This window comes from Caulobacter sp. FV1ye6ST, assembly GCF_058681225.1.
Window position 1 is genome coordinate 55,353 of record NZ_CM178733.1, and the last position, 54,548, is coordinate 109,900.

Here is a 54,548-nt window from a genome sequence, read left to right on the forward strand (position 1 = left end):
GCGGCTGGGTGGCGCTGGAGAGCGAACCGGGCGCCGGCTCGACCTTCACCTGCCATCTGCCCGAGACCCAGCAGCCGGGCGCCATGCAGCCGGAGCTGAGCTTCTGAGCGCCATCCAGCGTCGGACATAAAGATATCTTTATGCGTTAATTGCTAGGAAGGGTCGGGCGCGCTATAAGCCCAGTCCAAGATCCCATCCGACCGCAGGAGCCCGACCGTGGCCGACTATATCGTCAAGGACATCTCGCTCGCCGATTTCGGCCGCAAGGAACTGGCTATCGCCGAGACCGAAATGCCGGGCCTGATGGCCACGCGCGCCGAGTACGGTCCGCAGCAGATCCTGAAGGGCGCCCGCATCGCCGGCAGCCTGCACATGACCATCCAGACCGGCGTGCTGATCGAGACGCTGACGGCTCTGGGCGCCGAGGTCCGCTGGGCGTCGTGCAACATCTTCTCGACCCAGGACCACGCCGCGGCCGCCATCGCCGCCTCGGGCGTGCCGGTGTTCGCCTTCAAGGGTGAAAACCTGGTCGAGTACTGGGAATATGCCCACAAGATCTTCGAGTGGCACGACGGCGGCTACCCGAATCTGATCCTGGACGACGGCGGCGACGCCACCCTGCTCTGCGTGCTGGGCCCGAAGGCCGAGAAGGATCCGTCGATCCTGAACAACCCGCAGAACGAGGAAGAAGAAGCCCTCTACGCCGTGATGAAGAAGTACCTGGCCGAAAAGCCGGGCTTCTACTCGGCCATCCGCGCGGCCATCGGCGGCGTGTCGGAGGAAACCACCACGGGTGTGCACCGCCTGTACCAGATGGCCGCCAAGGGCGACCTGCCGTTCCCGGCCATCAACGTCAACGACAGCGTCACCAAGTCGAAGTTCGACAACCTGTACGGCTGCCGTGAATCGCTGGTCGACGCGATCCGTCGCGGCACCGACGTCATGCTGTCGGGCAAGGTCGCGGTGGTCTGCGGCTATGGCGACGTGGGCAAGGGCTCGGCCGCCTCGCTGCGCCAAGGCGGCGCCCGCGTGATCGTCACCGAGATCGACCCGATCTGCGCCCTGCAGGCGGCGATGGAAGGCTATGAAGTCCAGACCCTGGACGACGTGGCCGGCCGCGCCGACATCTTCGTCACCGCCACGGGCAACAAGGACGTCATCACCGTCGATCACATGCGGCAGATGCGCAACAACGCCATCGTCTGCAACATCGGCCACTTCGACTCGGAAATTCAGGTCGCTGGCCTGAAGAACTTCAAGTGGGACGAGATCAAGCCGCAGGTCCACCACGTGGAATTCCCGGACGGCAAGAAGATCATCCTGCTGTCGGAAGGCCGCCTGGTGAACCTGGGCAACGCCACGGGCCACCCCTCGTTCGTGATGTCGGCCTCGTTCACCAACCAGACGCTGGCCCAGATCGAACTGTGGACCAACAAGGCCAAGTACGAGAACCAAGTCTACACCCTGCCCAAGCACCTGGACGAGAAGGTCGCCTTCCTCCACCTGGAGAAGCTGGGCGCCAAGCTTTCGACCTTGCGCAAGGACCAGGCCGACTACATCGGCGTGCCGGAAACGGGCCCGTTCAAGCCGGACCACTATCGCTACTAGTCGTGACATCCGCCGCGCCAGTTTCCGCAGCGGAAATCGTTTGAAACCAAGAGGAAAGGCCCGCCGGCGACGGTGGGCCTTTTCTTTTTCGGCCACGTGTCGGGACGCCCTATTCAAGTCCGCATTGCTCGGCTAATCGCTTTGCCATGCCGTTAGCCTTGATCATCTCCAGCCACGTCGCCGGCAGCCAGGTGGGCGCGACGGCGCAAGCCACCGCCCTGGCGCAGTTTCGCATCGACTCGATGGTCGTGCCGACCGTGCTGTACGGCCGCCATCCCGGCTGGGGCATCCCCGGCGGGGCGCCGGTGCCGATCGAGGTGTTCGAAGGCATGATGGACGGCATCGAGGCCAACGGGCTGTTCGGTCTCGTCGATCTGGTCATCACCGGCTATTTCGCCACCGCCGCCCAGGTGCGGGCCGCGGCCCGGGTCATCGACGCCGTGCGCGAGTCGCCCCGTCCGAACGGCGCGGCGACCCGGCGGCCGACCGTGATCGTCGACCCGACCATGGGCGACGCCGGCAAGGGTCTCTACATTCCGACCGAGACCGCCGACGCCATCATCGCCGACCTGATCCCGCGCGCCGACGTCGTGGCCTGCAACAGCTGGGAGCTGCAGAAGCTGACCGGGACAGACGCCCGCGATCCGCAGAGCGCCATGCGCGCCGCCCGGCTGCTGGGCAAGATCACGCTGGTTTCGTCCGTGCGGCGCGGAGCCGAGATCGGCGCCGTGCTGGCCGACAAGAAGGAGGCCTGGCTGGCCGCGCACGCCAAGTCCGAGCGTTCGCCCAACGGCACCGGCGACCTGCTGACCGCCCTCTATGCCGCCTCGATCCTGGAGGGGCAGACCTTCTCGTACGGCCTGGCCCGCGCCGTGGGCGGGGTGGCCGAGACGGTCACCGCGGCCAATATCTGGAACGCGCCGGAGCTGCCGATCGTGGCCATGGGCGCGCGGATCAAGCAGACCTCGCCGACGGTCCGCATCGAGCGGCTGGCTTAGAATGGTCGGCGAAATCAACGGCCTCTGCCCCGACCGTTTCGCCCGGGTGCGCGAGGCGTTCGAAGCCAATTTCGTCGATGGGGGCGAACTCGGCGCCCGCTTTTCGTTCGCCGTCGACGGCGAGATCGTCGTCGATCTGATGGGTGGCTTCGCCGACCGCAAGCGCGAGGTCGCGTTCGGTCCCGACACCCTGACGGCCCTGTTCTCGACCACCAAGGCGGTGGCGGCCCTGATGATCGCGCGCCTCGTCGACGAAGGCCGCCTGGCCTATGACCAGCCCGTCGCCGACGTCTGGCCGGAGTTCGCCCAAGCCGGCAAGGGCCAGGTCACGGTCGAGCAGGCGCTGTCGCATCAGGCCGGCTTGTCGGGCTTCCCGGACCAGACCGATCCGGAACTGTGGTTCGACTGGGACGCGACCTGCGCCAAGCTGGCCGCCATGGCCCCGCTGTTCCCGATCGGCTCGGCCAGCGGCTATCACCCCGTCACCTACGGCTATATCGCCGGCGAGATCTTCCGCCGCGTCGACGGCCGGACGATGGGGACGGCGCTGCGGGAAGACATCTGCCAGCCCCTGGGCCTGGACCTGTGGATTGGCCTCCCCGACAGCGAGCATGGCCGTGTCGCCGACCTGATGCGCCCGACGGCCCTGCCGAAGTTCGGCGAACTGAACGCCGCGGTGCAGGCCGCCTTCCTCAAGCCCTGGTCCTCGCCCGGCGGGCGCGGCGCGGCCGAGTGGCGGCGGGTCGAGATCCCCTCGGCCAACGGCCACGCCACCGCCGCGGCCCTGGCCCGGCTGATGGGCGCCCTGGCCACGGACGGGACGCTGGGACGGCGCTCGATCATCACCCCGGCCGGGATCAAGGCCGCCAGCGCCCAGCGCATCATCGGCCAGGACCTGGTGCTGCCTTTCGTGATCAGCTGGGGCGCGGGCTTCATGCGCAACGAGCCCAACATGTTCTACGGCCCGACGCCCGAGGCGTTTGGCCACTCGGGCTGGGGCGGCTCGTGCGCCTTCGCCGACCCGACGCGCGGCGTGTCGGGGGCCTATGTGATGAACAAGCAGGGCGCGGCGCTGATCGGCGATCCGCGCGCGGTGCGCCTGATCGAGGCGGCCTACGCTTCGCTCTGAGCGCGGGAGGGACGGCATGAAGACGTTCGCGGGTTTCATCTGCGTCCTCGCCTTGGCCGGCGCGGCGCACGCGCAGGACCGCGATTTCTGCGCCGACCGGCCCGGCAGAGGCTCGCCGCCCTGCGTGCTGGACCAGGGGCGCTTCCAGGCCGAGCTGGGCGGGGTCGACGCCGCCTTCAGCCGGGGCGGCGGGGTCTCGGTCAATGATGTTTCCTACGGCGGGCTGGAGCTGCGGTTGGGCCTGACCTCGACCGTCGAAGGCCAGCTCACCTGGACCGCCCACGAGCGGATCAGGACCAAGGACCACGGCGTCGTCTCGACCGTCTCGGGCGCGGGCGACCTCGGCCTTGGCCTGCGGTGGTCGTTGAAGAACCCCGGCGGCGACGGTCTTTCGGCCGCGATCCAGCCCTATGTCACCGCCCCGACCGGCGCGCACGGCATCGGCGGCGATCTCTGGCAGGGCGGGGTGATCGTCCCGCTCTCGATCCCGCTCAACGCCGACTGGTCGCTCAGCCTGTCGCCCCAGGTCGAGGCGCGGGAGAATGCGTCGGGCGCGGGCCGCCACGCCGGCTACGCCCTGGCCGGCGGCGTGGGACGCGCGGTCGGCCCGGTGAATCTCGGCGCGGAACTGTGGGTCGATCGCGATGACGACCCGTCCGGTCACGTCACCCAGGCCAGTTTCGACCTGACCGCGGCCTGGACGCCGAAGGCCCTGCACGACGTCCAGCTGGACGCCTCGGCCTATGTCGGCCTCAACCACCAGACTCCGGACCTGGAACTGGTGGTCGGCCTGGCGCACCGCTTCTAGGGTCCTGGCCCGGTCGTCAGGCCGGCGCCAGGACCTTGGTCTTCTTCCAGGCCCCGTAAGCGAAGGTGGCCACGCCCAGCCAGATGAACACGAACGACAGCGCTCGCAGCGGCGTGAAGGCCTCGCCGAACGCCACGCCCAGCAGGAACTGGATCGTGGGGGCGATGAACTGCAGGAAGCCGACGGCGCTGAGCGGCAGGCGGCGGGCCGACCAGGCGAACAGGGCCAGCGGCACGACCGTGGCCGGACCAGCCAGGGCCAGCAGGCCCGTGACCGCGCCGCCGTGGCCGAAGTGGCCTTGGCCGCTCGCCTGCAGGTGCAGCACATAGGCCAGGCCCGGCAGGGCCAGATAGGCGCATTCGACGAACAGGCCGGTCTGGGCGTCGGCCTTCACCTGTTTGCGCAGGATGGCGTAGGCGCAGAAGGTGGCGGCCAGGCCCAGCGACACGATCGGCAGATGGCCCAGGGCGAGGGTCTGGATCGCGACGCCGACGGCCGCGAAGCCGATGGCGACCTTGCCCTCCGTGGTCATGCGCTCGCGGAACAGCAAGGCCCCGGCGGCCATGTTCATCAGCGGGTTGATGTAATAGCCGAGGCTGGCCTCGATCACGTGGCCGGCGTTCACCGCGAAGACATAGATCGTCCAGTTGCTGAAGATCGCCGCCGTCGACAGCAGCAGCATCCCCAGCGTGCGCGGCTGGCGCAGCACCTGGGCCACCTGGCCGCCCTGCCGGGCGATCAAGACGAGGCCGCCGGCCCATAGCACCGACCACAGCGAGCGGTGGGCGATCATCTCCCAGGACGTCGCGCCCAGGTTCGAGAGCAGGTGGAAATAGAGGGGCAGGAAGCCCCAGAGCAGGTAACAGCCGACGCCGGCGGCATAGGCGGAGCGGCCTTCGGCCTGGGTCTGGTTCACGCTCGCCGACATGGCGTCGTCCTTCTGGCTCGGAAATGAAAAAGGGCTCCCGGGAGGTCTGCCCCGGGAGCCCTGATTTCCACCCGCTTATTGCGGATCGTGGCTTAGGCCGGGGTCTTCTGCTTGATCAGGCCCTTGTCGTGCAGCAGCTGGGCGATCTGCACGGCGTTCAGCGCCGCGCCCTTGCGCAGGTTGTCGGCGACGCACCACAGGACGATGCCGTTCTCGACGGTCGGGTCGGTGCGGATGCGCGAGACATAGACCGGGAACTCGCCAGCGCTTTCCTTCGGCGTCATGTAGCCGCCGTCCTCGCGCTTATCTATGACCTCCACGCCTTCGGCGTCGCGCAGGATCTCGCGGACGTCGTCCTCGTCCAGCGGGGTCTCGAACTCGATGTTCACGGCTTCGGCGTGGCCGACCATGACGGGGACGCGCACGCAGGTGGCGGTCAGCTTGATCGACGGATCCAAGATCTTCTTGGTCTCCATCATCATCTTCCACTCTTCCTTGGTGTAGCCATCCTCCATGAAGACGTCGATGTGGGGGATGACGTTGAAGGCGATCTGCTTGGTGAACTTCTTGGGCGGTGGGGCGCCCAGGACGAACACGCCCTTGGTCTGGTCCCACAGCTCGTCCATGCCTTCCTTGCCCGCGCCGGACACGGACTGGTAGGTCGAGACGACCACCCGCTTGATCTTGGCTTCGGCGTGCAAGGGAGCCAGCACCACCACCAACTGCGCCGTCGAGCAGTTGGGGTTGGCGATGATGTTCTTCGGCAGCGTATTGACCGCCTCGGGGTTCACCTCCGGCACCACCAGCGGCACGTCCGGATCCATCCGGAAGTGGCTGCTGTTGTCGATGACGATCGGACCGGCACGGCCGATCTTCTCGCCCCATTCCTTGGAGATGGCGCCGCCGGCGCTCATCAGCACGATGTCGACCGTCGAGAAGTCGAACTTCTCCAGGTCTTCGCAGTGCAGGATCTGACTGCCGAACGAGACTTCGACGCCGATGGATTTGCGGCTGGCGATGGCGTGCATCTTGTCCACGGGGAATTTGACTTCCTCGAGGATGTTGAACATCTCGCGGCCCACATTGCCCGTGGCGCCGACCACGGCGACCCGGTAACCCATCGCGCTCTCCTGAAACTGTGTCCGCGTACCGCGCGGAGCGTGGATCCCGTACGCCTCATGCCCCCCTTGCGCAAGGCGAGGAAAGCTGGCGCGCCGATCAGCCAGGCTTGCCCGCCGGAGCGGCGAGCGCGTCCTCGGCCTTGACGTCCAGGCTGAACTGAACCGGGATGGTGACGGTCAGGCCGTCGACCGTGTCGCCCTCAAGCGTCCAGGGGTTCATCCGCATGACCTTGACCGCCTCGACCGCGGCCTGGCCGAAGCCGAGGCCGGCCGGGCTTTCGCGCGCGGGCTTGCAGCCGATCAGTTCGCCCGTGGCGGTGATCGTGCAGGTCGCCGCGCCGACGCCCGACGTAACGCCCGCCTTCGCGGCCGCCCGCGGATAGACTTCCGCCATGCCCTCGGCCGAAAGGGTGCGGATCCAGCGCGGCTTGGTCAGCTTGCGGGCCTCCGGCGCGGTTGGATCGCGGAAGCGGAACGGCAGGTCGATCTTATAGTCTTTGAAGGTCTTGGCGTCGGCCGTGCCGATATTGACCAGGAACAGCTTCGAGAGGTCCTGGGCCGCCTTGCCAAAGCCCTTGCCGCGCGGGTTTTCGGAGATCACGTCGCAGCTGCGAAGTTGGCCGGTCTTCATGAGCACGCAGCGCAGGGCGGCCTGGCCGAACGGTTGGCCGGTCGCGGCCTTGGGCCAGGCGGCGGCGAGCTCGGCTTGGGTGGGGACGCGGTTCCAGGGCGGGTCCAGCACGATGGAGGTGGTGTTGATCGGCGCGGCGCCGCGCGGCTCCTCCCAGGTGATCGGGATGGTGACGTCACCGCCCGGCACGGCATGGCCGCCCCGGATCTTGGGCGACATCCGAAACTGCGGGGCCAGCTGCAGGCCGGCGCCGCCGAAGTTCATGCCTTCGGGGGATTCAGAGAGGACCTTGCAGGCTTCGAGGAAGCCCTCGACGGTGGCCTTGCAGCGGATCACGGCCTTGCCGCCGATGCGCCGGTCCAGCGCCTTCTTGGGGAAGACATTGGCGATCTCGGCGCCGTTGGGCTTGCGGATCCAGTCTGGATTGGCGTCGCCGGGCGCGAGGAACTCGAAACTCGTGCGGACCGGCCGGCCCTCGACCGACGCGCCCTGGGCGTCCTTCGTGGCGATCCGCTCGTAGCCGACCACCGATAGAGCGGCCTGGCCGAAGCCCTGGCCGGCGGGATCCTCGCGCAGCACCCTGCAATCGGCCAGGTGTCCGCCCTTATCGGCGATGCAGCCCAGCACGGCCTTGCCGGTGACGGTCGCGGCCTTCGGGAAAGCGGCCTTCATCTTGGCCTCGGGCACGTGGGTGACGAAGTTCGGCCGCCAGCCCGAGGGCGGGGCGTCGTCCTCGGTCTGGGCGAAAGCGGCCGTCGACAGGGCGGCGGTGGAAAGGCCGGCCGTGAGCAGGGCCAGGAGGAGAGTGCGGAACACGGGAAACCCCAGGAATGGGCCGGCGCACGACCCCTTCGCGGCTCGACCTTAGGTGGAGCCTAGGCGATCCATTTGCGCGCCGCCAGAGGGTTCCCGACACACCTTCCGCCCCCTATGTTGCCGGCCATGACCGACGCCGCCGCGCCCCCGCTTCCGAACGCTTCCGAACTGACCCAGGACGGCCCGACCGTCCGGCTCTTTCTCGTGGACGGCTCGGCCTATCTGTTCCGCGCCTATCACGCCTTGCCGCCGCTGACCCGCAAGAGCGACGGCCTGCCGGTGGGCGCCGTCCAGGGCTTCTGCAACATGCTGTGGAAGCTGCTGCGCGACATGCAGGGCGACACGCCCACCCACCTGGCGGTGATCTGGGACCACTCCGAGAAGACGTTCCGCAACACCCTCTACGACAAGTACAAGGCCCACCGTCCGCCGCCGCCCGAGGACCTGATCCCGCAGTTCCCGCTGGTGCGCGAGGCCACCCTGGCGTTCGGCGTGCCGGCCATCGAGCTGCCCGGCTACGAGGCCGACGACCTGATCGCCGCCTATGCCTGCAAGGCCCGCGAAATGGGCGGCGAGGCCGTCATCGTCTCGTCGGACAAGGACCTGATGCAGCTGGTCGGCGACGGCGTCTCGATGTTCGACCCGATGAAGGGCCTGCGCATCGAGCGCGAGCAGGTGTTCGAGAAGTTCGGCGTCTATCCGGACAAGGTCGTCGACGTTCAGGCTCTGTGCGGCGACAGCGTCGACAATGTTCCGGGAGCCCCCGGGATTGGCGTCAAGACCGCCGCCCAGCTGATCAACGAGTATGGCGATCTCGACACGCTGCTGGCCCGGGCCGGCGAGATCAAGCAGCCCAAGCGTCGCGAGACCCTGATCGAATTCGCCGACCAGATCCGCCTGTCACGGGCCCTGGTGAAGCTGGACTGCGACACCCCGCTGCCGGAGCCTCTGGACGCGCTGACCGTGCGCGAGCCCGACAAGGAGGTCCTGGCCGCCTTCCTCGAGCAGATGGAGTTCCGCACCCTGGCCCGCCGGGTCGGCGACGGCTCGGCCTCGGCGACGCCTGGAACGCTGGAGCGGCCCCCCGGTCTTGGAGGAGGGGGCACGCCCAAGGCCCCGATCAGCACGGTCTCCTACATGGGCGCCGCCGCGCGCGCCGCCGCCAGCGCGGTGGCGGAACCGGTCAGCATCGATCACGCGGCCTATGTCCGCATCCAGGACCTCGACACCCTGAAGGCCTGGGTCGCCAAGGCCACGGCCAAGGGCGTGGTGGCCTTCGACACCGAGACCGACGCCCTGTCGTCGGCCACGGCGGGCCTCTGCGGCGTGTCTCTGGCCATCAACGCCGGCGAGGCTTGCTACATCCCGGTCGGCCACTGCGAAAAGGACGGCCTGGCGCTGGAGGCCGCCGCCGACCTGGTGCAGATCCCGCTGGACGAGGTCATCGCCACCCTGAAGCCGCTGCTGGAAGACCCGGCGGTGCTGAAGGTGGCCCAGAACGCCAAGTACGACATCGCCGTCCTGGCCCGCCACGGCGTCCAGGTCGCGCCTATCGACGACACCATGCTGATCTCCTACGTGCTGGAGGCGGGCCTGCACGGCCACGGCATGGACGAGCTGTCGGAGCTGCACCTCGGCCACAAGCCGATCCCGTTCAAGCAGGTGGCGGGCACGGGCAAGGCCCAGATCAGCTTCAAGCATGTGGGCCTTAACGAGGCGACGGCCTATGCCGCCGAGGACGCCGACGTCACCCTGCGCCTGTGGGAAGTGCTGAAGCCGCGACTGGCGCGCGAGGGGCTGGCGACCGTCTACGAGACGCTGGAACGTCCTCTGCCGACCGTGCTGGCGATGATGGAGAACAATGGGGTTCGGGTCGATCCCGAGGCGCTGCGCCTGCTGTCCAACGAGTTCTCGCTGCGGATGGCCAAGTTCGAGGCGCGCGCCCAGGAGATCGTCGGCCGCCCGTTCAACCTGGGCAGCCCCAAGCAGATCGGCGACGTGCTGTTCGGCGAGATGAGCATGAAGGGCGGCAAGAAGACCGCCACCGGCCAGTGGTCGACCGACAGCGATGTGCTGGAGAGTCTGGCCCTGGAGCACGAGCTGCCGCGCGTCCTGCTCGACTGGCGCCAGCTCTCCAAGCTGAAGGGCACCTATACCGAGAACCTGATCGCCGCGATCGCGCGAAGCACGGGCCGGGTCCACACCTCCTACGCCCTGGCCGCGACGACGACGGGCCGCCTGTCCTCGTCCGACCCCAACCTGCAGAACATCCCGGTCCGCACCGAGGAAGGCCGCAAGATCCGCAAGGCGTTCATCGCGCCGCCGGGCAAGGTGCTGATCAGCGCTGACTACAGCCAGATCGAACTGCGCCTGCTGGCCCATATCGGCGACATCCCGCAGCTGAAGAAAGCCTTTCAGGAAGGCCTCGACATCCACGCCATGACGGCCTCGGAAATGTTCGACACGCCGATCGAGGGTATGCCGTCGGAGGTGCGTCGCCGGGCCAAAGCCATCAATTTCGGCATCGTCTACGGCATCTCGGCGTTCGGTCTCGCCAATCAGCTAGGCATCGGCCAGGGCGAGGCGGGGGCCTATATCAAGACCTATTTCGAGCGCTTCCCGGGCATCCAGGCCTATATGGACGCGACCAAGGCGTTCGTGCGCGAGCACGGCTACGTCACGACCGTCTTCGGCCGCAAGATCAACATCCCCGAGATCCAGTCCAAGTCGGTCGGCCAGCGTCAGTTCGCCGAGCGCGCGGCGATCAACGCCCCGATCCAGGGCGCGGCCGCCGACGTCATGCGCCGGGCCATGATCCGCATGCCCGCCGCCCTGGAGGCGGCTGGACTGGAGGCGCGGATGCTGCTGCAGGTGCACGACGAACTGGTCTTCGAAGCGCCGGAAGGCGAGGCCGATCGCGCCTGCGCGGTGATCAGCCAGGTCATGGAAAAGGCGGCCGAGCCGGCGGTGGCCCTGTCCGTTCCGCTCACGGTGGAGGCCCGCGCCGCGCTCAACTGGGATGAGGCCCATTGATCAGAAAAGTGGCGGACTGATCGTTTGTGCGACATTCCGCCACGTCACGGTTAATGCCCCAGAAACGGTTGGGGGTCACTGTGCCGGTGACGCCCGCGAACCAAAGTATAGTTTCAAAGAGTAGTGTTATCTGAGGTTTAGCGGTCGCCGCCCCCACTTCGAGGAGCCCCGACCGGTGTCTTTTGGCGATCTGAAAATTCCGCACAAGCTGATGGCGGTCTTCGCTGTCATGCTCGCGACCATCATGGTGATGGGCGTGTCCCTCTACGCCAACAAGGTCGGTCTCGGCCATTCGGTGGAACGCACCGAGCGCGCCTATGAGATGCTGCGCCAGGCGGATACGGCCGCCTTCCGCCTGACCCGCCAGGAGAACTCGCTGCGCGGCTTCCTGCTGTCGGGCGACAACTACTACGTCAAGCGCCTGGAAGAGGCGCACAAGCCGAAGTTCTTGAAGGCGTTGGATGCGCTGCGCACCCTGGCCGCTGGGGACAAGGAAGACCTGGCCCGCATCGCCGCCGTCGACGCCGCCTATGCCGACTACCGTAAGCTGGCCATCGAGCCGGGCGAGACCCTGGGCGCCGATCCGGCCACCCGGCCGCAGGCGGTCGAGCTGGTGCGTAACGACGGCGTCGCCGACAAGGCCGTCACCCCGGTCGAGGATGCGATCGAGGCGATCTCCAAGAACGCCGAGGCCGAGCTGGCGACGGAAGCCGCCGCGCAGAAGAAGGCCTCGCTGGAATCGACCCTGGCCCTGGCCGTCGGCATCCTGATCACGGCGGGCATCGCCATCGGCGGGGGGCTGCTGCTGACCGGCGCGATCGCCAAGCCGGTCACCGCGATGACCAACGCCATGCGTCGCCTGGCCTCGGGCGACAACACCGTCGAGGTGCCGGCTCAGGGCCGCAAGGACGAGATCGGCGACATGGCCGCCGCCGTCGCTTACTTCAAGGATTCCGAGGCCGAGAAGGTCCGCATCGAGGCCGCCGCCGTCGACCAGCGCCAGGCCGCCGATCGCGAACGCGCCGCCAACGAGGCCGAGAAGGCCGAGGTCGCCCGCAACGACGCCATCGCCATCACCGCGCTGAACGAGGCGCTGGACCACATGGCCGGCGGCGACCTGACCCACCGGATCACCACCCCGTTCGCGCCCAAGGTCGAAAGCCTGAAGGCCAACTTCAACGCCGCCGCCGACCGCATGCAGCAAGCGATCCAGTCGATCAACGCGGCCACCGGCGGCGTCAACAGCGGCGCCGACGAGATCGCCGAGGCCTCGGACAACCTCTCGCGCCGGACGGAACAGCAGGCCGCTAGCCTGGAGGAGACCGCCGCGGCCCTGGACGAGATCACCGCGACGGTCCGCAAGACCGCCTCGGGCGCCAAGGAGGCCTCGCAGGTCGTGGCCAACGCCCGGTCGGACGCCGAACGCTCGGGCCGCATCGTCAGCCAGGCCGTCGCCGCCATGACCGAGATCGAGACCTCCTCGACTCAGGTCGGCAATATTATCGGCGTCATCGACGAGATCGCCTTCCAGACCAACCTGCTGGCCCTCAACGCCGGGGTTGAAGCCGCCCGGGCGGGTGAAGCCGGCCGGGGCTTCGCCGTCGTCGCCCAGGAAGTTCGGGCCCTTGCCCAGCGCTCGGCCGACGCCGCCAAGGAGATCAAGACCCTGATCTCGACCTCGACCCAGCAGGTCGGCGCGGGCGTGGATCTGGTCGGTCAGACCGGCGAGGCCCTGAGCCGCATCGTCGAGCAGGTCGCCTCGATCGACGCGTTGATGAAGGAGATCTCGGCCTCGACCACCGAGCAGGCCACCGGCCTGAACGAGGTCAACGGCGCGGTGAACCAGATGGACCAGGTCGTCCAGCAGAACGCCGCCATGGTCGAGGAAGCCACCGCGGCCTCACACTCGCTGAAGAACGAGGCCGCGGCCTTGATGGAGCTGGTCGGTCGCTTCCGGGTCACCGAGGGCGCGCCGGCCGTCGCGAAGTCGCGTCCGGCCCAGACGACCTATCGTCCGCCGGCCCAGGCGCCAGCGCGTGCGCCCGCCCGGCCAGAGCCCGCGCGTCCCGTCGTCTCGGCTCGCCCGGGACGCGGTTCGGCCGCCGTGGCGGTCCGCGAGGATTGGGAAGAGTTCTGATCGCCCCAGTCTGAATCGCCCCAGTCTGATCAGCGATCTTGAGCGGGCTCTCCGGGAAACCGGGGAGCCCGTCTTCGTTCAGCCGAGGGCTTACCCGCGGTTCAGCGCGATCGTCTGGAACGACGACTTGGTGGTCTGCGGCGCATGGCTGGCGTTCGGCGTCGGGAGGGCCAGGCCGATGGCGGCGGCGATCAGCAGGGCGACGGTGAAGAAGGCTTTGGCAGCCATGGTCCTATCTCGGGTCTGGCGTCTTGAAGCGACAATTCGCGGGCGCCGACGAGAGCCTAGATGGCTCCGCGTCCGGCGGGTTCAAGGCCCGGGACCTGTGGTCCCGAAGCGTCCTGATCCAATAGGAAAGGCCGGAAACCCGCTTGCGGGTTCCCGGCCTTTTTGGACCGATACGCTAGGAACTTTTGGAGAGCCTAGAAGATCTCAAACAGGCCCGCCGCCCCCATGCCGCCGCCGATGCACATGGTCACCACGCCCAGCTTGGCGCCGCGACGCTTGCCTTCCATCAGCAGGTGGCCGGCGCAGCGGGCGCCGGTCATGCCGAAGGGGTGGCCGATAGCGATCGAGCCGCCGTTGACGTTGTACTTCTCGGGATCGATGCCCAGCTTGTCGCGGCTGTAGAGGCACTGGCTGGCGAAAGCCTCGTTCAGCTCCCAAAGGTCAATGTCGTCGATCTTCAGGCCGTGGCGTTCCAGCAGGCGCGGCACGGCGAAGACCGGTCCGATGCCCATCTCGTCAGGCTCGCAGCCGGCGACGGCGAAGCCGCGGAAGGCGCCCAGCGGGGTCAGGCCGCGCTTCTCGGCTTCCTTGGCTTCCATCACCACCACGGCGGCGGCGCCGTCCGACAGCTGGCTGGCGTTGCCGGCGGTGACGAACTTGCCCTCGCCCATGACGGGCTTCAGGCTGGCCAGGCCTTCCAGGGTGGTGTCGGCGCGGTTGCACTCGTCCTTGTCGACCACGTAGTCGACGAAGCTCTCTTCCTTGGTCTCCTTGTTGACCACCTTCATCTTGGTGGCCATCGGCACGATCTCGTCCTTGAACAGGCCGGCGGCCTGGGCGGCGGCGATGCGCTGCTGGCTGCGCAGGGCGTATTCGTCCTGATATTCGCGGCTGATGTTGTAGCGCTTGGCGACGATGTCGGCGGTGTCGATCATCGCCATCCACAGGGCCGGATGGGTGCCCATCAGCTTCTCTTCGGTGATGTGGAAGCGGTTCATGTGACCGCCGCCCTGCACCAGCGAGATCGACTCGACGCCGCCGCCGATGGCGACATTGGCGCCGTCGTTACGCACGTAGTTGGCCGCCGTGGCGATGGCTTGCAGGCCCGACGAGCAGAACCGGTTGATGGTCTGGCCCGAGGTGGTGACCGGCAGGCCGGCCCACATGGCCGCGTTGCGGGCCACGTTCATGCCGGTGGCGCCTTCGGGGCCGCCGCAGCCCAGGGCCACGTCTTCCACTTCGGCGCCTTCCAGCCCGGCGCGCGACACGGCGTGCTGGATGGCGTGACCGGCCATGGCCGCGCCATGGGTGTTGTTGAAGCCGCCCCGATTGGACTTGGCCAGGCCCGTGCGGGCGTAAGAGACGATAACCGCTTCGCGCATAGAGGCGCACTCCCCGTTAAACGTTAGTTTGAATTGGGCTCACCCTAGACCGGCTTTCCGCGCGGCGAAAGATGACGCTAGAGCGTGGCAGCCGAAAGTGTGAGCGGTTTCGGCGCCTGCCACGCTCTAAGTGTTTGAGGTAGAGCCTGTTTATCCGTTTCTGATGGCTCCATCAGAAACGGACAGGCTCTAGCGTCAACGGCAGGTCTATTCCCCGAACCCCTGGCCCGGCGCCATCGGCGCCAGGCGGATCAGCCGGGAGTCCTCGACCGCCGCCGTGCGGTGCTTGACGAATTCGCGGTAGTCCGGGTTCGTGACCATGGCCAGGAAGGCGCCGGCGTTGGGATATTCGGCGATGAAGGCCAGGTCCCAGCGTTCGTCCGAGGGGCCGGTGACCACGCCCTCGGGCCGTCCCGCCCAGACCTGCCGTCCGCCCAGGCTGGCGAACAGCGGCGCGGTGGCGCGGCCATATTCGCGATAGGCCTCAAGGCCGGTCAGGCCCTTCCCATGATGGGGATGGCCCTCTGGATAGTCGGCGGCGGGCTTCAGCCGGACCAGGTTGAGCATCTGGATCGGCGTGTCGCGCGGCAGGGCCTTGAAGGCGTCGAACTGCTCGCGGGTGGGGTCGATGCTGGCCATGGTTCCTCCGGTCTCGGCGCCTCAGCGCTCTTGTTCGGCCCGCATGGAAGGCCAGAACCGAAACAACGCCAAGCTCAATATCGCGAGGGCCACGGCTTCAGCAGGGCGTGACCGCCCATCTCCTTGTCCTCACCGCTTCGTCAGGATGGTCAGGCCATCGGGCAGTTCGTTGCGGTCGTCGGGGCGCGGGGGGATGTGGGCGGCCAGGATCGTTCCGGCCCGGCTCACGGCGGCGACGAAGCCGTCGGCGATCCTGCCGCGCTTGAGGCCGTCGACCAGGTCGGCGACGACCTCGTTCCAGACCGTGTTGGGCGCCGCGGCGTAGATGCCTTCGTCGGCGATGACCTCGACCCTGTGCTCGGCCAGGGCGGCGAAGATCAGCACGCCGGTGCGGTCGCGGGTGACGTGCAGGCCGTGGCTGAGGAACTGCTCCATGGCCGCGCGCTTGACCCGGGCGGTCTTGAGCGAGCCGGGGGTGAGCGCGCGGCGAACGGGCGGAATGGACACCACCAGCGCCACCACGACGAAGACCACCAGCTGCAGAGCGATATAGGTCGACAGCGCCGACAGGATCGCCCCGTCCAGGGCCGCTTGATGGCCAATGCTCCAGCCGCCGAACAGCCGGGTCAGCATCTCCGGTCGGAAGCCGGCGAACAGGGCGCCGGCCGGGAGCACCAGGGACGCGGTCGCCGCCCAGGCCAGCGGCGTCTCGCGATAGTCCGACACCTCGGGCGCCAGGACGCAGAAGATTTCGCCGGCGGTGGTCTTCTCGGCCTGCGCGACCGCGCCGGCGATGCGGTCGAGATCCTGCGGGGTCATGCCTTGCGCCATCTCACCAACTCCCCGAACTGCCGCCGCCGCCGAACGATCCGCCGCCGCCGGAGAAACCGCCTCCGCCACCGCCGCCGCCGCCGCTCCAGCCGCCACCGCCTCGGCCGCCATTGTTCAGCGCGCCCAGGATGATCCACGGCAGGGCCGACGAGAGGCCGCCGCGTCGACGGCCCCGGAACAGGCTGGAGAAGACGAAGATGATGAACAGGAAGATCAGGAAGCCGATGATCGGCGAGCCGCTGGCCTTCTGCCGCTCGGGCTGGCTGGCCTCGACGATCCGGGCCTTGGCCTGGTCGGCGGGCAGGCTGAGCTGCTCGACCAGGGCGTTGGTCCCCGCGACGACGCCGCCCTCCATGTCGCCATCGCGGAACTTCGGCAGGATGGCGCTCTGGATGATGACGCTGGACAGGGCGTCGGTCAGGACCGGCTCCAGGCCGTAGCCGACCTCGACCCGCACCTTCCGGTCGTTGGGCGCGACCAGCAGGATGACGCCCGTGTTCTTGTCCTTCTCGCCGATGCCCCAGGTCCGGCCTAGCTGATAGCCGTAGTCCTCGATCGGATAGCCGTCGAGGCTGGGCACCGTGGCCACGACCAGCTGGCGGCCGGTCGTGGTCTCGAGGTTTTCAAGCTTCGTCGTCAGGTCCTGCTCGACCTGGGGAGACAGGATCTGGGCGTTGTCGACCACCCGTCCGGTCAGGGCCGGGAACTTCGGCTCGGCGAAGGCAGGGAGGGCCACCGTCAACGCCAGGGCAACGGCCAGCAAAAACCCGCTCATTCCCGCGAAAGCGGGAACCCAAGCGGATTTGGCCACGGCAGCGCCGCCCGAAACCGTCAGGCTCGGCTTGGGTCCCCGCTTTCGCGGGGATGAGCGGGATATTTCCAACTCAGTTGACCTTCGGCGGGGTCGCCGTCGGCGGGCTGGAGAAGTCCACCGTCGGGGCGGTTTGCGCCGAGGCGGAGGCCTGGAACAGCTGGGCCGGCTTCTGGCCGCTGTACATGGTCTTGGCCCAGAACACGCTGGGGAACGTCCGCAGAGTGGTGTTGTAGGTCTGGGCGGTGGTGTTGTAGTCGCGGCGCGCGATGGTGATGCGGTTCTCGGTGCCTTCCAGCTGGCTCTGCAGCGCCAGGAAGTTCTGGTTCGACTTCAGGTCCGGATACTGCTCCTGGATCATCATCAGCCGGCCCAGCACGCCCGACAGCTTGTCCTGGGCGGCGGCGTACTGCTGGAACTGGGCCGGATCGGTGATGGTCGAGGCGTCGACCTTGACCTGGGTGGCGCTGGCGCGAGCCTGCGTCACCTCGACCAGCACGCTCTTCTCCTGGGCGGCGTAGCCCTTCACCGTGGCGACCAGGTTCGGCACCAGGTCGGCGCGGCGCTGGTACTGGTTTTGCACCTCGGCCCAGGCGGCCTTGGTGGCCTCGTCCTGCGTGGGGATGGTGTTGATGCCGCAGCCGGCCAGCGTCGCGGGGATGGCGACGATCAGGGCGGCGCGCGCGGCGTTACGGCCAAGACGAGCGAGGACGAGACGGTTCATGGAGCCTCCAGCGCGAACATGTATGCTCGCGTACCGATGTTAGATAGCGCGTCCATTGATACACGTCAGGTCGCGACGGATTAAACCTTATCCATGTCCGCCCGTTCCTGCGCGAAGGCCTGTTTTCGCGGGCCCATGTAGCCGAATAGCCAGGCCGCCACCTTGCGCATCTGGATCTCCTCGCTGCCCTCGGTGATCCGGTAGCGGCGGTGGTGGCGGTAGATGTGCTCGAACGGCTTGTGGCGAGAGTAGCCGATGCCGCCGTGGATCTGCATGGCCCGGTCGGCGGCCTCGCAGCACAGGCGGTTGGCCCAGTAGTTACACATCGAGACCTTGTCGGAGAGCCGTTTCTCGACCTCTGGCTTGGTCATCTGATCCATGTCCCAGGCGGTCTTGCGGATCAGCAGGCGCAGCATCTCGGCCTGGGTGGCCAGCTCGACGATGGGGAACTGGATGGCCTGGTTCTCGGCCAGGGCTTTGCCGAACGGTTTCCGCGCGCGCGCGTACTTGATGCTTTCTTCTATGCAGTAAGTCGCGGCGCCCAGGCTGGAGGCTGCCTGGCGAATGCGGTTCTCGTGCACGAAGTGCTGGGCCAGAGCCAAGCCGCCGCCCTCGGGTCCAAACATCGCCGACTCCGGGACCCAGACATTGGTGAAGCTGACTCGCGGGTGGTCGGTCGGCATGTTGAAGGTCCAGAGGTACTCCTCGATCTTCACGCCGGGCGCGTGGGCGGGGACCAGGAAGGCGGTGATCCCCCGGGCGTCGCCGTCCTCGCCCGAGGTGCGGGCGAACAGGCAGCAGTGGGTGGCCGCGTGCATGCCCGTGGTCCACATCTTCTCGCCGTCGATCCGCCAGCCGGCCTCGCCCTTGTGTTCTTCAGGGACCGCGCGGGTCTCCATGAAGGTGGCGTCCGAGCCGTGCTCGGGCTCGGTCAGGCCGAAGGTCGGGCGGAAGGCGCCCTTGTCCAGCATGTCGCCGATCAGGTGCTGCTGGTCGGGCCGGCCGAAGTCGCGGATCATCAGCACGAACGGATTGTTGCCGACGATCGAGTGCTCGTTCTGCAGGTCGTTGAACAGGCCAAGGCCCTTGCTGGCCAGATGCTCGCGGATCACCGCCATCCAGAGGTTGGAGCCGTCCTGGCCGCCATAGGCCTTGGGCAGGGCGAAGCGGTAGTGGCCCGCCTGGTCGGCCAGCTTGCGGGCCCGCGCCAGCAGCGCCTCCCACTCGTGCTTGGGCAGACCGCCGCCGTCCCAGTCGGTGCGGGCCCATTCGCGGCGGTGGTCGAAGAAGCGCTCGTTGTCGTCGCGCGCCTGCAGGGGCGCGATCTCGCGATCGATGAAGGCGTCGAGGTCGGCCAGATAGGCGGTCAGCTCAGGCGGCAAGTGGAAGTCCATGGCAAAGCCTCCCTCAAGCGCGTTTTGGGCGCACATCTTATGGTTATGGCGAGAGACTAAGCGCGGCGAGCGGTCGGGGCCAACCGTGCCCCTTGGGAATGGAGGATGGAACCGGCCTTAACCGGTCCTTGACCAGAGCGCGCGTAGGGTTTCCGACATGATCACCATGGCCGCCTTCGCGATCATTGGGGCCGCGCTCGGACTGTTCGTCCGGCCGCGCTGGCTGGGTGTTCTGCTGCCGATCGTCCTGGCCGTCCTGGTCGAGGGCGGGGTCTACTGGGCCATCGGCGTCATGGATCGCCAGCCGAACCGTGAGGTTCTGATCATCCGCCTGCACGCCATCTTCGGCGAGGGCTGGATCGGCATGATCGGCCCGGTCGCCGCCGCCGTGATCGGCGGCGTCATGGCCGCCCTGCTGGGCGCCTTCACCGAACCGAAGACGGTCGCCCCGGTGCTGACCGCCGAGGGCATCCAGCGTCGGGCCGGCAAGAACGGTCGCTATGCTCGCGCCGAGGGCATGGTCGAAGAGCGCGCCATCCACGCCAAGGCCGAGAGCCGGATCGACCAGATCCTGGGGCTCTAGGAGTCCGCCAGGCCTGGCGATGGAAACAGACGTCCTCCCCAGATGACGCCGCCCTGGTCCACGATCCTGCCCCGGGCCCGCGCCTCGTGCGCGACATAGGCCTCGATCTCGGCCGGATCTTCCGCAGGGTGAAAGTCTATCGCGTGATCGGCCGCCACGCAGGCGAAGATCATGCGGCAGCGCGCCAGATGGAAGCGCGACGTGACGACCTGGAAGCGTCTCAGCCGATGCTCGGCGGCATAGGCGGCGATCATCATGGCGTCCTCGACCGTGTTGGCGCTGAGAAACCCTCTCGGTTCGAGATGAGCCTCGGGCACGCCCTCTCGGATCAGGGCGGCGTTGCAGTAGGCGCGATGTGGCAGGAGCGCGCGATTGAAGTTGTCGCCATGGCCGCCGGTGACGATCACCTTCAGGGTCGGCGTGACGTGAAGAGCCGGGCCGCCGCCTCGATCCGTGTCATCGTCACGGGGGAAAGCGCGCCGTCTATCGCATTGGCGAACCCCATCACGAACAGGCAGTCAGGCGAGGCCGCAGTCATGGTCGTGTTCGCCTCACCCCAATCTGGTCGCCGATTCCGGATGAACCCACACTTTCCATGGAGGCCGTCGCCGTTTCCATAAAATTCGATGCGCGTCCGAAATTCCGCTTGCGCAATTTCTTATCACTGATATCTAAGCGATGCTTAGTTCGGATCCGAAGCACCGGTGGGGATACCGGTGTGGCCGCCTCAGATAGGGCGGTCCCAGGGGATTGGCAGGGTCCGGGCGGCCAGTACGCTTTTCACCGATCAACGATCCGACCGCGATTTCCCCCACACCGGAGGGCTTTCTGATGAAGCTCCGCACCCTGACGGCTGTCGCCGCCATCTCCTTCTCCCTGTTCGCTGGCTCTGCTTTCGCCGACGGCCGCATCGCCGCCGCGCTGGACACCCCCGTGGCCGCCAAGACCAAGGTCGTCGCCGGCGGGGCCGTCTTCGTCTGCGAAGGCGCCGAGTGCGTCTCGGCCCAAGCCCCTTCGCGGGCCCTCACCGCGGTCGCCTGCAAGGCGCTCGCCAAGGAAGTGGGTCGCGTCGCGGCCTTCGGCGGCGAAACCAAGTCGCTGGACGCCGACGACCTGACCCGCTGCAACGCCTCGGCCAAGGACGTTTCGTCCCTGGCCGCGGCTAAGTAGGAACACGTACCGCGCTTTACCTGAGTACCAGACGCGTTGTGGGTCGTCGTTTCTCCGACCCGGTCTGGCTGTTTCCTCGAGCATTCGCCTTCAAGGGCGGCGGAAACCTTCCGCCGCCCCTTTTCTTTTCCGGACCAGTGATTAGTTGACGCTGATGGACACGAGCTTGGCCGCACAGCTGGAAACCGTTCTGCGCAAGGCCGCGGGCGAAGGAACGGCCCTGGCCTCGATGGCCGTGGACTATGCCGGGGAGCCCGGCGACGGCGCCCTGGCGCCCAAGGCCTGGGTGGAGCGAGCGACTCGAAGTCTCGTCTTCGCCCAAGGCGAGCTGCGCCGCCCGGACGGCGCTCTGGCCGCCTCGGCCTCGGCCGTGTTCCGTCGCGCGGCGGACTGAACACTCAAGCCTGGCTCGCCCCTTTGGTTGCGACCGCGAAAGGCCCGTGTTATCAGGCGCGCGGCTTCGGACGGGGCGGCGCGGCAGCGCCGGCCGTCCATGCGCTTTTTACAAGCGCGCTCAAGCCTTTAAGTCGCGACAGGGGTTAATCTTCTTGTCCGCGGCCATTGCAACGCACCGGGCGGATACCAAGTGGCGGACGAAACCAAGGCGACGGATGCGGGTCAGCGCTATGCGCAGTCCCTCTTCGAACTGACGATCGAGAACGGCTCCCTGCAGAAGGTCGAGGCCGACCTGAAGAGCCTGAAGGCCATGGTGGCCGACAGCGCCGACCTGCGCCGTCTGATCGCCTCGCCGGCCTTCACCGCCGAGGACAAGGGCAAGGGCCTGTCCGCCGTCGCCGCCAAGGCCGGCTTCCAGCCGCTGACCACCAAGTTCCTGGGCCTCGTCGCCGCCAACGGTCGCGCCGGCGACCTGCTGGGCGCGATCACCGCCTTCTCCGAGCTGTCGGCCAAGCACCGCGGCGTCGTCACCGCCGAGGTCGTCTCGGCCGCCGCCCTGTCGCCCGCCCAGCTGAAGGGCGTGCAAGCCGCCCTCGCCGAAGCGCTCGGCAAGACCCCCGAAGTTTCCACGCGCGTCGATCCGTCCCTGTTGGGCGGTCTGAAGGTGCGCGTCGGTTCGCGTCTCTTCGACGCTTCGCTCCGTTCGAAGCTCGATTCCCTGAAATTCGCCCTGAAGCGCGCTTAAGCCTTTAAGTAAGCGCCAGAAAAATTAGATCGCAGAGAGCCCAGAAGACCATGGACATCCGCGCCGCCGAGATTTCGGCCATCCTCAAGTCGCAGATCGCCAACTTCGGCGAAGAGGCCGCCGTCTCGGACGTCGGCCAGGTGCTGTCCGTCGGTGACGGCATCGCCCGCATCTACGGCCTGGACAACGTCCAAGCCGGTGAAATGCTGGAATTCCCGAAGGCCGGCGTGAAGGGCATGGCCCTGAACCTCGAGCGCGACAATGTCGGCGCCGTTATCTTCGGCCAGGACCAGGCCATCAAGGAAGGCGACGAAGTTCGCCGCCTCGGCGAGATCGTCGACGTGCCGGTCGGCCGCGGCCTGCTGGGCCGCGTCGTCAACCCGCTGGGCGAACCGATCGACGGCAAGGGCCCGATCGAGTTCACCGAGCGTCGCCGCGTCGACGTCAAGGCGCCGGGCATCATCCCTCGCAAGTCGGTGCACGAGCCCGTGCAGACCGGCCTGAAGTCGATCGACACCCTGATCCCGGTTGGCCGCGGCCAGCGCGAGCTGATCATCGGTGACCGTCAGACCGGCAAGACCGCCGTCGCCATCGACACCATCCTGAACCAGAAGGCCGTCAACGCCGGCAAGGACGAGAGCGCCAAGCTCTACTGCGTCTATGTCGCCATCGGCCAGAAGCGCTCGACCGTCGCCCAGATCGTCAAGACCCTGGAAGAGCACGGCGCCCTGGAATACACGATCGTCGTCGTCGCCTCGGCCTCGGAGCCGGCCCCGCTGCAATACCTGGCCCCGTTCTCGGGCTGCGCCATGGGCGAATGGTTCCGCGACAACGGTCTGCACGGCCTGATCATCTATGACGATCTGTCCAAGCAAGCCGTCGCCTATCGTCAGATGTCCCTGCTGCTGCGCCGCCCGCCGGGCCGCGAAGCCTATCCGGGCGACGTGTTCTACCTGCACTCGCGCCTGCTGGAGCGCGCCGCGAAGCTGAACGAAGACAACGGTTCGGGCTCGCTGACGGCTCTGCCGATCATCGAAACCCAGGCCAACGACGTGTCGGCCTACATCCCGACCAACGTGATCTCGATCACCGACGGCCAGATATTCCTGGAAACCGACCTGTTCTATCAGGGCATCCGCCCGGCCGTGAACGTCGGCATCTCGGTGTCGCGCGTCGGCTCGTCGGCCCAGATCAAGGCGATGAAGCAAGTCGCCGGTCCGATTAAGGGCGAGCTGGCCCAGTATCGTGAAATGGCCGCCTTCGCGAAGTTCGGCTCGGACCTGGACGCCTCGACCCAGAAGATGCTGGCCCGCGGCGAGCGCCTGACCGAGCTGCTGAAGCAGCCCCAGTACGCCCCGCAGTCGGTCGAAGAGCAGGTCTGCGTGATCTACGCCGGCACGCGTGGTTATCTGGACAAGATCCCGACCTCGTCGGTCCGCCGCTTCGAGACCGAGCTGCTGGCTCGCCTCCACAGCGCCCACAAGGACCTGCTGGACGGCATCCGCACCAAGAAGGCCCTCGACAAGGACCTGGAGAACACGCTGAAGAGCGCGCTCGACAGCTTCTCGGCGACCTTCGCCTAAGGCGAGGCGGATGGCTGACGCCCCCAAGACCCTGGACGCCTGGTCCGGCGAGTTCGGCGACCGCTATACCGAGCGGAACGCCGTGACCGTCGACGCCGTGCGCGGCCGGGCGTCGGCTTGGGGGCAGGTGCTGCCGCGTCTGGTCGGCGATCCGCCCAAGAGCATCCTGGAAGTCGGTCCGAACGTCGGACTGAACCTTCGGGGTCTTCAGGCGATCACCGACGCCGAGCTGTGGGCCATCGAGCCCAACAGCAAGGCCCGCAAGCAGATCCTCGGTGACGGCGTCCTGCCGCCCGAGCGTCTGTTCGAGGGCTTCGGGCACAGCATTCCGCTGGCGGATGGCGCGGTCGACCTGGCGTTCACCTCGGGCGTTCTGATCCACGTGGATCCGACCCAGCTCGAGGCGACGATGCGCGAGATTCATCGCGTGTCCGCCAAGTACGTCCTATGCGCCGAGTATTTTTCGCCGAAGGCGGAAACGATTACGTACCGAGGCGAGACGGATCTTCTGTTCAAGAATGATTTCGGCTCGCTCTATTTGGATCTGTTCCCGGATCTGGTGCTGGTTGATTACGGGTTCTTCTGGAGAAGAACGACCGTGATGGACGACACCACCTGGTGGCTGTTTAGGAAGGTCTGATAGGCGGATGGCAAGCCTAAAGGAAATGCGCAATCGGATCTCGAGCGTCAAGGCGACGCAGAAGATCACGAAGGCGATGCAGATGGTGGCGGCGGCGAAGCTGCGCCGGAGCCAGGACGCGGCGGAAGCCGCCCGTCCGTACGCTCGGCGCCTGGCTTCGGTGATCGCCAACCTGGCCGCCGGCGTGTCGGGCGACGGGGCTCCGGCCCTGCTGACCGGCACGGGGCGCGACGATCGGCACCTGATCATCGTCGCCGCGGCCGATCGCGGCCTGGCCGGCGGCTTCACGTCGTCGATCGTGCGGGCCGCGCGCCAGCGGATCGACAGCCTGATCGCCGAGGGCAAGGACGTGAAGATCGTCTGCGTCGGCAAGAAGGTCAGCGCCCAGCTGAAGCGTCCCTACGGCGCCCAGGTGGTCGAGAACTTCGATCTGTCGGCCTATCGCCAGTTCACCCTGTCGGTCGCCCAGCCGATCGCCGACGTCGTCACGCGCCTCTACGAGGCCGGCGACATCGACGTGGTCACGCTGTTCTACAGCCAGTTCAAGTCGGTGGTCATCCAGACCCCGACGGCGCTGCAGCTGATCCCGGCCGTGGTCGACGGCGCCGCCGCTCCCGCGACGGGCGCTTCGGCGGTCTACGAGTACGAGCCCTCGGAAGAGGCCATTCTCGAGACCCTGCTGCCGCGCAACCTGACGGTTCAGATCCTGTCGGCCCTGCTGGACAACATGGCCGGCTTCTACGCCAGCCAGATGACCGCGATGGACAACGCCACGCGCAACGCCGGCGACATGATCAAGCGCTACACCCTCGAGTATAACCGTTCCCGCCAGGCCCAGATCACCAAGGAGCTGATCGAGATCATCTCCGGCGCCGAAGCCGTCTGATCCAAGCCTAACGACACAAGCACGCAGAGACCGAAAGACCGCAAGCCATGGCCAAGACCCCGACTAAGGCTCCCGCCACCGAAACGCCGGCCGCCGCCGCCAAGAAGCCCGCCGCTCCCAAGGCCGCCGCGGCGCCGAAGGCCGCTGTCGCGAAGGCTCCCGCCGTCGCCGCTAAGGCTCCGGCCGCCAAGAAGCCGGCCGCCCCGAAGGCCGCCGCCGCTCCGGCCAACGCCGCCTTCAACCTGGACGGCGCCACCGGCCGGCTGGTGCAGATCATCGGCGCCGTCGTCGACATCGAGTTCGACGGCCCGCTGCCGGCGATCCTGAACGCCGTCGAGACCACCAACACCGCCACCGGCCAGCGCCTGGTGTTCGAAGTCGCCCAGCACCTGGGCCAGAACACCGTCCGCGCCATCGCCATGGACGCCACCGAAGGTCTGGTTCGCGGCCAGCCCGTGCGCGACACCGGCGAGTCGATCCGCGTTCCGGTCGGTCCGGGCACCCTGGGCCGCATCATGAACGTCATCGGCGAGCCGATCGACGAGCAGGGCCCGATCCGGTCGGACATCTACCGCACGATCCACCGCGACGCCCCGACCTTCGCCGAGCAGACCAACACCGCTGAAGTGCTGGTCACGGGCATCAAGGTCATCGACCTGATGTGCCCCTACACCAAGGGCGGCAAGATCGGCCTGTTCGGCGGCGCCGGCGTCGGCAAGACCGTGACGATGCAGGAGCTGATCAACAATATCGCCAAGGCTTACGGCGGTTACTCGGTTCTGGCCGGCGTGGGTGAACGCACTCGCGAAGGCAACGACCTCTATCACGAGATGATCGAGTCCAACGTCAACACCGACCCGAAGGCCAACAACGGCTCGACGGAAGGTTCGCGTTGCGCCCTGGTCTACGGCCAGATGAACGAACCCCCGGGCGCCCGCGCCCGCGTCGCCCTGACCGGCCTGTCGATCGCGGAGTACTTCCGTGACGAAGAAGGCAAGGACGTGCTGCTGTTCGTCGACAACATCTTCCGCTTCACCCAAGCCGGCGCCGAAGTGTCGGCTCTGCTGGGCCGCATCCCCTCGGCCGTGGGCTATCAGCCCACCCTGGCCACCGAGATGGGCAACCTGCAGGAGCGCATCACCTCGACGAACAAGGGCTCGATCACCTCGGTCCAGGCCATCTACGTCCCGGCCGATGACTTGACCGACCCGGCGCCCGCCGCCTCGTTCGCCCACTTGGACGCCACCACCGTTCTGTCGCGCGACATCGCCGCTCAGGCCATCTTCCCGGCCGTCGATCCGCTGGACTCGACCTCGCGGATCATGGACCCGCTGGTCATCGGCGAAGAGCACTACAACGTGGCCCGCTCGGTCCAGGAAGTCCTGCAGCAGTACAAGTCGCTGAAGGATATCATCGCCATCCTGGGCATGGACGAACTGTCGGAAGACGACAAGCTGGTCGTGTCGCGCGCCCGCAAGATTTCGCGCTTCCTGTCGCAGCCCTTCCACGTCGCCGAACAGTTCACCAACACGCCGGGCGCCTTCGTCCAGCTGAAGGACACGATCCGCTCGTTCAAGGGCATCGTGGACGGCGAGTACGACCACCTGCCGGAAGGCGCCTTCTACATGGTCGGCGCGATCGAGGAAGCCGTGGCCAAGGCCGAAAAGATGGCGGCTGAAGCCTGATGACCGAAGACACGGAACTGGCCGGTTTCTGCTGCGAGGAGCTGGCGGAGGCGGTGTCTCCGGACACCAACGCCGGTCTGATCGAGCATGACAGCGGCCTGATCCTGCTGAACCTCGGCGAGCGGGAAGAAGAGGGCGAGACCGGCTTGATGCTGGCCACGATCCACTTCTGCCCGTTCTGCGGGACCGAAATCCAGACCGACGAAGACATCGAGGCCGCCCTGGGCGGCGTCGAGGAGACCTTCAACTGATGGCCAAGCTGCACTTCTCTCTGGTCGCCCCCGAGCGCGAACTGTTCTCCGGCGACGTGGACCTGGTCCAGGCTCCGGGCGCCGAGGGCGACTTCGGCGTCCTGGCCGGCCACGCCCCGTTCATGACCACCCTGCGCGAAGGCAAGGTGACCGTGAAGGACGGCGCGACGACCAAGGTGTTCGACATCCAGGGCGGCTTCGCCGACGTCGGTCCGGAAGGCCTGACGATCCTGGCCGAGCACGCTGTCGAAGCGGCCTGATTCAGGTTTGCTACGTGTTCTGAAACGCCCTCGGTCCCCCGGATCGGGGGCGTTTTCGCGTGCGGAGCGACCACCTATCGCGTCATGAGTGAGAAAATTACACTTGTGGCCTAATCTTGGTCTTAATCCGTAGCCATAAGGGTTGCGAGGGACCGCCCGTCGGTTTTAATGCCGACCTCTCGTCTTGTTGGGGATATCCAGCCTATGCGCCTTGCGCTCGCCAGCCTGATCGCTCTCGGCGCGGTCACCACCGCCGTCGCCCAGGAACAAACCGCCGCTCCGACTCCAGCCGCTGCTCCGGCTCCCGCCGCCGCGCCTGCTCCGGCGCCCGCCGATCAGACCGCTCCGGCCTCGCCAGACCAGGCCGCTCCAGCCGTCGCCGCGCCCGCCGCTGGCGCTGCTCCGGCCGAGACCTACACCGCGCCGGTTCGCGGTCCGCGCACGACCGATCCGCTGTCGGTGCGCCTGATGGACGTGCTGGACAAGGTCTGCAAGCCGTCGGTCGCCGGCGGCGACTTCGCCCAACTGGTCAAGGACTACGGCTTCAAGAAGAAGAAGGAGCAGTGGGTCTTCGCGCTCGAGAAGCCCTACAACATCACCCTGGATAACCCGGGCTCGAACAAGAACGTCTGCACGATCACCATCGACTACGCGCAGACCCCCGAGCAGGCCCAGGAACTGGCCAACGCGCTGCACGACTACGCCACCTGGGAAAACAGCCCGCAGCTGCGCCTGATCCGCAACGACCAGACGGTCGGCAGCGACTTCCGTCGCTTCACGGTGTCGTGGGACGACGCCTGGGCCGGCGGCCATGCCGGTCTGGTGTTCATGCGCCTGAAGAAGACCGACGAAACCTCGGTCGGCAAGAACTTCGAACGCGCCCAGATCCTGTACAGCACCACCAGCCGCTAAGGCTGCCTTGCCCCTTCCGGGGTCTGGACATATCTAAGCGAGGCGCGGGGGACGACCCTCGCGCCTTTCGCTTTTCGCGAAGGACGTAAGTCCGGGGACGACCCCACCTTTTCGCAGAAAGGGGCTTGTCGTGGCCTGGATCATTCTCTTCATCGCTGGTCTGTTCGAAATTGGCTGGGCCGTGGGCCTGAAGTTCACCGAGGGCTTCACCAAGCCGATCCCGATCGCGCTGACCGCCGTCAGCCTTGTGCTGTCCATGGGTCTGCTGGGCTGGGCGGTGAAGACCCTGCCGCTGGGCACGGCCTACGCCGTCTGGACGGGCGTGGGCGCCGTCGGCACGGCCATTGTCGGCATCGTGCTGTTCAAGGAGCCGGCGACGGCCGCCCGGCTCGTCTGTCTGGGCCTGATCGTGGCCGGCATCCTGGGGCTGAAGGTGTTCACGCCGGCGATTTAAGCCGCCGCGCGGCCCTCGTCGGCGATGAACGCCAGGCAGCGCTCGGCGACCGCCTCCCAGCCGGGCTCGCCGGGCAGCCAGTGGCTCATCTCTGGGAAGACCTCGAGGCTCCCGCCCAGGCGCGCGGCCGTCTGGCGGACCGTGGCGGGCGGGTGGATGACGTCCTGCCCGCCGGCGACGGCCAGCACCGGGCAGCCCGGCGCCGAGACCGAGGTGGTCATGAACGGATCCAGCCACCAGTTCAGCGTCTCCCACAGGGCTCGGCCGCTCTCGGCCGTCATGCGGGCGAAGATCGCCTTGCGCTCGGGGCGTTGCAGCCGGTCGACGCTGTAGCGGCGCACGACGCCATAGTCCGGCGCGATGGCTTGCAGCCAGTAGGGGCCGAGGCTGTAGAGGCTGACGGCCGAGACCGCCTCCTCCAGGCTCGCGCCCGAGACACCCCAGGGCGCGGAGGGGGCCAGCAGGATCAGCTTGGCGACCTTGGCGCGGCTGGCGGCCATCTGGGCGACCAGGCCGCCCATCGAATGGCCGATCAGGATCGGCGGCGTCTCGCAGGTTTCGATCAGGCGCGCGATCTGCCGCGCGTAGTCGCTCATCGAGACGCCGGCGGCGCTGCTGGCGCCATCGTGACCGATCAGGTCCGGCGTCATGACGCGATGCCCCGCCGCCTCGAACGGCGCGCGGAAGGCGTCGAAGGTCCAGCCGCCGCAGAAGGCGCCGTGGACCATGATCACGGGTGCGCGCATGGACGCCCTAAAGAAAACCCCGCCGACAAGGTCGTCGGCGGGGATCAGCCTACACGGTCTACTTCGCCTTGGGCGAGGTTTTGGCGGCCGCCTTTGTCGCAGACGCCTTGGCGGCGGTCTTGGGCGCGGCGGCTGCTTTCGGAGCCGCGGGCTTCGGGGCGGCGGCGGCCTTGGGAGCCGCAGCCTTGGGCGCGGCCTTGGCGACGGCCGGTTTCGCGGCCGCGGCCTTCGGAGCGGCCTTGGCGGGAGCCGGAGCGGCCTCGGCCTTCGGCTTGGCCGGGGCCTTGGCGGCCGGAGCAGCCTTCGGGGCCGGAGCAGCCTTGGCGGCGGGCTTCGGCGCGGCGGCGGCCTTGGCCGGAGCCTTCACGGCGGGAGCCTTCGCGGCAGGCTTCGGCGGGGCCTCGGCCTTGGCGGCGGGTTGCGCCGGAGCCTTGGGCGCCGCCTTCGGAGCCGCTTCGGCCTTCGGCTTGGCTTGCGCCTTTGGGGCGGCAGCCTTAGGCGCAGCGGCCTTCTTCGGCGCGGGCGCGGGCTTCTCGGCCGCCGGCGCGGGCGCCGGAGCGGCCGCCACAGGGGTTGGCGCGGGCGCCGGCGCGGGGGCAGGAGCCGGTTCCGCCGCCTTCACGGGCGCCGGTTCGGGCGCCTTGGCCGGAGCCGGGGCGGGCGCTGGGGCCGGAGCGGCCGTCGCGGCCGGAGCTTTGGTCTTGCCCGTCAGCCAGGCGATCACGTCGTCGAGGATCTTCATCGTGTTGGGCTCGTCTATGAGATAGTGGGCGTTGTTGGGATAGATCTTGAGGTCGGCGGTCGCGTACTTGCGGCCGAGGCGCTGGACGTCGTCCAGCGGCGTGGTGCGGTCCAGGGCGCCGGCGTTGATCAGGATCGGCACGGTCACCTTGGTTTCGTCGACATAGGCCGTCTTGTGGACGTCCTTGCGCGGCCAGGCCAGGTCGGCCAGCACTTGGCCGCTGTCATAGACCATCGTGGCGTAGAGCGCGTCGTGACGCGCGGCCGGCACAGCGTTCATGACGCCGAACTTGAAGCCGGGCTTCCACATCTTGCCCGTCCGGGTCTCGGGCTTGGACTGCAGCGCCATGTTCAGGAAGGTGAAGACCGGCGAGAGCTTGGGCTTGCCGCGCGCGTCGGCCGGCGAGGCCGGGGCGAACAGCACCAGGGCCGACGCATGGCCAGCCTCGGCGACCTTCTGGGCGATCAGACCGCCCATCGAGTGGCCGAAGACCAGCGGCTTCTGGCCGGTCTCCTTGGCCAGGGTCTGGGCCAGGGCGCTCATCTCGGCGACGTAGTCGGCGAGGGTGAGCCCGGCCAGGCCCGCGCGCGGGCCCTCGACCGTGCGCACCGCCGATCGGATGGTTGGCGCCACCACGCGATAGCCTTCGGCCTTCAGCCGTGCGGCGACAGGACCCCAGACGTCCCCCGCGCAGCCGTAGCCGTGAATCAGCAGAACTGTATCCGCCATTCGGTACTCCCCTGCGCGGGAGCTCAGCCGCCGCGCGCGAACCCCTGGAACGCGGCGACCACGACTTCGTAGACCCCGCGCTTGAAGGGTACGATCAGTTCGGGTGCTTCGTCGAGCCTGCCCCATTTCCAGGCGTCGAACTCGACGTGGTCGTCCGCTTCCAGATCGATCTCTGACTCGTCGCCGATGAAGCGATAGGCGAACCAGACCTGCTTTTGCCCAAGCCAGCCGCGCGAGCGCTTTTCGTTGGCCAGAACCTCGGGCGGGAAGTCGTACGTGATCCAGCCTTCGGTGCGGCCCAGCAGCGCGACGGAGCTGACGCCGGTCTCCTCGGCCAGTTCGCGGCGGGCGGCCGCCTCCAGGTCCTCACCGTCGTCGACCCCGCCTTGCGGGAACTGCCAGTTGTAGGGCGGGGCTTGCTTGTCGCGCCGACCCAGCCAGACGCGGCCGTCCGGATGGAACAGGACGACGCCGACGTTCGGGCGGTGCTTGGGATAGTCGAGCTCGGTCATGCCGAGCCTTGTTCCACGAGTTCTAGCGGCGCGCCAGCGCGGAGGCCGGAGCCAGCTGGATGCCGCGCGCCTGCAGGCCGGCGGCCCAGACGCGCACCTGATTGATGGTCACCGGATAGGCGAAGCCCGAGCCCAGCGACTGGCCGCGACTGGCCGCGCCGGTCTCAAGGGCCTTGAGCTGGGTGTCGATGGCGCCGGCCGAGAGCTCGTCGTCGATCACCCGGTCGGCGGAGGCGCGGGGGATCGGCCCGGCCCGGCGGGCAGCCAGGCCGTCGTCGACGAAGGCCAGGCCCCGGGACTTCAGCACGCCGTTGAAGGTGGCCATCGCCTGGTCATTCTCGACGAAGCGGGCGCCCAGATAGTTCGACAGGCCGAAATAGCCGGTGGCGCGCGACATCAGCCACTCCAGCTTGCGCACGGTGTCTTCTGGCCGGTTGGCGGCGATCAGGGTGTAGGGACCCGGATCGTTGGCCGGATAGTCGGCCGGCTCCATCGGGGTCTCCAGTAGCACCTCGTGGCCGTGGGCGCGGGCCAGGTCGATCCAGCCCTGCAGGCCTTCGGCATAGGGCGCGAAGGACAGCGTGATCTCGCCCGGCAGGGTCTCGATCGCCGCGCGCGTGGTCTGCGCGTTGAGACCGAGGCCGCCGATGACCATGGACACCTTCGGGCGGCCGTTGGGCGTGAACGGGCGGGCATAGGCTTCGGCGGCGGTGCGGCCGTCGGCCCCGATAATCGGCAGCGGGCCGCCGCCGGGACCGGGCGCGGTCAGGCCGGCGATGGGCGCCTGGGCCAGGCCAGGACCCTGCTGGATCGGCGGCAGGTTCTGCGGGCCCTCGGCGGCCGGCGCCGCCTCTTCGGGCTTCACCGGGGCGAAGGGATTGGCCGATAGGCCCAGCTGGCCGGGGACCAGCTCGGCGCCATGCGGATCCTCGCCGCCCAGGCCCTCGCGCCAGCCTTCGGGCGCGTTCTTGGTGGCGCCGATCTTGGTCAGCTCCAGGCGAATCACCGGCGAGCCGGCGTGCGGGTCGCTGGTGATCAGGACCAGCGTCGCCAGCGAGGCCAGGAACAAGCAGGCCGCGCCGCTGGCGCCGATGAAGGGATTGCTGACCGCGGCCATCAGCTTGGCGCGCAGATCGCCGGACCCGCCCGGAGCGGGCGTGGCGGCGGCATAGGCGGGCTTACGCGAAAAGGAGACGGCCATGACCTCTTCAGGCTAGCGGGCAAGCTTCGAATATATGGTTAACGAGATGTGGTCGGATGGCGTTCTGAGGGCCTTCGCGCCGCGGCGCGACGACGCGGGCGCCGCTGAAATTGGCGTTTTCTGCAAGCGCCGCGGGCGCTGAACGCAGAGTACGGTCACGGGGGGGCTGATCGGTTGACGGGTCCGGCTCTGGCTCATTCCCTGGACTCCTCTCGCGGGAGAGATCGGGCCCCGGCCCGGCGCTGAAGGCGAAACCGCCCCGGAAACGCTCAAGCAGAAGGACCGCGCGAGATGTTGAACGCTGGAAAGCAGGGCGCTTAACGCCCTCGCCGAAGGAGCAAGGCGACCGCCCGTCCGTTAGAGACGGGGCGCTGAATCTCTCAGGCCCAAGGACAGCGGGGGTGCGAAGGCGAGCCGTCCTGGCCCGCTCAGACCCACGCGTGCGCCAATGCGGATCTAGATATTCTTACTTATCGACATAGCCAAATGTAATGAACGCGATCGTCACATGCGACTTTCGTGAGATATCTGTCAAATGTACAAGATGATATCGTTTGAAGTGTTCATAAATCGAACATGGATGCGCAACGTTTCCACTTTGCGATTATGTGAATGCGGCCCGAGAAATTCTTAGTTTACCTGCGATGAAGCGTTGATGACGCTGCCCTGGTCAAAATGATCGGGGATAGTCATGACCACTCGCATACCTGCACGCGCCGCCGTTCGTCTTAGGGCGCTGTTGCTCGCCGCCTCGGTTCTGGGGAGCGCCACGCCGGTCCTGGCCCAGGAAGCCGACAAGGCGGCCGAACTGGAAACGGTCGTGGTGACGGGCAAGCGCCTGTCGGAAGCCAGCGTCGCCATCGGCACCGACCACGCCACGGCCACCGTCTCGATCACCCGCGAGGCCCTGCTGTCCGCGCCGGCCGGGATCACCGGCCTGAAGATGCTGGAGAGCCTGCCGGGCTTCAACGTCCAGGCCAACGACGCCCTGGGCATGTACGAGTTCGGCAACTCGGTCTCGGTGCGGGCCTTCAACTTCCAGCAGATCGGCTTCCTGCTGGACGGCATCCCGATGGGCCGCAGCGACCAGTTCGGCGGCAGCCCGATCTATCGCTATGTCGACAACGAGAACCTGCTGCGGGTGACCGCCTCGGCCGGGGCCGGCGACGTCGCCCTGCCCAGCTATGCCTCGCTGGGACCTATCGTCGACTACTTCACCCAGGCCCCGTCGGAGGAGATGGGCGGCGCGATCAGCCAGACCTTCGGCAGCGACAGCCTTCGCCGCACCTTCCTGCGCCTGGAGTCGGGCAAGGTCGGTCCGCTGTCGGGCTATGTCAGCGGGTCGTGGATCAAGGGCGACCTGTGGCGCGGCCCGGGCACGATCGATCGCAAGCACTACGAGGGCAAGCTGAAATACGATCTGCCCAACGGCGGCGACATCAGCTTCCAGACCGTCCACAACGACTATTTCGACTATGACAGCCCGTCGATCACCAAGGCCCAGTACGCCGGGACGGCGGGTGACGTGTTCGGCCGCCAGGGGCGCTATTTCGCCTATCTCGGCGCGGTGCCGCTCTCGACGCCATTCGGCTCGCCGCTGGCGACCCCGACGGGCAGCCTGCCCGAAACTACGGCGGGGGTCCCATACTCCAACGCCAACTACGCCCAGTACTACAAGTTCGCGGTCAACAAGCGGAAGGACCACCTGTACGGCCTGACGCTGAACACGCCGATCACCGACAATTTCGACCTGACCACCACGGCCTACTACGAGGACAAGGGCGGCTACGGCGTCTCGCCCGAGGCCTATGCGACCTCACTGAGCAGCTACAACGCCGAGAAGGGCATCGTGGCCGGCATCGTCGCCCCGCGCGGCATCCAGTACGGCCTGTCGGGCATCGACGGCATCCGCAAGGGCGTCACCGCCAAGGTCGCCTGGCATCTAGGCTTCAACAAGATCGAGGCCGGCCTCTGGCTGGAGAACGACGACTATCACCGCACCCAGAACCGCTACAACGTCGAGAACGGCAATCCCGACGGCAAGCCGCTGTTCAACGAGCGGGTCCACGCCCAGCGCGACTACAAGTCGCTGCGCGAGACCAAGCAGTTCTTCGTCAAGGACACCGTCACCCTGCTGGACGCCAAGCTGAAGCTGGAGCTGGGCTTCAAGGCCACCGACATCGACTACAAGATCGCCGGCTATCGCAACCCGAACGACTACATCCTAAGCCGCCACCCGATCCTGAAGGACAACTGGAAGGACAGCTTCCTGCCGCAGGTCGGCGCGGTCTACAACGTCACCGGCCGCGACCAGGTGTTCGCCTCGTACTCCGAGAACATGGCCCTGCCGCGCGGCGCCGACGACATCTTCTCGGCCGCCAGCCCCACCGTCGCCGGTCCCGATCCCGAGACCTCGACCAACTGGGAGCTGGGCTACCGCGCCAACCACAAGACCTTCAACGCCTCGATCGTGGCCTACCAGACCGAGTTCAAGAACCGCCTGCAGGCCTTCGCCTCGCTGGTGCCCGGCGGCGGCGGCACGACCGAGACCTTCTACCAGAACGTCGGGGCGGTGAAGGCCAAGGGCGTCGAGTTCAGCGGCCAGTGGAAGCCCGAGGTGTTCGCCGGCAAGGCCTATTTCAACGCCAACGTCTCGTACAACGACGCCAAGTTCCAGGATGACGTCCTGAACTACCGCGCCAGCACCACAGCGGCGCCGATCACCCTGGCCGTCGCCGGCAAGAAGGTGCCGGACTTCCCCGACTGGGTGTTCCAGGGCGGCGTGACGCTGGAGCCGTTCGACGGCCTGCTGATGAACATTTCGGCCCGCCACCTGGAGAGCCGCTTCACCAACTTCGTCAACAGCGAGAAGGTCGGCGCGTACACCATCGTCAACGCCTATATCGACATCGGCGACGGCTTCTCGGCCGGTCCGTTCAGTCAGGTCAAGGCGCGGGTCAATATCGATAACCTGCTGGACAAGGACTATCTGGGCACGATCAACACCACGGTGAACACGGCCGCCAGCTTCCGTCCGGCCTCGCCGCGCACGATCCAGTTCACGATCTCCGCCGACTTCTAGTCCCCGCCTCCGGTCGGCCTCTGCAAAGGCCGGCCGGACCTTTTTCGAGCGTATCCATGACCCGTTTCCTCCTCGCCACGACCGCGGCGCTGGCCCTGGTCGCCGCCGCCGCGCCCATGACGGCTTGGGCCGCCGACCCGGCCGTCGCGCGCAAGCTGCACGAGGGCCTGCTGACCCTCGACACCCACCTGGACACTCCCGCCAACTTCGGCAGGCCCGGCTGGGACATCCTTGATCGCCATTCCGCCGACAAGGACGGCTCGCAGATCGACTATCCGCGCATGGTCGAGGGCGGGCTGGACGGTGGCTTCTTCGCCATCTTCACCAACCAGGGACCGCGCACGCCCGAGGCCACGCGCGCCGCCCGCGACGCGGCGATCATCCGCGGCGTCGAGATCCACGAGATGGTCGCCAAGCACGCCGACAAGTTCGCCCTGGCCTTGAAGGCCGACGACGCCGAGCGCATCGCCGCCCAGGGCAAGCGCGTGGTGTTCGTCAGCGTCGAGAACAGCTATCCGATGGATGGCGACGTCACCCTGCTCTCGACCTTCTATGCGCTGGGTGTCCGCATCTCGGGCCTAGCCCACTTCAAGAACAACGACATGGCCGACAGCTCGACGGACACGCCCGAGTGGCATGGCCTGTCGCCGCTGGGCAAACAGTTCGTCGCCGAGGCCAACCGCCTTGGCGTGGTGCTGGACGGCTCGCACTCGTCCGACGAGGTGCTGGACCAGCTGATCACCCTGTCCAAGACGCCGGTGATCCTGACCCATTCGGGCTGCAAGGCGGTGTTCAACCATCCGCGCAATGTCGACGACGCCCGCATCAAGGCGCTGGCGGCGAGCGGCGGGGTCATCCAGGTCGACGCCTATTCCAGCTATCTGATCGAGACGCCGAAGAACGCCGAGCGCGACGCGGCCATGGCGGCGCTGCGCGCCAAGGCGGGCGCGCGGGCCAAGATGACCGAGACCGAGCGCGCGGGCTTCATGGCCGAGATGAAGGCGATCGACGCCAAGTACCCGGTTCCGAAGGCGACCTTCGAGGACTTCATGAACCACTTGAACCACGCGCTGAAGGTGGCCGGCGTCGACCATGTGGGGATCGGCATCGACTTCGACGGCGGCGGCGGGGTGACGGGGCTGAACGACGCCTCGGACTATTGGAAGATCAGCGAGCGCCTGTTGGCCGAGGGCTATAGCCGCGACGACCTGGCCAAGATCTGGGGCGGCAACGTCCTGCGCCTGCTGCGGGCGGCCGAGGCGGCCAAGGCGACTTAGGGCTCTAATGAAAAGCGCCGCCCCGGCTTCCCGGAGCGGCGCTGATCGGATCGAGGAAGGCGGAAAGCCCTACTTGTTCTCGCTCACCGGCTTGCCGGACGCCGCGGCCGCCGCCTTGGCGGTGACCTCGGCGACCTTGGCCGCCGGCTTGGGCAGCTTGGGCGTATTGGCGACGCCGCCGGCGTTCAGCACGGCGATGGCGCGCTGCAGCTGGAAGTCGCCCTTCTTGTCGTCGAAGGCGGTCGGCGGGGCCTCGGCCGGGGTGTGGACCCCCACGCGGCTCTTGCCCTCGTCGGCGTTCAGCGCGTTCTTGAAGCTGGCCTCGCTGAACCAGACGCGGTTGGCGATGTCCTGGGCCTGGTCGCGGGTCTGGGCGACCTCGAGGTCGGGGGCGATGCCGGTCTTCTGGATCGAGCGGCCCGACGGCGTGAAGTACTTGGCCGTGGTCAGCTTCAGGGCGCCGTCGGCTCCGCCGCGCAGCGGGATCACGGTCTGCACCGAACCCTTGCCGAAGCTGGTCAGGCCGACCAGTTCGGCGCGGTGGCGATCCTGCAGGGCGCCGGCGACGATTTCAGCCGCGGAGGCCGAGCCCTGGTTGATCAGCACGACCATCTTCATGCCGTTCAGCAGGTCGCCAGGACGGGCATTGTAGCGCTGGATGTTGCGCGGATCGCGGCCGCGCTGGCTGACCACCTCGCCGCCGTCCAGGAACACGTCGGCGACGCCGACCGCCTGGTCCAGCAGGCCGCCCGGATTGTTCCGGAGGTCGAGGATCAGGCCCTTCATCTTCGGGTTCTTGGCCTTCAGGTCATTGATCGAGGCGACCAGGGCGTCGGTGGCCTTCTCGTTGAAGCCAGGCAGGCGGACATAGCCGTAGTCGCCTTCCATGCGCGCGATGGCGGCCTTGGGCTTGATCACCTCGCGGACCAGCTTGACGTCGAACGGATCGGTCTTGTCGCGGGCGATGGTCAGGGTGACGCCCTCGCCGGGCGCGCCGCGCATCTGCTTGACCGCCTCGTTGACGGTCAGGCCCAGCACGCTCTGGCCATTGACGGCGGTGATGTAGTCGCCCGCCTGGACGCCGGCGCGCGAGGCCGGGGTGCCGTCCATCGGCGAGATCACCTTCACGACGCCGTCTTCGCTGGTCACTTCCAGGCCCAGGCCGCCGTATTCGCCGCGGGTGGTGTCCTGCATGTCCTCATAGGCGTCGGGCGCCAGGTAGCCCGAGTGCGGGTCGAGGCTGGTCAGCATGCCGTCCAGGGCCGCCTCGATCAGCTTCTTGTCGTCGACCTCGGTGACGTACTGGTCCTCGACCGTGCCCAGCACGTCGCCGAACAGCTCCAGCATCTTGTAGGTCTTGGTCTTGGGCGCGTTGTTCGCCTGGGCGATGGGACTGACATAGGCCATGGCCCCCGCACCGAGGACGAAGGCGGAAACGCCGATGAGCAGGTACTTGCGCATTAAGGCCCAGAAGGCTCCCTACGCGACGCGCGGCGCCGCAACCGAATTTAGCTCCACCCAACCCTGTCAGGGATCGGAGGTATAATTACGGCCACCATTACTGAAAAAGCCGTCTACCGCGACTCCTGTTTCAACCAACGCTCCGGATCGGCCGGCGCGCCGTTTTCGCGGACCTCCAGATAGAGTTCCGGCTCCGAGGATACATGGTCCGGCATCTTCCCGATGGGAGCGCCCGCCGCGACAGATTGTCCTTGGCTGGCCGTGATCTGGTCCAGGCCCGCCACGACCACATGATAGGCGCCCTGGGTGCGCAGGATCAGCACGGCGCCCCAACCGTTCAACGCGCCGGCGTACTCGACGGTCCCGGCGGTTGGGGCGGCGACGGCCGCGCCCTTCTCGGTGCGCAGGGTCAGGCCGGGCGACTTGCCGCCGGCCGGCATCTCCTGGCCGAAGCGGCGGACGATCTCACCAGGCGGGCGGCGCAGCACCAGCGGACCCGAGGTCTCGACCTTGCCGAGGCCGTCCGTCAGGGCGCCCAGGGTGCGCAGCTCGTTCTGCTGGGTCAGGGCCTCCTGGGCGAAGGCGCGCTCCAGCTGGGTCTTCTCGATGATCAGCCGCTCGATCTCGCCCTTGCGGTCGGCGACCGCGCTCTCGGCGGTGAACAGTTCGGCCGAGGCGGCGGCGGCCTCGCGGCGCAGGGTCCCGACCGCGACGGCCTGGCGGCCATAGGCGTCGGCGCGATGCTGCAGCTCGGGGGTCATGGCCCGGATCAGGATGGCGGCCCGCACGGCGTCGCGGGCGTCGGCGGGCGAGACCAGCAAGGCCGGCGGCGGGTCGCGGCGGAACAGCTGCAGGGCCGACAGAAGCAGGGACAGCCGCTGCCGGTTGCGGCCAAGGTCGGCCAGGATGGCGTTCTCGCGGGCGTTCAGGGCTTCCAGCCGGGCCCGCTTGGCGTCGACATCGCCGCCGGCGGCGATGCGCGCATGGTCCAGGCGGTCCAGTTCGGCGCGCAGATCCTGGATCTCGCGACGGGTGTCGATGGCGGTCTGGCGATCCTTGGCCCGCTGGTCCTCGACGATTCGATCCGCGCGCTGCCAGCCGACCACGGCCGTCGGGACGGCGAGGACAAGGGCGCAAACGGCGATGACGAGTCGCGAGCGGGACATCGCCCAACCTCTAGCCTTAATCGCGGTGATAGGGCGAGCCCGACAGGATGGTGGCGGCGCGATAGACCTGCTCGGCCAGCATGGCCCGGGCCAGCGCGTGCGGCCAGGTCTGGGGACCAAAGGCCATGGTCTCGTTGGCGTTCGCCAGAATCGAAGGATCCAGGCCGTCCGCCCCGCCGATCAGAAACACCACCCGCCGCGTTCCATCGTCGCGCAGGCGGGCCAGGTGCTCGGCGAAGGCGCGGCTGGGCCGGACCTTGCCGTGCTCGTCGCAGGCGATGACGTGGGCGCCCTCCAGGTGAGGGCGCAACACCTCGGCCTCGGCGGCCTTGCCGGGCTTGCGGGCCTCGACCTCAAGGATCTCGACCGGCCCCAAGGCCAAGGCGCGACCAGACGCGGTGGCGCGGGACGCATAGTCCACGGCCAGCTGCGCCTCGACCATGCGGCCGAGCTTTCCGACGGTGAGGATGGTGATCTTCATCGGGGGAGTGCGTTGAGATCCCCGCCCTTCGACAGGCTCAGGGTGAGGATCTCAAGAACGCGCATCAATAGACCTCACCCTGAGCTTGTCGAAGGGCGAGGTCGCTTGGCGCTATCAGTTCGCCGCGGTGCGGTGCGGTGCGTCGACCGCCCAGATCTTCTCGATGTTGTAGAAGCTGCGCACTTCGGGACGGAACAGGTGGACCACGACGTCACCGGCGTCGATCAGCACCCAGTCGCAATGCGGCAGGCCTTCGACCTTCGCCTTGCCGTAGCCGTTTTCCTTCAGCGCCCGCAGCAGGTGGTCCGCCAATGCGCCGACGTGACGGTGCGAACGGCCAGACGCCACGATCAGGCTGTCGGCGACCGAGCTCTTGTCCGCCAGGTCGATGTGGACGATGTCCTGGGCCTTGTCGTCATCCAGGCGTTCCAGGATCAGGCGCTCCAGCGCCTTGAGGTCGAGGGGCAGATTCAGGCCCGAGGATTCAGTCGAGGACTCGGCGCCGGCCTGGCCTTCGTGCGCACTAAGCGCGGGGTCGCTACGCAGCGGATTGCTCCTTATGGGTTCGCTGTGGATATCTTCCATAGCACGGAATTGAGCCGGAAGTGAGGGGGTGATGGCCGAACGGCGATTCGCCAGCGGCCCTGAGGCGTTCGCGCAACGCCAGAAAGCTTCGCTTTCAGCCCTTTTGCCTCGACCGCATGGCCGTGGAAGAGGCGAAGTTCAGCGGTCCGGTCAGGTAGACCCAGGCCGGCGACTTGGCGTCGGGCAGCTTGGCGGCGGCGCTCGCGGGCCAGCGGGCGAAGGCGAAGCGGCGGGCGGCCGGCGAGGTGCGGGCCTTCAGCGCGATCCACGGGCGCGAGATCACGGCGACGGGAACCTCGCGCATGATCTGGGTCCAGCCGCGCCAGCGATGGAAGGTGGCCAGGCTGTCGGCGCCCATCACCCAGACGAACTTCACGCCGGGATAGCGCGCCCGCAGCACGCGCAGGGTGTCGATCGTGTACCGCGAGCCCAGGCGCGTCTCGGCGTCGGAGACGATCATCCCCGAACCGCGCGCCCAGCGGCGGGCGGCGGCCATGCGCTCGGCGACGGGACGGGTCTCGTGGGAGGACTTCAGCGGGTTCTGCGGCGACACCAGCCAGATGACGCGGTCCAGCTCCAGACGGCGCATGGCCGTCTCGGCCACGTGGGCATGGCCCTCGTGCGCCGGGTTAAAGCTGCCGCCGAACAGGCCGACGCGCATGCCCGGCTCCAGGTGGAAGCCAAGACGCTGAGCGTTGGGCCGGCCGGCCTCAGGGACGAGTCTGGCCGGTCCCGCGAACCACATATTTGAACGTCGTCAGTTGCTCGGCCCCAACCGGGCCGCGGGCATGGAGTTTGTCGGTGGCGATGCCGATCTCGGCCCCGAAGCCGAACTCGCCGCCGTCGGCGAACTGGGTCGAGGCGTTGACCAGCACGATGGCGCTGTCGACCTCGGCCACGAAGGCGTCGGCGGCGCCGGCGTCCTCGGTGACGATCGCGTCGGTGTGGCCCGAGCCGTAGGTCGCGATGTGCCTGGCCGCGCCGGCCACGCCGTCGACCACGGCCACGGCCAGGATCGGGGCCAGATACTCGGTGGTCCAGTCCTCGGTGGTGGCCTTCTTCATCGTTGGCTCGATGGCGCGCGCGGCCGTGTCACCGCGCAGCTCGCAGCCGGCCCGGATCAGGGCGTCGGCGATCGGCGGCAGAAGCTTTTCGGCGGCGGCCTTGTCGACCAGCAGGGTCTCGGCCGAGCCGCAGACCGACACCCGCCGCAGCTTGGCGTTGACGACGATGTCGACGGCCTTCTTCACATCGGCGGCCGCGTGGACGAAGACGTGGTTGAGGCCTTCCAGGTGGCCCAGCACCGGGGCGCGGGCCTCGGCCTGGACGCGGGCGACCAGGCTTTTGCCGCCGCGCGGGATGATCAGGTCGATAGCCTTGTCGAGACCCGCCAGAATGGCGCCGACGGCGGCGCGGTCGGGGGTCCTGACGATCTGGACGGCCGCGGCGGGAAGGCCAGCGGCCTTCAAACCGCGCTCTATCGAAGCGTGAAGGGCGAGGTTGGAGTGGATGCACTCCGACCCGCCGCGCAGGATCACCGCATTGCCCGAGCGCACGCACAGCGCCGCCGCATCGGCGGTCACGTTCGGGCGGCTCTCATAGATCATGGCGATCACGCCAATCGGCGTGCGCACGCGGCTGATGTCCAGGCCGTTGGGCCGGGTCCAGCGCGCGGTGGCCACACCGACCGGGTCGGGGATGGCGGCCACGGCCTCGACGCCGGCCGCGACGTCTTCCAGCCGCGCCTCGTCCAGGGCCAGTCGGTCCAGCATCGGGCCGGAGACGCCATTGGCCTCGGCGCGGCCCAGGTCCTTGGCGTTGGCGGTCAGGATGGCGATGGCGTCCTGCCGGATCGCGGCGGCCATGGCCTGGATGGCGGCGGTGCGCTGCTCTGGCGTGGCGAGGCGGAGCGCATGCGCGCCCTCGCGAGCCGTCCGGCCCATCCCCGCCATCGTCGCCTGCAAGCTGACGCCCGCGTCGTCCATCGTCCCCGTCCTGATCCTGATGGCCCTGGTAAGTTATGCTCAGGTTGAGGCTTACCTAGGCGCTTTCAGGGCAGGATGAAACCGGCTTCGTCTGAAAACGGACGGAGTTTTGTTGGGGCGGCATCGCTTCAGGATTGGTCGCTGGCCATCCAGGCCGGTATGTCGCTGGCGGCGTGCAGCACACGCCAGACGTCGATGTGATCCTCGCGGGCAACGTAGAAGACGACATAGGGATAGCGGCGCAACGGCCAGCCGCGTAGGCCGGGCAGGTCGAGCTCGTGGGCGTAGCGGTTGGAGCCGGCGTCCGGGCGTTCGCCGATCAGCCGATAGGCCCTTTCGAGAGCATCGATGAAGCCGAGCGCGACCTTCCCGTTGGCTTCCGCCAGATAGAAATCCAACGCTTCGTTGATGTCGCGCTCCGCAAGGGCGCGCGGGATGACGCTTTTGGACTTCAAGAGCGGTCGCGCACCCGCGCCCGAAGCGCGTCGAAATAACTCGCATCAGCCTTGGCGCCAGACGGCGCCGCCGCGCCGTCCAGCAGCAGGGTGCGGAGATGCTGGCGATCCTGATCCTTGCGGATCAGGTCCCGGACATACTCGCTGCTGGTCCCGTAGCCCCGGCCAGAGACTTGCTCGTCGACAAAGGCCTTCAAGGCGTCCGGCAGCGAGATATTCATCGTGGTCATGGGATCACGATGCGGTCCTTGGCAAAAATTGGCAAGGGTGGCGCTTGACCTCCTACGTCGCGTCCCAGGCATAGGCCTTGTCCAGCCAGTCCCCCAGCCGCCCATCCGGCCGCGCCAGGGCGTGGATGCGGGTCATCTCGTCGTCGGATAGGTTGAAGTCGAGGATGTCGAAGTTCTCCTCGATGCGGGCCGGGTTCTTGGTGCGCGGGATGGCGATGATCCCCTGCTGGATGATCCAGCGCAGGGTGACCTGGCCCGGGGTCTTGCCGTGGGCGCGGCCGATTTCGACCAGCACCGGGTCCTGGGCGACCTTGCCCTGGGCCAGGGGCGACCAGGCGGTGATCGAGACGCCCAGGGCGTCGGCCTTGGCCTTCAGGGTCTTCAGCGACAGGTAGGGGTGATACTCGACCTGGTCGTTGGCGATCGGGGCCTCCGAAAGCCGCGAGGCTTCCTCCAGCAGGGCCGAGGGGAAGTTCGACAGGCCGATGGCGCGGGTGAGGCCCCTCGCTTGGACCTCGTTCAGCGCCTTCAGGGTTTCGGCCAGCGGCACGTCGGGCTTGGGCCAGTGCAGCAGCAGCAGGTCGACATGATCGACGCCCAGGCGCTCAAGGCTCTTCTCGGCCGAGCGCTGCAGGTCGCCGTCGTGGAATTTGTCGATCCAGACCTTGGTGGTCAGGAAGATCTCGTCGCGCTTGACGCCGCTGGCCTTGATGCCGGCGCCGACGTCGCGCTCGTTGCCATAGATCTGGGCGGTGTCGATGTGGCGGTAGCCGACCTCCATGGCCTTCTCGACCAGCGGGACGGCCGTACCGTTCTCCAGCTGCCAGGTGCCGAAGCCGAGGGCGGGCATCAGGACGTCGCCCGAGCGGATGGCGGGAACGAGCTTGGACATGGAGAACTCCTGGAAAGTCGTCAGGCCGATATAGGCGCCGGGCGGCCGAGCGCCACCTTGGCTCGAACGCGCGAGAGGGCGATGAAGACCACGGCGACCAGCGCGAAGGCCACGCTCATCTCGACCATGGTCAGCACCACGGCCGGGTAACCGCGCTTGGTCACGTTCATGAAGGGGTACGGATAGAACCCCGACAGCGCGCCGTGGACGAGGGTCCAGAGCCCGAACAGGGCCGGGAAGGCCATGGCCTTGGCGGCGACGATCCATCGGGGCTCGCCCTGGCCGTCGCGCAGGGCCAGGTCGACCAGATAGGCGGCCGGGGTAATGGTGTGCAGGATGGTGTCGGAGACCAGCCGCAGGCCCTGCGGATGCCACTGCCAGGCCAGCAGGGTGTGATAGACCACGGCGGTGATGGTCAGGTAGGTCGCGATCGACGCGCGCGGGCCGCTGCGTTCGGCCCAGGCGGCGAAGGCGCTGGCGGGCGCGATCAGCGGAGCGGCGAGCGCCGCGGCGGCCAGCATGTTCGACAGGATGGTGAAGTAGCTGAAGAACTCGACCGACTTCGCGGCGGCCGAGACCAGGGTCTCGTCATAGACCATCAGACCGTATTGCAGGGCCGGGCCCAGGCAGGCGACGGCGGCGATCAGGACGCGCCAAGTGGCCAGCGAACTCTTCACGGGATGGTCTCCGTCGAATGGGTTTCGTCCCAGGCCTTCAACACCTTCTTCGGGGCGGTCGCGCGCCATTGCCGGGCGACCAGCCGCTCGACCGTGCCTGGATGCGCGTGGGTCAGGCGGACCAGGACGTAGGGGTAGTTCCGGAAATGATCGGTGAAATGGAAGATGTCGGGTTCGGCCTCGACCAGCATCTCGCGTTCGTCGAAGGGCACGGCGGGGCAGACCAGACTCTCGCCGTCCTCGAACAGGCGGGTCAGGAACTTGCCGTGCCCCTTCAGGCAGGGCCGGCCATAGGCGGTCCCGTCCTCGACGCCGGGCAATTTGAACGCGAACGCGCGGACGTCGTCGTAGGTCATGGGCTCCTCCGTCGAGCGCGACTATATGAGGGGAATGGACGCTGAGAACACCCTGAAGACGCCGGTCCTGGTGCTGGGCGCGACCAGCCTGATCGGCGGCCACCTGCTGGCGCGGCTGAAGGCCGAGAACCTGGACCCGACGGCGTTCAGCCGTCGTCCGCCGGTCGAGGAGACCTGCTGGATCGGCGGCGACCTGAAGGACGCCGATCTGGACGAGCGCCTGCCGGTCGCGGCGACGGTGTTCGCCCTGTCGCCGATCTGGCTGCTGCCGCCCGCGCTGCCGGCGCTGAAGGCGCGGGGCATGGAGCGGCTGATCGCCTTCTCCTCGACCAGCCGTTTCACCAAGCTCGACTCGCCGGACGAGGGCGAGCGGGCGGTGGCGCGGACGCTGGCGGACGCCGAGTCCGCCGTCGAAAAATGGTGCGCCGAGCATGGCGTCGCCTGGACCATCCTGCGGCCTACCCTGATCTACGACGAGGGCCACGACGAGAACGTCAGCCGCATCGCTCGCCTGATCCGCCGCTTCCACATCATGCCGCTATCGGGCGACGGCGCGGGCCTGCGACAGCCGGTCCATGCCGAGGACCTGGCCGCTGGCGCCTTGGCGGCGGCCCATGCGCCGGCGACGATGAACCAGGCCTATGACTTGGTGGGCGGCGAGACGGTGACCTATCGCCTGATGGTCGACCGAATCTTCGAAGGCCTGGGCAAGTCCCCCCGCGGCCTGCCGATGCCGACCTGGCTGTTCGGCCTGATCATGCGGCTGGCCAAGCCGTTCTATCCGGGCGCGACCGTCGCCATGGGCGCGCGCATGGGCCAGGACCTGACCTTCGACAGCGCCGCGGCGACGCGGGACTTCGGGTGGGCGCCGAGAGCGTTCCACCCACGTTTCTAGTCCGCGTCAGCCAGCACCATGGCGAACGGCGTCAGGCCGCCGTCGCGTTCGACATAGCCGCTGACCAGCTTGCGGTCGGGCGGCAGGACGCCCAGGTCGATCTCTTCGGTCGGAAACACCACGATGCGGCGATCGCCGATGCAGACCACCAGCTCGTAACCGTCCAGGGCTCGGCGGGACATGTTCTTGATGTAGGAATAGTAGGGCTCGCGTCGCCAGCTGGCGGGCTTGCCGGCGTCGACGACCACGTTCAGGCGCTTGCCGTCGCGGTCGGAATACAGGACAAAGCCGGCCTTGTCGGGTCGCCAGGCGTCGCCCAACTTCTCGGACGTGATCCACAGACACATGAAGCCCCGGCACGCCGAGGGGCGCTTTTCGTAGTTGCCGCAGCCGCCGCCCTTGCGGAAGTGCGAGCACCAGACGCCGCCGGCCTTGTCCAGGGCCTCGATAGCCAGCACCTTGCAGCACAGGCCGCACGATCCGCAGCTCTTGCCGGGCGCGGCCTGGACATAGGTCGTTTCGGGGGGCGTTTCGGAAGCGATCGCGTCGGTCATGCGGCGAAGGTCCGGACGAGGCCAAGGTCGACGTCGCGGTCGGGGTGGGTCTCGAAGCCGCGCTGGCCGACCAGCTCGTTCAGGCCCTCGCTCTTTTGGAAATGGCCGCGCCAGGCGTGCGGCGGCTTTTGCGAAGCCTCCAAGCCCATCAGCTTGCCGCACATGCCGCAATCGCCGCAGCTCTTGTCGCCCATCCGCCCCTGCCCGAAGTGAGCTATTCGTCAGGGGGCGGGCGTTAGCGATGCCGTGTGACGGTTTGATGCGGCGGTGTCACGCCGGGCAGGTCGCCCGCGCCAGATCGTAGCGGGCGAAGGGCGCCTCCTTGACCCCGCTCTTGGCGACGATGATCCAGGTCAGCCGGTCGCCGTCGCGCCGCCAGCGGTTGACGAAGCTGGCGTCCGGATAGGCGTAGGCGATGTCGAACCCGCCGGGCTGGGCCGCGCCTTGGCCGACGGCGGTGAAGTCGCCGCCGAAGCTGTCGGACCAGAAGCCGGACACGCCGGTGGGTTCGCCGCCTTTCGGCGCCGCGCCTCGGCCGCCGAACACCAGGTGGGCGGCGTAGCGGTCCTTTGGATCGGTCTTGGCGCGGCTGTCGGCGTCCACCGTCAGCATCGTTCCGAGCGCGACGGGCCTCGCGGCGAGGGTGATCTCGACCGCCTTGCCCATGACGTCGCCAGCGCCGCGCCAGCAGCCTTCAAGAGACTGGACTTCCGCTGGCAAGGGCGCGGGCGGCGGATCGTCCGCCCAGGCCACTCCAGTTGACGCCAACAGCCCGACGCTCAAGCCCCAAGCCCGCATGTCATTCCCCCAAAAGACCGGCCGCCTTTGTGCGAGCGAGTCGAAGGCCGCGTCTACTCGACCCCCGTCGCGCTCCAAACGCCCAGCTCATTGCCCGAAGGGTCGGTGAAGTGGAAGCGGCGGCCGCCCGGGAAGGCGAAGATCGGGGCGGTGATCACGCCGCCGGCTTTCGTCACCTTGTCCAGCATGGCTTCCAGGTCGTGGGCGTAGAGGATCACCAGCGGCCGGTCGGTCGCCCCCTCCTGCGGCTTGGCGAAACCGCCATCGGCGCCCTGGCCCTCGAAGGCGACATAGTCGGGACCGTAGTCGACGAAGCTCCAGCCGAAGGCGGCCGAATAGAAGCTCTTCGTGGCTGGGAGGTCGCCGCCCGGCCATTCGATGTAGTCGATCTTGCCGTCTTCGCGCATGGCGCGCTCCTCAAACATTGTTCTTTATTTGTTCTAAATCGCCGCTAAGGCAGAGTCCAGACGCTCGTACGCTTCACGGCGAAGTCCTCGAGTTCGCGGGTGGTCTCGACCTGATACTCGGCCAGCTTCACCAGGTCGTCCTTGCGGAAGTAGGTGCGGCCCGGATCGCCGATAAACACCGTCGCGCCGGCGGCCCGGCCCTGCCGCAACCAGTCCATCACCGCCTCGGCCATGGGCTTCTCGTAGCAGATGTCGCCCGCCAGCAGCACATCGGCGCGCGGGGGTGGCGCATCGAGCAGATTGATATCCGTGAAGGCGACCTCGACGCCGTTGGCCTCGGCGTTCAGGCCTATGGCGGCCTCGCAGAAGACGTCGATGTCGGCGGCCAGCACGCTCGCCGCGCCGGCCTTCATCGCCGCGATGGCGACGAGGCCCGAGCCGGTGGCGAAGTCGATGACCCGTTTGCCGGCGACGGTCTCGGGGTTGTCCAGGATGTAGCGCGCCAGGGCCTGGCCGCCCGCCCAGGCGAAGGCCCAGAACGGCGGTGGCAGGCCGATCTCCTCCAGCGCTTCTTCCGTTAGTTTCCAGATCGGCGTGATCTCGTCGGCCAGGTGCAGCGACAGCTCCGGCGCGTGCGGCGTCGGCTGGAAGCGGGTGTTGTCGCGGATGAAGGCGCGGCGGCCTTCCAGGGTCTGGACGATCATGGCCGCCTTAGACCACGGGGCGCTCTAGGCGGCGACCGGTTTGCTCGACGCGGCCTTCAGCACGGTCAGGTAGCCCGGGGCGGTCAGCATGCCGTCCGTCAGGCCCTTCCGCTCCAGCAGCCGATGCGCCATCGGCAGGTTCCAGCACGGGGTGTGCATGAACAGGTGGTGCTCGGCGTGGAAATTGACGTGATAGGGCGCGATCAGGGCGCGCTCGATCCAGTTGGCGTTCGTGGTGCGGGCGTGGCGGAACGGATCCGGCTCGTCCTTGGCTACCAGGGCGTGCTCGGCGATGTTGCGCAGACGGGTGACCAGCGGGAACCAGGTCGCCATCGGCACGATCCATAGCGCCAGCCACGCCCACCAGAGACCCATCGCCGACAGCACGACCAGGATCCCGAGGTTCCACAGCAGGAATGGCTTCTGCCGGGCGATCTCGCCGGCGAAGATCGCGCCCTTGGGCTGCCCGACAGCCTTCGAGCCTTTCATCTTCCCAAGCAGCGGCCCGAAGCGCTGCTTGAAGAAGGTCTGGCCGGTCAGGTCGCGGACGATCTTGCGGCGCAGCGAGTCCCGCGTGGTCGGAAAGGGCGCGGACAGGATCAGGTCCGGATCCTCGGCCTGCTGGGCGTACTTGTGATGGGTCAGATGATAGGGGCGGTAGCTGGCCAGGGACGCGCCGGTCGGGGCGGCGCACAGCCACTCGCCCAGCCAGTCATTGACCTTGAGGTTCGGATGCAGACCGCCGTGCGCGGCCTCGTGCATCAGGATGGCCAGCCCCAGTTGCCGCGCGCCGATCAGCATCACCGCGAGGAGATAGGTCAGCGGGTTGGGGAAGAAGACGAATAGCGCCCCGGCGCCGATGATGACGGCCCAGGCGTGGGCGACCATGGCGATCCCGCGCCAGGACGAGCGCGCGGAGATGCGCGTCCATTCGTCGGGCGTGAACAGGTCCTGCGGTTTGACGCGAGGTGCGACGGCCATGGAACGATCATCGCACATTCAGCTTAGGCCTGACAGGATGACCCGACGTCACATTTGGAGGCCGCCATGCGCCGACTGATCCCCGCTCTCGTTCTTGCCGCGACCTGCGCCGCCGCCGCGCTCCCCGCCGCCGCCGCCAGCTTCGATTGCCGCAAGGCGCGCACCGCGGACGAGAAGGCGATCTGCGCCAACCGCGACCTCAACGACCAGGACGTGCGGATGGACCAGTTGTACGGGATCACCCGCCACCTGGTGCCGATGGGCGGTCGCGGCGCGATCATGGACGACCAGCGCGCGTGGCTCTCGTCCCGCAAGGCCTGCGGCGGCAACCAGGCTTGCCTGGCGCGCAGCTACGACAACCGCATCCGCCAGCTGAACACGGTCATGGACCGCGTCTACAGCCAGGGCCCGTTCTAGAACCGCACGCCAGGCTTCCACAGCCCGGCGACCAGCCCCGCGAAAACGATCAGCCCCGCCACGGCGTTGGACTTGAACAGCTTCAGCGCGCCCGGGCCGTCGTCGACGCGGACGGCGGCCGCCTGGCGCGACAGGTGCAGAGCGAAGAAGGCCGCCAGCGGCAGGAACAGCGGCCCGATATTGCCGATCCACCCGGCCGCGACCAAGCAGATGAAGCTGGCCAGATAAAATCCCGCCACACCGATCTGGACGTGGTCGCCCAGGCGCCGGGTCGAGGACTTGATGCCGGCCAGGGCGTCGTCCTCGATGTCCTGGATCGCGTAGATCGTGTCGTAGCCCAGGGTCCAGAAGATCCCCGAGGCGTAGAGCAGAGCCGCCGACCACGACAGGTGATGGGTGGCGGCGGCGTAGCCCAGCAGGGCGCCCCAGTTGAAGGTTAGGCCCAGCCAGGCCTGCGGCCACCAGGTGATCCGCTTCATGAAGGGATAGCCGGCCACTAGGCCCAGAGACAGTACGCCCAGCCCGATCGCCACCCAGCCCAGGGTCAGCAGGATCAGCAGGCTGACCAGGCTGCAGCCGATCAGGAACAGCCAGGCCTGCTTGACCGTGATCAGTCCGGCCGGGATCGGGCGCATGGCGGTGCGGGCGACCTGGGCGTCGAAGTCGCGGTCGACGATGTCGTTGAAGGCGCAGCCCGCCGCCCGCATCAGGGCCGCGCCGATGAACACGGCCAGCAGCAGCAGCGGATTGGGCCAACGGCCCTGCTCGGCGGCGGCCAAGGCGATGCCCTGCCAGCCCGGAAGCATCAGCAGCCAGATCCCCGCCGGCCGATCGAAGCGTCCCAGCTTCAGCCAGGGCCGCAGGCGCTCGGGCGCGTGGCGGTCGACCCAGTTGGTCGCGACGGCGTCGGGGAGAATGGTGGTGGCGCTCATGTGGCGAGGCTTAACCCGCGCGCTCGAAGGCGTCCCATAGGGAAGATCGATCCTCCCGAGAGAAACGATCAATTGGATTTGTGGGCGCGATGGGCCGAAGGTCTTCCTGCAAGCCATTGTCAGGAGCGACCGCCATGACCACCGCCGCTATCCGTCTCTCCGGTTGGAGCTTGTTGGTCGCCGGCGTCGGCGCCGGCATCGTCCTGCCGCACCCGGTGACCACCCGCCTGTGGACCGCCGCCAGCAAGTTGTTCGCCATGGCCGGCGACCACGGCATGGTCGCGCGCCTGACCTCGGCCACCAAGTTCGGCCCGAAGATCCGGCGCGGCCTGAACACCCGTCCGCAGCGCCGCGTGGGCGGGGTGGCCGAGGCGTTCTAAGGCTTTGCGACCGTCTCGCGGGCGCGCTAGCGTCGTCGCATGACCCCTGAACCCCTCCGAAAGTCGCGCCGTCGCCTGAGCCGCGTCGAGCGCTGGGCGCTGGATGGCCTGGGCGGGGCGCTGCTGGCGACCGGGGCGGTGGGCATCGTCACGCCGGGCATGCCGACAACGGTGTTCTGGATCGGCGCGGTGCTGTGCTTCCTGAAGACCCGACCCCACGCCGTGCGGCCGATGCTGCGGGTGCCGGTGGTCGGGCCGGCGATCCTGTGGTTCCTGCGCTGGCGGCCGTTCGGCGGAGGGCGCAAGCGGCGGGCCAAACGACAGGGCTGACTATGCGGCGGGAAACCACTATCTCCCCGCCATGACCGACGCTTTCGAGGATGAAGACGAGACCGGCGCCCGCAAGCGGGCGTTGTCCAACCGCCAGGTGCTGGGCTTCGTGGCCCGGTTCTGGAAGCGGCGGCCGGTGCTGTTCGGCCTCGGCGTCAGCCTGACCCTGCTGGCGATCGCCTTCGACCTGGCCCTGCCCTACGCCTCGGGCTACCTGGTCGACACTGTCGCCACCAAGCCGCGCGGCGACGCCGGCGCCTGGCAGGCGCTGGGCGTGTTCGTCGGCGTCTATTTCGCCTTCGCGGTGATCCGCAACATCGCCCACCGGTTCTGGATCCCGCTGGCGGCCCGGAACATGGAGGAGATGACCAACGAAGGCTTCGCGAAGGTCCAGGCCTTCTCGTCCGACTGGCACGCCGACAGCTTCGCCGGCGCCACCGTGCGCAAGCTGACCCGCGCCATGTGGGGCTATGACAGCGTCACCGACGCGGTGACCATCTGGCTGGGGCCGGGGATCATCGTGCTGGTCGGGCTGTCGATCGGCATGTTGCTGCGCCAGCCCCTGGCCGGCGCGGTGTCGCTGGTCGTGGTCCTCGCCTATCTGTCGGTGAACCTGTGGATCACCGAGCGCTATGTCCGCCCCAGCAACCTGCGCTCCAACGCCCTGGACTCCCAGATCGGCGGAGCCCTGGCCGACGCCGTGACCTCCAATCCGACCGTCAAGAGCTTCGGCGCCGAGCAGCGCGAGGCCGCGCGGCTGGCCGAGGTCACGGCCGCCTGGCGTGAGGCGGTCATGGTCACCTGGAGCCGCTTCACCGATGTGTGGCTGGGCCAGAACCTGCTGCTGGTCGTACTGCAAGCCGGCCTGACCGGCTCGATGGTCTGGGGCTGGGCGCAGGGCACGGCCACGCCGGGCGACGTGGCCTTCGCCATCACCGCCTTCATGCTGATGAGCGGCTATCTGCGGAATCTGGGCGAGAACATCCGCATGCTGCAGAAGGGCATCGACGACACCGAGGACGTCGCGGCCTGGACGCGCCTTTCGCCGCAGATCGCCGACGCGCCCGGCGCGCCGGACTTCAAGCCGGGCGCGGGCGCGATCGAGTTCAGGGACGTGACCTTCCGCTACAAGGCGGCCGGCGCGCCGCTGTACGACCACTTCTCGCTGAAGATCGCGCCCGGCGAGCGGGTGGCGCTGGTCGGGCCGACGGGCTCGGGCAAGTCGACCTTCGTCAAGCTGGTCCAGCGGCTGCACGACCTGCAGGACGGGGCGGTGGTGATCGACGGCCAGGACGTCTCGCAGGTGACCCAGGCCTCTCTTCGTCGTGCCATCGCGGTGGTGCCGCAGGACCCGGCCCTGTTCCACCGCTCGCTCTATGAGAACATCGCCTACGGCAAGCCCGGCGCGACGCGCGAGGAGGTCGAGGCGGCGGCGAAGAAGGCCCGCGCCCACGACTTCATCCTGCGCCTGCCCAAGGGCTACGACGCCCTGGTCGGCGAGCGGGGGATCAAGCTGTCGGGCGGCGAGCGCCAGCGCGTGGCCATCGCCCGCGCCTTCCTGACCGACGCGCCGATCCTCGTTTTGGACGAGGCGACCTCGTCGCTGGACGTCGAGACGGAAGGCCATGTCCAGGCCGCCGCCGAGGCGCTGATGGAGGGACGGACGACCATCGTCATCGCCCACCGCCTGTCGACCGTGCGCGGCGCCGACCGCATCCTGGTCTTCCAGGGCGGCCGCGTCGTCGAGGAAGGCCGCCACGCCGAGCTGGCGGCGCAGGGCGGGGTCTACGCCCGGCTGAACGCGATCAGCGCGGGCGTGGTTTAGGGGCTGACGGCGCCGGCGACGCGGCTGGTGCGGTACGCCGAGGCGTCCTCTGGCAGCGCCGCCGCCGTCTCATCGCCGTCAGGTATCAGGCAGCGGCTTTCTTCAGGGACGATGCGGATTCGACGCCCGCCGAAGGTAACGTCGGGCATATCGGGTTGAGCCGTCTGGATTGTATCGGCCAGGAACGCCTGGCGCTCTGCCTCTGGATCGACACCCTTGGCGTAGCAGTCCGACATCTTGAAGAAGCCGTAGCGGACCCAGGCCTTCGGCGTGACGCGATAGACGGCGATCCCTTCGCCGGCTTGAATTAGCACTTCGGCCTTGCCGTCGCCATCGAGGTCGCGAAGCTGGGCGCGGCAGGGCGTCCCGACCAACCCGCAGAACGGTGGTGGGCCCTTGGCGTTCGAAAACTGGGTGATGAAATCCTGGGGCAGTTTGGCGCCCTTCGGGAAAACCTCCACGGCCGTCAGGATGATGGGGGTGTCCGCTTGCGGTAGGGTCGAATTGTCGAAGGCGCTCTTGAGTTTCTGCGTCTGTTCGGCGCCGTCGCGGATGGCCTTGTTCGGCGAGCGCAGCAGCGTTTCGAATGCATGGCGGCCGTAGGCCCCGCTTTGGAAGCGCAGGAATTTGTAGTCGAACTTCTCGGCCGTCACCTTGCCGGTCTCCAGGCGCTTGACCTGGCTGACCACCGAAAGTCGCGCCGGATCGGCGATCGGGGTGAACAGGGCGATCAGCAGCAGCACCGACACCGCCGCCATGATCAGGTTGGTCGGCTCCAGGGTCTTCATCCATGGGCCGGGCTTCAGGGCGGCCAGCGCATAGCCGACCGTGAAGCCGATCCCGACCACCAGATAGGCCCCGGCGAACACCCGGTCGGGCGTCAGGCCGTACTGGTTCACCCGCAGCCACAGCGCGTAGGCGGCCAGGATCACGATCGGGATCAGCAGCAGGCCCGCGATCCGCGC

60 protein-coding genes, 1 pseudogene and 1 riboswitch (2 of these 62 cut by a window edge) are annotated in these 54,548 nt (G+C 67.9%); of the genes and pseudogenes, 27 read left to right on the forward strand and 34 right to left on the reverse strand.

The features are described from left to right. From divL to ACW175_RS00320, 5 genes are all read left to right on the forward strand, one after another. On the forward strand, positions 1-107 hold the end of the coding sequence (gene divL, locus ACW175_RS00300) for a cell cycle protein kinase DivL (RefSeq protein WP_492102695.1). The gene continues 2,206 nt to the left of window position 1, outside the view; only the last 107 of its 2,313 coding nucleotides appear in the window; its start codon lies off the left edge, out of view; it ends in the stop codon at positions 105-107. A gap of 109 nt (positions 108-216) precedes the next feature. Further along, positions 217-1,608, forward strand: a complete 1,392-nt coding sequence (gene ahcY, locus ACW175_RS00305) for an adenosylhomocysteinase (RefSeq protein WP_492102696.1) — start codon at positions 217-219, stop codon at positions 1,606-1,608. A 146-nt stretch (positions 1,609-1,754) separates the two neighbouring features. After that, on the forward strand, positions 1,755-2,606 hold the full coding sequence (locus ACW175_RS00310) for a bifunctional hydroxymethylpyrimidine kinase/phosphomethylpyrimidine kinase (RefSeq protein WP_492102697.1): 852 nt from the start codon (positions 1,755-1,757) through the stop codon (positions 2,604-2,606). A gap of 1 nt (position 2,607) precedes the next feature. Continuing rightward, positions 2,608-3,735, forward strand: coding sequence for a serine hydrolase domain-containing protein (locus tag ACW175_RS00315; protein WP_492102698.1), 1,128 nt, complete (start codon positions 2,608-2,610; stop codon positions 3,733-3,735). A 16-nt stretch (positions 3,736-3,751) separates the two neighbouring features. Beyond that, a complete protein-coding gene (locus ACW175_RS00320) occupies positions 3,752-4,543 on the forward strand; it encodes a transporter (RefSeq protein WP_492102699.1) in 792 nt (263 codons plus the stop codon). A gap of 16 nt (positions 4,544-4,559) precedes the next feature. On the opposite strand, the gene rarD is transcribed toward ACW175_RS00320, so the two are convergent. From rarD to ACW175_RS00335, 3 genes are all read right to left on the reverse strand, one after another. Further along, positions 4,560-5,471, reverse strand: coding sequence for an EamA family transporter RarD (rarD, locus tag ACW175_RS00325; RefSeq protein WP_492102700.1), 912 nt, complete (start codon positions 5,469-5,471; stop codon positions 4,560-4,562). A 92-nt stretch (positions 5,472-5,563) separates the two neighbouring features. After that, positions 5,564-6,592 carry an aspartate-semialdehyde dehydrogenase gene (locus ACW175_RS00330; RefSeq protein ID WP_492102701.1) on the reverse strand — a complete coding sequence of 343 codons (1,029 nt, stop codon included), beginning with the start codon at positions 6,590-6,592 and terminating at the stop codon, positions 5,564-5,566. A gap of 97 nt (positions 6,593-6,689) precedes the next feature. Next, on the reverse strand, positions 6,690-8,039 hold the full coding sequence (locus ACW175_RS00335) for a TonB family protein (protein ID WP_492102702.1): 1,350 nt from the start codon (positions 8,037-8,039) through the stop codon (positions 6,690-6,692). Between the two features lie 126 nt (positions 8,040-8,165). On the opposite strand from ACW175_RS00335, the gene polA reads away from it, so the two are divergent. After that, positions 8,166-11,072: a DNA polymerase I gene (polA, locus tag ACW175_RS00340; protein WP_492102703.1), complete on the forward strand. Its 2,907-nt coding sequence runs from the start codon at positions 8,166-8,168 to the stop codon at positions 11,070-11,072. Between the two features lie 175 nt (positions 11,073-11,247). Next, positions 11,248-13,209 (forward strand): methyl-accepting chemotaxis protein, encoded by a 1,962-nt coding sequence (locus ACW175_RS00345; protein WP_492102704.1) that lies wholly within the window; start codon positions 11,248-11,250, stop codon positions 13,207-13,209. Positions 13,210-13,299: 90 nt separating this feature from the next. Here ACW175_RS00345 and ACW175_RS00350 read toward each other — a convergent pair whose 3' ends face one another. From ACW175_RS00350 to ACW175_RS00380, 7 genes are all read right to left on the reverse strand, one after another. Continuing rightward, complete coding sequence (locus ACW175_RS00350; RefSeq protein ID WP_492102705.1) at positions 13,300-13,437, reverse strand: hypothetical protein; 138 nt, start codon at positions 13,435-13,437, stop codon at positions 13,300-13,302. A gap of 194 nt (positions 13,438-13,631) precedes the next feature. Continuing rightward, entirely contained in the window at positions 13,632-14,819 is a 1,188-nt protein-coding gene (locus ACW175_RS00355) for an acetyl-CoA C-acyltransferase (RefSeq protein WP_492102706.1), read from the reverse strand. 207 nt (positions 14,820-15,026) lie between these two features. Then, positions 15,027-15,458: a DUF1330 domain-containing protein gene (locus ACW175_RS00360; RefSeq protein WP_492102707.1), complete on the reverse strand. Its 432-nt coding sequence runs from the start codon at positions 15,456-15,458 to the stop codon at positions 15,027-15,029. Between the two features lie 129 nt (positions 15,459-15,587). After that, positions 15,588-16,289, reverse strand: a complete 702-nt coding sequence (locus ACW175_RS00365) for a TPM domain-containing protein (protein WP_492102708.1) — start codon at positions 16,287-16,289, stop codon at positions 15,588-15,590. A 1-nt stretch (position 16,290) separates the two neighbouring features. After that, the gene (locus tag ACW175_RS00370) at positions 16,291-17,064 is read right to left on the reverse strand and encodes a TPM domain-containing protein (protein ID WP_492102709.1); all 774 of its coding nucleotides are present in this window, start codon (positions 17,062-17,064) and stop codon (positions 16,291-16,293) included. A 109-nt stretch (positions 17,065-17,173) separates the two neighbouring features. Further along, complete coding sequence (locus ACW175_RS00375) at positions 17,174-17,824, reverse strand: LemA family protein (RefSeq protein ID WP_492102710.1); 651 nt, start codon at positions 17,822-17,824, stop codon at positions 17,174-17,176. 80 nt (positions 17,825-17,904) lie between these two features. Continuing rightward, entirely contained in the window at positions 17,905-19,218 is a 1,314-nt protein-coding gene (locus tag ACW175_RS00380) for an acyl-CoA dehydrogenase family protein (protein ID WP_492102711.1), read from the reverse strand. Between the two features lie 166 nt (positions 19,219-19,384). On the opposite strand from ACW175_RS00380, the gene ACW175_RS00385 reads away from it, so the two are divergent. Next, positions 19,385-19,801 carry a hypothetical protein gene (locus tag ACW175_RS00385; protein WP_492104867.1) on the forward strand — a complete coding sequence of 139 codons (417 nt, stop codon included), beginning with the start codon at positions 19,385-19,387 and terminating at the stop codon, positions 19,799-19,801. Here ACW175_RS00385 and ACW175_RS00390 read toward each other — a convergent pair. After that, entirely contained in the window at positions 19,798-20,208 is a 411-nt protein-coding gene (locus tag ACW175_RS00390) for an ElyC/SanA/YdcF family protein (protein WP_492102712.1), read from the reverse strand. The two genes, ACW175_RS00385 and ACW175_RS00390, sit on opposite strands and share 4 nt — an antisense overlap. 424 nt (positions 20,209-20,632) lie before the next feature. On the opposite strand from ACW175_RS00390, the gene ACW175_RS00395 reads away from it, so the two are divergent. From ACW175_RS00395 to sugE, 11 genes are all read left to right on the forward strand, one after another. Next, positions 20,633-20,971, forward strand: coding sequence for a DUF8200 family protein (locus ACW175_RS00395; RefSeq protein WP_492102713.1), 339 nt, complete (start codon positions 20,633-20,635; stop codon positions 20,969-20,971). 154 nt (positions 20,972-21,125) lie between these two features. Beyond that, positions 21,126-21,365, forward strand: a complete 240-nt coding sequence (locus ACW175_RS00400) for a hypothetical protein (RefSeq protein WP_492102714.1) — start codon at positions 21,126-21,128, stop codon at positions 21,363-21,365. A 192-nt stretch (positions 21,366-21,557) separates the two neighbouring features. Next, a complete protein-coding gene (locus ACW175_RS00405) occupies positions 21,558-22,112 on the forward strand; it encodes a F0F1 ATP synthase subunit delta (protein ID WP_492102715.1) in 555 nt (184 codons plus the stop codon). 50 nt (positions 22,113-22,162) lie between these two features. Further along, positions 22,163-23,695: a F0F1 ATP synthase subunit alpha gene (gene atpA, locus ACW175_RS00410; protein ID WP_099575430.1), complete on the forward strand. Its 1,533-nt coding sequence runs from the start codon at positions 22,163-22,165 to the stop codon at positions 23,693-23,695. A gap of 10 nt (positions 23,696-23,705) precedes the next feature. Beyond that, positions 23,706-24,335 (forward strand): pseudaminic acid biosynthesis-associated methylase, encoded by a 630-nt coding sequence (locus ACW175_RS00415; protein WP_492102716.1) that lies wholly within the window; start codon positions 23,706-23,708, stop codon positions 24,333-24,335. 7 nt (positions 24,336-24,342) lie between these two features. After that, positions 24,343-25,221, forward strand: a complete 879-nt coding sequence (locus tag ACW175_RS00420; RefSeq protein WP_099575432.1) for a F0F1 ATP synthase subunit gamma — start codon at positions 24,343-24,345, stop codon at positions 25,219-25,221. A gap of 47 nt (positions 25,222-25,268) precedes the next feature. Beyond that, complete coding sequence (atpD, locus tag ACW175_RS00425) at positions 25,269-26,906, forward strand: F0F1 ATP synthase subunit beta (protein ID WP_492102717.1); 1,638 nt, start codon at positions 25,269-25,271, stop codon at positions 26,904-26,906. Then, entirely contained in the window at positions 26,906-27,157 is a 252-nt protein-coding gene (locus ACW175_RS00430; RefSeq protein WP_492102718.1) for a hypothetical protein, read from the forward strand. The genes atpD and ACW175_RS00430 overlap by 1 nt, the downstream gene beginning before the upstream one ends. Then, a complete protein-coding gene (locus ACW175_RS00435; protein ID WP_492102719.1) occupies positions 27,157-27,417 on the forward strand; it encodes an ATP synthase F1 subunit epsilon in 261 nt (86 codons plus the stop codon). Before ACW175_RS00430 ends, ACW175_RS00435 begins: the two co-directional genes overlap by 1 nt. 168 nt (positions 27,418-27,585) lie before the next feature. Continuing rightward, a complete protein-coding gene (locus tag ACW175_RS00440; protein WP_492102720.1) occupies positions 27,586-28,329 on the forward strand; it encodes a hypothetical protein in 744 nt (247 codons plus the stop codon). A 130-nt stretch (positions 28,330-28,459) separates the two neighbouring features. After that, entirely contained in the window at positions 28,460-28,783 is a 324-nt protein-coding gene (gene sugE / locus ACW175_RS00445) for a quaternary ammonium compound efflux SMR transporter SugE (protein WP_492102721.1), read from the forward strand. Here the strand turns inward: sugE and ACW175_RS00450 are convergent. From ACW175_RS00450 to ACW175_RS00465, 4 genes are read right to left on the reverse strand one after another with little or no spacing between them, the layout of a single operon-like run. Next, complete coding sequence (locus tag ACW175_RS00450; RefSeq protein WP_492102722.1) at positions 28,780-29,529, reverse strand: alpha/beta fold hydrolase; 750 nt, start codon at positions 29,527-29,529, stop codon at positions 28,780-28,782. The two genes, sugE and ACW175_RS00450, sit on opposite strands and share 4 nt — an antisense overlap. Before the next feature lie 58 nt (positions 29,530-29,587). Next, positions 29,588-31,000 (reverse strand): alpha/beta hydrolase, encoded by a 1,413-nt coding sequence (locus ACW175_RS00455; RefSeq protein ID WP_492102723.1) that lies wholly within the window; start codon positions 30,998-31,000, stop codon positions 29,588-29,590. A gap of 23 nt (positions 31,001-31,023) precedes the next feature. Beyond that, positions 31,024-31,512 (reverse strand): RNA pyrophosphohydrolase, encoded by a 489-nt coding sequence (locus ACW175_RS00460; RefSeq protein WP_492102724.1) that lies wholly within the window; start codon positions 31,510-31,512, stop codon positions 31,024-31,026. Positions 31,513-31,534: 22 nt separating this feature from the next. Beyond that, complete coding sequence (locus ACW175_RS00465; RefSeq protein WP_492102725.1) at positions 31,535-32,713, reverse strand: divergent polysaccharide deacetylase family protein; 1,179 nt, start codon at positions 32,711-32,713, stop codon at positions 31,535-31,537. Positions 32,714-33,004: 291 nt separating this feature from the next. Continuing rightward, positions 33,005-33,119: riboswitch (glycine riboswitch) on the forward strand. A 285-nt stretch (positions 33,120-33,404) separates the two neighbouring features. On the opposite strand from ACW175_RS00465, the gene ACW175_RS00470 reads away from it, so the two are divergent. Continuing rightward, positions 33,405-35,795, forward strand: coding sequence for a TonB-dependent receptor (locus ACW175_RS00470; RefSeq protein ID WP_492102726.1), 2,391 nt, complete (start codon positions 33,405-33,407; stop codon positions 35,793-35,795). A gap of 56 nt (positions 35,796-35,851) precedes the next feature. Then, positions 35,852-37,072, forward strand: a complete 1,221-nt coding sequence (locus tag ACW175_RS00475) for a dipeptidase (RefSeq protein WP_492102727.1) — start codon at positions 35,852-35,854, stop codon at positions 37,070-37,072. A gap of 69 nt (positions 37,073-37,141) precedes the next feature. Here ACW175_RS00475 and ACW175_RS00480 read toward each other — a convergent pair whose 3' ends face one another. The 3 genes from ACW175_RS00480 to rlmH form a co-directional block, all read right to left on the reverse strand. After that, entirely contained in the window at positions 37,142-38,533 is a 1,392-nt protein-coding gene (locus ACW175_RS00480) for a S41 family peptidase (protein ID WP_492102728.1), read from the reverse strand. A 113-nt stretch (positions 38,534-38,646) separates the two neighbouring features. Further along, positions 38,647-39,699 carry a murein hydrolase activator EnvC family protein gene (locus ACW175_RS00485; protein WP_492102729.1) on the reverse strand — a complete coding sequence of 351 codons (1,053 nt, stop codon included), beginning with the start codon at positions 39,697-39,699 and terminating at the stop codon, positions 38,647-38,649. A 16-nt stretch (positions 39,700-39,715) separates the two neighbouring features. Beyond that, positions 39,716-40,180, reverse strand: a complete 465-nt coding sequence (gene rlmH, locus ACW175_RS00490; RefSeq protein ID WP_492102730.1) for a 23S rRNA (pseudouridine(1915)-N(3))-methyltransferase RlmH — start codon at positions 40,178-40,180, stop codon at positions 39,716-39,718. A gap of 17 nt (positions 40,181-40,197) precedes the next feature. Between rlmH and ACW175_RS00495 the strand changes: the two are divergent. Continuing rightward, positions 40,198-40,288 (forward strand): annotated as a pseudogene (locus ACW175_RS00495) (hypothetical protein); the annotation flags it as partial. Between the two features lie 6 nt (positions 40,289-40,294). Here the strand turns inward: ACW175_RS00495 and rsfS are convergent. From rsfS to ACW175_RS00535, 8 genes are all read right to left on the reverse strand, one after another. Further along, entirely contained in the window at positions 40,295-40,726 is a 432-nt protein-coding gene (gene rsfS / locus ACW175_RS00500; RefSeq protein WP_492104868.1) for a ribosome silencing factor, read from the reverse strand. Positions 40,727-40,859: 133 nt separating this feature from the next. Beyond that, positions 40,860-41,510 (reverse strand): nicotinate-nucleotide adenylyltransferase, encoded by a 651-nt coding sequence (locus ACW175_RS00505; protein ID WP_492102731.1) that lies wholly within the window; start codon positions 41,508-41,510, stop codon positions 40,860-40,862. Beyond that, the gene (locus ACW175_RS00510; protein WP_492102732.1) at positions 41,476-42,750 is read right to left on the reverse strand and encodes a glutamate-5-semialdehyde dehydrogenase; all 1,275 of its coding nucleotides are present in this window, start codon (positions 42,748-42,750) and stop codon (positions 41,476-41,478) included. The genes ACW175_RS00505 and ACW175_RS00510 overlap by 35 nt, the downstream gene beginning before the upstream one ends. A gap of 128 nt (positions 42,751-42,878) precedes the next feature. Continuing rightward, positions 42,879-43,205, reverse strand: coding sequence for a type II toxin-antitoxin system RelE/ParE family toxin (locus ACW175_RS00515; protein WP_492102733.1), 327 nt, complete (start codon positions 43,203-43,205; stop codon positions 42,879-42,881). After that, the gene (locus ACW175_RS00520; RefSeq protein ID WP_492102734.1) at positions 43,202-43,435 is read right to left on the reverse strand and encodes a ribbon-helix-helix domain-containing protein; all 234 of its coding nucleotides are present in this window, start codon (positions 43,433-43,435) and stop codon (positions 43,202-43,204) included. The genes ACW175_RS00515 and ACW175_RS00520 overlap by 4 nt, the downstream gene beginning before the upstream one ends. Before the next feature lie 52 nt (positions 43,436-43,487). Continuing rightward, a complete protein-coding gene (locus ACW175_RS00525; RefSeq protein WP_492102735.1) occupies positions 43,488-44,327 on the reverse strand; it encodes an aldo/keto reductase in 840 nt (279 codons plus the stop codon). A gap of 20 nt (positions 44,328-44,347) precedes the next feature. Then, positions 44,348-45,004: a Pr6Pr family membrane protein gene (locus tag ACW175_RS00530; RefSeq protein WP_492102736.1), complete on the reverse strand. Its 657-nt coding sequence runs from the start codon at positions 45,002-45,004 to the stop codon at positions 44,348-44,350. Then, on the reverse strand, positions 45,001-45,360 hold the full coding sequence (locus ACW175_RS00535) for an MmcQ/YjbR family DNA-binding protein (protein ID WP_492102737.1): 360 nt from the start codon (positions 45,358-45,360) through the stop codon (positions 45,001-45,003). The genes ACW175_RS00530 and ACW175_RS00535 overlap by 4 nt, the downstream gene beginning before the upstream one ends. 34 nt (positions 45,361-45,394) lie before the next feature. Between ACW175_RS00535 and ACW175_RS00540 the strand changes: the two genes are divergently transcribed. After that, the gene (locus ACW175_RS00540) at positions 45,395-46,255 is read left to right on the forward strand and encodes an NAD-dependent epimerase/dehydratase family protein (protein WP_492102738.1); all 861 of its coding nucleotides are present in this window, start codon (positions 45,395-45,397) and stop codon (positions 46,253-46,255) included. Here ACW175_RS00540 and ACW175_RS00545 read toward each other — a convergent pair. The 6 genes from ACW175_RS00545 to ACW175_RS00570 all read right to left on the reverse strand — a co-directional run bounded on the left by ACW175_RS00545 (position 46,252) and on the right by ACW175_RS00570 (position 49,699). Continuing rightward, on the reverse strand, positions 46,252-46,809 hold the full coding sequence (locus tag ACW175_RS00545; RefSeq protein WP_492102739.1) for a CxxCxxCC domain-containing protein: 558 nt from the start codon (positions 46,807-46,809) through the stop codon (positions 46,252-46,254). The two genes, ACW175_RS00540 and ACW175_RS00545, sit on opposite strands and share 4 nt — an antisense overlap. Then, entirely contained in the window at positions 46,806-47,003 is a 198-nt protein-coding gene (locus ACW175_RS00550; RefSeq protein ID WP_492102740.1) for a hypothetical protein, read from the reverse strand. Before ACW175_RS00550 ends, ACW175_RS00545 begins: the two co-directional genes overlap by 4 nt. A gap of 76 nt (positions 47,004-47,079) precedes the next feature. After that, complete coding sequence (locus ACW175_RS00555; protein ID WP_492102741.1) at positions 47,080-47,577, reverse strand: hypothetical protein; 498 nt, start codon at positions 47,575-47,577, stop codon at positions 47,080-47,082. Between the two features lie 83 nt (positions 47,578-47,660). Further along, positions 47,661-48,014: a VOC family protein gene (locus ACW175_RS00560; RefSeq protein ID WP_492102742.1), complete on the reverse strand. Its 354-nt coding sequence runs from the start codon at positions 48,012-48,014 to the stop codon at positions 47,661-47,663. 44 nt (positions 48,015-48,058) lie between these two features. Continuing rightward, positions 48,059-48,718 carry a class I SAM-dependent methyltransferase gene (locus ACW175_RS00565; protein ID WP_492102743.1) on the reverse strand — a complete coding sequence of 220 codons (660 nt, stop codon included), beginning with the start codon at positions 48,716-48,718 and terminating at the stop codon, positions 48,059-48,061. A 24-nt stretch (positions 48,719-48,742) separates the two neighbouring features. Continuing rightward, complete coding sequence (locus ACW175_RS00570) at positions 48,743-49,699, reverse strand: fatty acid desaturase family protein (protein WP_492102744.1); 957 nt, start codon at positions 49,697-49,699, stop codon at positions 48,743-48,745. Positions 49,700-49,765: 66 nt separating this feature from the next. Here ACW175_RS00570 and ACW175_RS00575 point away from each other — a divergent pair, with 66 nt between their 5' ends. Beyond that, positions 49,766-50,116 (forward strand): lysozyme inhibitor LprI family protein, encoded by a 351-nt coding sequence (locus ACW175_RS00575; RefSeq protein ID WP_492102745.1) that lies wholly within the window; start codon positions 49,766-49,768, stop codon positions 50,114-50,116. On the opposite strand, the gene ubiA is transcribed toward ACW175_RS00575, so the two are convergent. Then, positions 50,113-51,048 (reverse strand): 4-hydroxybenzoate octaprenyltransferase, encoded by a 936-nt coding sequence (gene ubiA / locus ACW175_RS00580; protein WP_492102746.1) that lies wholly within the window; start codon positions 51,046-51,048, stop codon positions 50,113-50,115. The two genes, ACW175_RS00575 and ubiA, sit on opposite strands and share 4 nt — an antisense overlap. Positions 51,049-51,182: 134 nt before the next feature. Between ubiA and ACW175_RS00585 the strand changes: the two genes are divergently transcribed. From ACW175_RS00585 to ACW175_RS00595, 3 genes are read left to right on the forward strand one after another with little or no spacing between them, the layout of a single operon-like run. Beyond that, the gene (locus ACW175_RS00585; RefSeq protein WP_492102747.1) at positions 51,183-51,428 is read left to right on the forward strand and encodes a hypothetical protein; all 246 of its coding nucleotides are present in this window, start codon (positions 51,183-51,185) and stop codon (positions 51,426-51,428) included. Positions 51,429-51,467: 39 nt separating this feature from the next. Beyond that, positions 51,468-51,758, forward strand: a complete 291-nt coding sequence (locus ACW175_RS00590; RefSeq protein WP_492102748.1) for a DUF454 family protein — start codon at positions 51,468-51,470, stop codon at positions 51,756-51,758. Between the two features lie 31 nt (positions 51,759-51,789). Next, positions 51,790-53,583, forward strand: coding sequence for an ABC transporter ATP-binding protein (locus ACW175_RS00595; protein ID WP_492102749.1), 1,794 nt, complete (start codon positions 51,790-51,792; stop codon positions 53,581-53,583). On the opposite strand, the gene ACW175_RS00600 is transcribed toward ACW175_RS00595, so the two are convergent. Beyond that, positions 53,580-54,548, reverse strand: the 3' portion of a protein-coding gene (locus ACW175_RS00600; RefSeq protein ID WP_492102750.1) for a DUF4153 domain-containing protein. 879 nt of this gene lie beyond the right edge of the window; only the last 969 of its 1,848 coding nucleotides appear in the window; its start codon lies beyond the right edge, outside the window; the stop codon is at positions 53,580-53,582. The two genes, ACW175_RS00595 and ACW175_RS00600, sit on opposite strands and share 4 nt — an antisense overlap.

Bases quoted from the DNA above. Each gene is read 5' to 3' on its own strand.
- ACW175_RS00310 (WP_492102697.1), top strand. From the start codon at position 1,755: ATGCCGTTAGCCTTGATCATCTCCAGCCACGTCGCCGGCAGCCAGGTG.
- ACW175_RS00315 (WP_492102698.1), top strand. From the start codon at position 2,608: ATGGTCGGCGAAATCAACGGCCTCTGCCCCGACCGTTTCGCCCGGGTG.
- ACW175_RS00320 (WP_492102699.1), top strand. From the start codon at position 3,752: ATGAAGACGTTCGCGGGTTTCATCTGCGTCCTCGCCTTGGCCGGCGCG.
- rarD (WP_492102700.1), bottom strand. From the start codon at position 5,471: ATGTCGGCGAGCGTGAACCAGACCCAGGCCGAAGGCCGCTCCGCCTAT.
- ACW175_RS00330 (WP_492102701.1), bottom strand. From the start codon at position 6,592: ATGGGTTACCGGGTCGCCGTGGTCGGCGCCACGGGCAATGTGGGCCGC.
- polA (WP_492102703.1), top strand. From the start codon at position 8,166: ATGACCGACGCCGCCGCGCCCCCGCTTCCGAACGCTTCCGAACTGACC.
- ACW175_RS00350 (WP_492102705.1), bottom strand. From the start codon at position 13,437: ATGGCTGCCAAAGCCTTCTTCACCGTCGCCCTGCTGATCGCCGCCGCC.
- ACW175_RS00355 (WP_492102706.1), bottom strand. From the start codon at position 14,819: ATGCGCGAAGCGGTTATCGTCTCTTACGCCCGCACGGGCCTGGCCAAG.
- ACW175_RS00360 (WP_492102707.1), bottom strand. From the start codon at position 15,458: ATGGCCAGCATCGACCCCACCCGCGAGCAGTTCGACGCCTTCAAGGCC.
- ACW175_RS00365 (WP_492102708.1), bottom strand. From the start codon at position 16,289: ATGGCGCAAGGCATGACCCCGCAGGATCTCGACCGCATCGCCGGCGCG.
- ACW175_RS00370 (WP_492102709.1), bottom strand. From the start codon at position 17,064: ATGAGCGGGTTTTTGCTGGCCGTTGCCCTGGCGTTGACGGTGGCCCTC.
- ACW175_RS00375 (WP_492102710.1), bottom strand. From the start codon at position 17,824: ATGAACCGTCTCGTCCTCGCTCGTCTTGGCCGTAACGCCGCGCGCGCC.
- ACW175_RS00380 (WP_492102711.1), bottom strand. From the start codon at position 19,218: ATGGACTTCCACTTGCCGCCTGAGCTGACCGCCTATCTGGCCGACCTC.
- ACW175_RS00385 (WP_492104867.1), top strand. From the start codon at position 19,385: ATGGCCGCCTTCGCGATCATTGGGGCCGCGCTCGGACTGTTCGTCCGG.
- ACW175_RS00395 (WP_492102713.1), top strand. From the start codon at position 20,633: ATGAAGCTCCGCACCCTGACGGCTGTCGCCGCCATCTCCTTCTCCCTG.
- ACW175_RS00400 (WP_492102714.1), top strand. From the start codon at position 21,126: ATGGACACGAGCTTGGCCGCACAGCTGGAAACCGTTCTGCGCAAGGCC.
- atpA (WP_099575430.1), top strand. From the start codon at position 22,163: ATGGACATCCGCGCCGCCGAGATTTCGGCCATCCTCAAGTCGCAGATC.
- ACW175_RS00415 (WP_492102716.1), top strand. From the start codon at position 23,706: ATGGCTGACGCCCCCAAGACCCTGGACGCCTGGTCCGGCGAGTTCGGC.
- ACW175_RS00420 (WP_099575432.1), top strand. From the start codon at position 24,343: ATGGCAAGCCTAAAGGAAATGCGCAATCGGATCTCGAGCGTCAAGGCG.
- atpD (WP_492102717.1), top strand. From the start codon at position 25,269: ATGGCCAAGACCCCGACTAAGGCTCCCGCCACCGAAACGCCGGCCGCC.
- ACW175_RS00430 (WP_492102718.1), top strand. From the start codon at position 26,906: ATGACCGAAGACACGGAACTGGCCGGTTTCTGCTGCGAGGAGCTGGCG.
- ACW175_RS00435 (WP_492102719.1), top strand. From the start codon at position 27,157: ATGGCCAAGCTGCACTTCTCTCTGGTCGCCCCCGAGCGCGAACTGTTC.
- ACW175_RS00440 (WP_492102720.1), top strand. From the start codon at position 27,586: ATGCCGACCTCTCGTCTTGTTGGGGATATCCAGCCTATGCGCCTTGCG.
- ACW175_RS00450 (WP_492102722.1), bottom strand. From the start codon at position 29,529: ATGCGCGCACCCGTGATCATGGTCCACGGCGCCTTCTGCGGCGGCTGG.
- ACW175_RS00455 (WP_492102723.1), bottom strand. From the start codon at position 31,000: ATGGCGGATACAGTTCTGCTGATTCACGGCTACGGCTGCGCGGGGGAC.
- ACW175_RS00460 (WP_492102724.1), bottom strand. From the start codon at position 31,512: ATGACCGAGCTCGACTATCCCAAGCACCGCCCGAACGTCGGCGTCGTC.
- ACW175_RS00465 (WP_492102725.1), bottom strand. From the start codon at position 32,713: ATGGCCGTCTCCTTTTCGCGTAAGCCCGCCTATGCCGCCGCCACGCCC.
- ACW175_RS00470 (WP_492102726.1), top strand. From the start codon at position 33,405: ATGACCACTCGCATACCTGCACGCGCCGCCGTTCGTCTTAGGGCGCTG.
- ACW175_RS00475 (WP_492102727.1), top strand. From the start codon at position 35,852: ATGACCCGTTTCCTCCTCGCCACGACCGCGGCGCTGGCCCTGGTCGCC.
- ACW175_RS00480 (WP_492102728.1), bottom strand. From the start codon at position 38,533: ATGCGCAAGTACCTGCTCATCGGCGTTTCCGCCTTCGTCCTCGGTGCG.
- ACW175_RS00485 (WP_492102729.1), bottom strand. From the start codon at position 39,699: ATGTCCCGCTCGCGACTCGTCATCGCCGTTTGCGCCCTTGTCCTCGCC.
- rlmH (WP_492102730.1), bottom strand. From the start codon at position 40,180: ATGAAGATCACCATCCTCACCGTCGGAAAGCTCGGCCGCATGGTCGAG.
- ACW175_RS00505 (WP_492102731.1), bottom strand. From the start codon at position 41,510: ATGTGGTTCGCGGGACCGGCCAGACTCGTCCCTGAGGCCGGCCGGCCC.
- ACW175_RS00510 (WP_492102732.1), bottom strand. From the start codon at position 42,750: ATGGACGACGCGGGCGTCAGCTTGCAGGCGACGATGGCGGGGATGGGC.
- ACW175_RS00520 (WP_492102734.1), bottom strand. From the start codon at position 43,435: ATGACCACGATGAATATCTCGCTGCCGGACGCCTTGAAGGCCTTTGTC.
- ACW175_RS00525 (WP_492102735.1), bottom strand. From the start codon at position 44,327: ATGTCCAAGCTCGTTCCCGCCATCCGCTCGGGCGACGTCCTGATGCCC.
- ACW175_RS00535 (WP_492102737.1), bottom strand. From the start codon at position 45,360: ATGACCTACGACGACGTCCGCGCGTTCGCGTTCAAATTGCCCGGCGTC.
- ACW175_RS00540 (WP_492102738.1), top strand. From the start codon at position 45,395: ATGGACGCTGAGAACACCCTGAAGACGCCGGTCCTGGTGCTGGGCGCG.
- ACW175_RS00545 (WP_492102739.1), bottom strand. From the start codon at position 46,809: ATGACCGACGCGATCGCTTCCGAAACGCCCCCCGAAACGACCTATGTC.
- ACW175_RS00550 (WP_492102740.1), bottom strand. From the start codon at position 47,003: ATGGGCGACAAGAGCTGCGGCGATTGCGGCATGTGCGGCAAGCTGATG.
- ACW175_RS00560 (WP_492102742.1), bottom strand. From the start codon at position 48,014: ATGCGCGAAGACGGCAAGATCGACTACATCGAATGGCCGGGCGGCGAC.
- ACW175_RS00565 (WP_492102743.1), bottom strand. From the start codon at position 48,718: ATGATCGTCCAGACCCTGGAAGGCCGCCGCGCCTTCATCCGCGACAAC.
- ACW175_RS00570 (WP_492102744.1), bottom strand. From the start codon at position 49,699: ATGGCCGTCGCACCTCGCGTCAAACCGCAGGACCTGTTCACGCCCGAC.
- ACW175_RS00575 (WP_492102745.1), top strand. From the start codon at position 49,766: ATGCGCCGACTGATCCCCGCTCTCGTTCTTGCCGCGACCTGCGCCGCC.
- ubiA (WP_492102746.1), bottom strand. From the start codon at position 51,048: ATGAGCGCCACCACCATTCTCCCCGACGCCGTCGCGACCAACTGGGTC.
- ACW175_RS00585 (WP_492102747.1), top strand. From the start codon at position 51,183: ATGACCACCGCCGCTATCCGTCTCTCCGGTTGGAGCTTGTTGGTCGCC.
- ACW175_RS00590 (WP_492102748.1), top strand. From the start codon at position 51,468: ATGACCCCTGAACCCCTCCGAAAGTCGCGCCGTCGCCTGAGCCGCGTC.
- ACW175_RS00595 (WP_492102749.1), top strand. From the start codon at position 51,790: ATGACCGACGCTTTCGAGGATGAAGACGAGACCGGCGCCCGCAAGCGG.